Origin of the sequence: Bradyrhizobium sp. 2S1 (assembly GCF_011516625.5) — a bacterium.
Taxonomy (GTDB): Bacteria; Pseudomonadota; Alphaproteobacteria; order Rhizobiales; family Xanthobacteraceae; genus Bradyrhizobium; species Bradyrhizobium septentrionale.
This window is the reverse complement of record NZ_CP147719.1, coordinates 57672-115342: the sequence shown is the minus strand read 5'-3', so window position 1 is coordinate 115342 and position 57671 is coordinate 57672. Positions and strand designations below refer to the sequence as shown.

Here is a 57671-nt window from a genome sequence, read left to right as displayed (position 1 = left end):
CGCATCCTCCAGCACCTGGCGCAACCGCGCCGACGGATAGGCCGGGTCCAGCGGCACATACGCCCCGCCGGCCTTCAGGATCGCCAAAAGCCCCACCACCATCAGCGGACTGCGCGCAACGCAGATTGCCACCGGCTGATCCGGCTTCACCCCGAGGGCGATCAGATGATGCGCCAGCTGGTTGGCGTGCGCATTGAGCGCGCCATAGCTTACGCGCTGGTCCTGATAGACCAGCGCCACCGCCTCCGGCGCCTTGCGCACCTGCGCCTCGAACAGCTCCTGGATGCACTTGTCCGCAGGATACGGTGCCGCCGTCCGGTTCAGCTCCTCCAGCAGATAGGTGCGCTCGGCGGCCGACAGCAGCTCAATCCGCCCGACCTCTTGCTGCGCATCGGCAGCCATCGCCCGCAGCAGCGCCAGCAGATAATCCCGCTGCCGCTCGATCGTCGTCTGATCAAACAGCGCGGTGGCATAAGCCAGCGTTCCGGCGATCTCCTCACCCTGCTCGCCAAGGCTCAGCTCCAGATCGAACTTGACCTGATCAATCTCTTCCCCGGCAGCTTCCACACTCAGCCCCGGCAGGTCCAATGACCCAACCGCATTGTTCTCCCAGGCCAGCATCACCTGGAACAACGGCGTATGATCAAGAGCCCGCGGCGGCTGCACGATCTCCACCACCTGCTCGAACGGCAGCTCCTGGTGCTCCTGCGCTCCCAACGCCGTGCGCCGCGTCCGCTCCAACAGCTCCGACACGCTCGGCTCGCCCGACAGGTCCAGCCGGAGCGCCAGGGTGTTGACGAAGAAGCCGATCAGCTCTTCGATCTCGCGGTGCCCCCGATTGGCACTCGGCACCCCGATCACAAGATCGTCCTGTCCCGACAGACGCGACAGCACCGCAGCCCACCCCGCCAGCACGGTCATGAACAATGTCGTGCCATGCTGCCGGCTCAGCCGCTTCAGCCCCCGCGTCAGATCCGCATCAATGATGATCGGGACCGTCGCCCCGGCAAACGACTGTTGCGCCGGCCGCGGCCGGTCCGTCGGCAGCGCCAGACGGGCCGGCGCGCCGGACAGATTGCTGCGCCAATACTGCGCCTGGCGCTGCAGCCGTTCCCCCGACAGCCACTGCCGTTGCCAGGCAGCATAGTCCGGATACTGGATCGCAAGCGGCGGCAGCGGATCGTCCTGCCCAGCCGCGAATGCCCGGTACAGCTGAGTGAGCTCGCCCACCAACACGCCCAGCGACCAGCCGTCCGAGACGATGTGGTGCTGGGTCAGCAGCAACACGTGTGCCTCGTCCGACAGCCGGATCAGCCGGCCGCGGATCAGCGGGCCCCGCGCCAGATCAAACGGCGTGCGCGCCTCCTGCTGGCACAGCTGCGACAGCGCGGCGTCCGCATCCAGCCTGCCCCGCAGATCGTGCTCCACGACCGGCAGCCCCGCCTCCTCCGGCAGAAGCTCAACCCGGAGCTTGCCTTCCGAGGTGACAAAGACGCTGCGCAGCGCCTCATGCCGCGCAAACAAACGGTCCAGGCTGCGTTGCCAGGCGCTGCGGTCGAGCCCACCCTTCAGCCGCCACGCCAGCGGCACGTGATAGTGCGTGCTGCCCTGATCCAGCTGCGCCAAAAACCACAGCCGCTGCTGCGCAAATGACAGCACAAGCGGCTCGTGACGTGACACGGCCACAATCGCCGGCAGCTCTTGCGGACCGCAGCGGCTCAACAGCTCGACGATGCTTGCCGCCAGATCGGCCAGCACCGGTCTTGCAAACAGCGTCCGCAGCGGCAGCTCGACACCCTGCGCCTGCGACAGCCGGCTCGACATCTGTACTGCCAACAGCGAGTGGCCGCCCAGTTCGAAGAAGTGATCGTGGCGCCCGATGCGCTCCACACCGAGAAGCTCGGCCCAGATCGTTGCCAGCGCCGTCTCGATCTCGCCCTGCGGCGATTCATAGGCCGCCAGCGCATAGGCCTGATCGGCCGGCGCCGGCAGCGCGTTCCGATCGAGCTTGCCGTTCACCGTCAGCGGCAGCCCCGCCAGCTGCACGAACGCGCTCGGCACCATGTAGTCCGGCAGCCGCGCACTTAAGTGCGCGCGCAAGGCGCCCGCAAGCCCGCCTCCCTCGCCCTCGCCCGAGCCGGCCTCGGGCGCGCAGACCACATAGGCGATAAGATGCTTGTCACCGCCGCCGCTCTGGCGCGCCACCACCACCGCCTCGCGCACCCAGGCGTGCTCGCAAAGCCGCGCGACGATCTCGCCCGGCTCGATGCGATAGCCGCGGATCTTCACCTGGTCGTCGTTGCGCCCCAAAAACTCCAGATTGCCGCCCGCCAGGTAGCGTGCCAGGTCGCCGGTCCGGTACAGCCGGTCGCCGTCCACAAAGGGGCTGGCGATGAACCGCTCCGCCGTCAGCTCAGGGCGGTTCAGGTAGCCCCGCGCCACCCCCGCCCCGCCGATGTAAAGCTCGCCCACCGCCCCGAACGGCACCGGCGCGCCATGGCCATCCAGCAGGTACACCCGCGTGTTGGCAATTGGGCGCCCGATTGGGACCACCGACCCCTTGAAATCAGCCGGGCAAGTCCAGAACGTTGCGAAGGTGGTCGTCTCAGTCGGGCCGTAGCAGTGAATAAGACGTACGGGCCCCTTTTCTTTCAGCAATCTCAGAAACGAGGCAAGATCACTGCGCTCACCCCCACAGAGGAGGTGCTTCAGTTGCGCCAAAGTCGGAGCAATCGAGGATGTATATTGGTTGAATAATGCTGTTGTCAGAAACAGTGACGTCACCCGATGCTGTTCAAGCGCCCGGGCAACATTAGCAGTATCCCTGACGGTGGCCGCATGCATGGCAACAATGCAACCACCGTTAAGCAGCGGTGCCCATACCTCGAATGTGCTTGCGTCGAAGGAGGGATTGCCAGCCCATGCCACCCGATCTCCTGCATCGATCTTCACATACCCACTGTTGATCACGAGCCGGTTGACGGCACGATGAGGAACAACAACTCCTTTGGGAAGGCCAGTTGAGCCGGAGGTGTACATGACGTAAGCGGCGGTTTCAGCGCTCAACGCCAGCCCAGGATCGGAACTACATTCCGTGCCAGCTATGAGCGGCTCAATAGCACGAACAGGTATCCTCGCCTCAACCAGATCATCAGCGCAAAGCACCAAGCGTGCAGCACAATCGGCCATCAACAATTCTTGTCGCGCCACCGGAAGGGCGCGATCAATCGGTACATACACGCCGCCGGCCTTCAGAATCGCCAGCTGTGCCACCACAAGAGCGGCCGAGCGGTCCAGCACGGTGGCAATGCGATCCCCAGGTTTGACGCCGAGAGCGATCAGGTGATGCGCCAGGCAGTTGGCCTTCGCGTTGAGCTCGCCATAGCTCAGCCGCTCATCATCGCAGACCACCGCCACTGCATCCGGCGCCTTGTGCACCTGCGCCTCGAACAGTTCGTGGATGCACCGCTCCGCAGGGTACGGTGCCGCCGTCCGGTTCAGCTCCTCCAGCAGATAGGTGCGCTCGGCGGCCGACAGCAGCTCAATCCGCCCGACCTCTTGCTGCGCATCGGCAGCCATCGCCCGCAGCAGCGCCAGCAGATAATCCCGCTGCCGCTCGATCGTCGTCTGATCAAACAGCGCGGTGGCATAAGCCAGCGTTCCGGCGATCTCCTCACCCTGCTCGCCAAGGCTCAGCTCCAGATCGAACTTGACCTGATCAATCTCTTCCCCGGCAGCTTCCACACTCAGCCCCGGCAGGTCCAATGACCCAACCGCATTGTTCTCCCAGGCCAGCATCACCTGGAACAACGGCGTATGATCAAGAGCCCGCGGCGGCTGCACGATCTCCACCACCTGCTCGAACGGCAGCTCCTGGTGCTCCTGCGCTCCCAACGCCGTGCGCCGCGTCCGCTCCAACAGCTCCGACACGCTCGGCTCGCCCGACAGGTCCAGCCGGAGCGCCAGGGTGTTGACGAAGAAGCCGATCAGCTCTTCGATCTCGCGGTGCCCCCGATTGGCACTCGGCACCCCGATCACAAGATCGTCCTGTCCCGACAGACGCGACAGCACCGCAGCCCACCCCGCCAGCACGGTCATGAACAATGTCGTGCCATGCTGCCGGCTCAGCCGCTTCAGCCCCCGCGTCAGATCCGCATCAATGATGATCGGGACCGTCGCCCCGGCAAACGACTGTTGCGCCGGCCGCGGCCGGTCCGTCGGCAGCGCCAGACGGGCCGGCGCGCCGGACAGATTGCTGCGCCAATACTGCGCCTGGCGCTGCAGCCGTTCCCCCGACAGCCACTGCCGTTGCCAGGCAGCATAGTCCGGATACTGGATCGCAAGCGGCGGCAGCGGATCGTCCTGCCCAGCCGCGAATGCCCGGTACAGCTGAGTGAGCTCGCCCACCAACACGCCCAGCGACCAGCCGTCCGAGACGATGTGGTGCTGGGTCAGCAGCAACACGTGCGCCTCGTCCGACAGCCGGATCAGCCGGCCGCGGATCAGCGGGCCCCGCGCCAGATCAAACGGCGTGCGCGCCTCCTGCTGGCACAGCTGCGACAGCGCGGCGTCCGCATCCAGCCTGCCCCGCAGATCGTGCTCCACGACCGGCAGCCCCGCCTCCTCCGGCAGAAGCTCAACCCGGAGCTTGCCCTCCGAGGTGACAAAGACGCTGCGCAGCGCCTCATGCCGCGCAAACAAACGGTCCAGGCTGCGTTGCCAGGCGCTGCGGTCGAGCCCACCCTTCAGCCGCCACGCCAGCCGAATGTGATACTGCGTGCTGCCCTGATCCAGCTGCGCCAAAAACCACAGCCGCTGCTGCGCAAACGATGGTGCTAGCGCGGTTTCGCGCCCGACCTTTCGTATCAACGTAGCTTTTCGGCTGCTACTCTGGTTTCTCTCCTTGGCGAGGACTAGAAGCTTGCTCAAGCCTTCTACATCCAGATTTTCCAAACTGACCCTAACAATATCTGTCATTTCTACGCACCCAGCGAGAGCAGCTTCTGAAGCTCGTCACGCTCAAATGCTCGTTCGAGCAAAGTAATAGAAATTTCGCGAGCGAGGGCAGCCAGTATCGGTTTTGCGAACACCGTCATCAGCGGCAGTTCGACCCCAACCGCTTGTGACAGCCGGCTCGACATCTGTACTGCCAACAGCGAGTGGCCGCCCAGTTCGAAGAAGTGATCGTGGCGCCCGATGCGCTCCACACCGAGAAGCTCGGCCCAGATTGTTGCCAGCGCCGTCTCGATCTCGCCCTGCGGCGGCGCGTAGGCGCGATGCGCATACGCCTCCTCGCCCGGGGCCGGCAGCGCGTTCCGATCGACCTTGCCGTTCACCGTCAGCGGCAGCCCCGCCAGCCGCACGAACGCAGACGGCACCATGTAGTCCGGCAGCCGCGCACTCAAGTGTGCGCGCAAACCCCCGGCAAGATCAGATTCCTCAGCTTCGGGGGCGACGACATACGCAACGAGCCGCTGCTCGCCGCGGCCATCCTCGCGCGCCACCACCACCGCATCACCCACCGCCGGATGCTCGAGGAGCCGCGCCGCGATCTCGCCCGGCTCGATCCGGAAGCCGCGGATCTTCACCTGCTCGTCGTTGCGCCCCAAAAACTCCAGATTGCCGTCCGCCAGGTAGCGTGCCAGGTCGCCGGTCCGGTACAGCCGGTCGCCGTCCACAAAGGGGCTGGCGATGAACCGCTCCGCCGTCAGCTCAGGGCGGTTCAGGTAGCCCCGCGCCACCCCCGCACCGCCAATGCAGAGCTCGCCCACCGCCCCGAACGGCACCGGCTCCCCATGATCGTCCAGCAGATAGATCCGAAGATCGGGAATGCGCCTTCCGATCTGACTGCCCGAATCGGTGGTGTCAGACTGATCAAGAGACCGATAGGTGACATGCACGGTCGTTTCCGTAATACCGTACATGTTGATCAATTGTGGTGCACGATCTGAATGCCTTGCATACCACGGCTTCAGAATCGATGGCTCCAGAGCCTCTCCACCCAAAATAACGTAGCGAAGGCGGTTTCGAGCACCGCGCTGACGCTCCAGATCCACAAGAGCTTTAAAAGCCGAAGGGGTCTGATTCAGAACTGTAACGCCGGACTTGCAGATGAGATCATCGAAGTCAGGAGCAGAGCGAGCGGTGTCGCTCGGCACAAGAATCAAACGACCGCCATAACGCAGTGCGCCCCACAACTCCCACACCGAGAAGTCGAACGAGAAGGAATGGAACAGGCACCATACGTCCTGTTCAGTGAACCCATACCATTCCTGCGTCGCCTCGAACAAACGAACGATCTGAGCATGCTCGACCATGACGCCCTTGGGCGTACCGGTGGATCCCGAGGTGTAGATCACGTAGGCGAGATGGCGGGAGGTGAGGCCGAGCGCGCGCGTATCCGGATCCGATTCCGGCAGGCTGGCCCAGGCCGGTGCCGCCGCATCGAGCTCCAGCACGCTCGCATCGAGGCCCACATCGCCCAAGGCGGCGCGGCCCGCCGCATCGGTCAGCAGCAGCCGCGGCGCCGCATCCTCCAGCACCTGGCGCAACCGCGCCGACGGATAGGCCGGGTCCAGCGGCACATACGCCCCGCCGGCCTTCAGGATCGCCAAAAGCCCCACCACCATCAGCGGACTGCGCGCAACGCAGATTGCCACCGGCTGATCCGGCTTCACCCCGAGGGCGATCAGATGATGCGCCAGCTGGTTGGCGTGCGCATTGAGCGCGCCATAGCTTACGCGCTGGTCCTGATAGACCAGCGCCACCGCCTCCGGCGCCTTGCGCACCTGCGCCTCGAACAGCTCCTGGATGCACTTGTCCGCAGGATACGGTGCCGCCGTCCGGTTCAGCTCCTCCAGCAGATAGGTACGCTCGTCCGCTGGCAGGATGTCCAGCTCCCGCACCGGCGTGTCCGGCGCCCGCTCCAGCGCCTCTGCCAGCTGCTCGAGCGCCCGCTGCATGTAGCCGCAGATCCGATCCGCCGAGATAGGCTCCGCCACCTGCGCCGTCAGCCCGAGCGCCTCGCCAAAATCCTCCACTGACAAGGTCAGCGGATAATTGGTGCGCTCCTCCCCGCCCAGCCATTCCACGCCCACCAGACTGTCATCGGTTGCGGTGGCGACCGCCGCGGTGTTGTGGCGGTAGTTCAACAACGCGCTGAACAGCGGCGCCGGCGCCGCAATGGCACTGCAGCGCTGCGCCAGCGCCAGCGAGGCATGCTCATGTGCCAGCAGCTCGGCCAGCCGGGCATGCGTGGTTCGCACGCTCGCCTCGACCGCAGTCCCATCAAGATCAAGCCGCAGCGGCAGGGTGTTGATGAACAGCCCCATGGCGCGGTCGGCGCCGGCGTTGCCCTGCAGGCGGCCGAACAGCACCGTGCCGAACACCACCTGCTCGCGGCCGCTGCTGCGCGCCACCACCTGCCCCCACGCCAGATGGCACAGGCTTGCCAGACTGACGCCCAGCCGCCGCGCCTGTTCCCGCAGCCGCGCATGGAGCGCCGGCGGCAACAACCGATGCGCCTCACGAACCCCGCCGCCGTCGCCGCGCACCTCGCTCAAGCCGAACGGCGTGGTCGGCTCGTCGATGTCGGCCAGCAGCTCCCGGAAGAACGCTTCGTCCGCCTCGGCATCACCGCGTAGATGCACCTGCGCCACCAGATTGCGGAACGGCTGCGGCGCCGGCAGCTCATGCTGGCGCCCCTCCAGCTCGGCCCGGACCTCAGCATGCATCACGTCCAGCGTGGTGTGATCCCCGATCAGATGATGCTGCAGCTCCAGCAGCAGCCAGCGCGCGCTGCCGGGCTCGCGCGCAATCACAAACCGCAGCAGTGGCGCCCGGCCAAGCTCGATGCGGTGCCGGCGCGGATCAAACCGCTCCCTCAGCTGCTCGGCGCCAGCACCATGAGCGCCATCCAGCTCGACCTCGGTCACCTCCAGTTGCGCCTTCCGCCACACCACCTGGGCCGGCTGCGACAGCCCCTCCCAGACAAACGAGGTGCGCAGGATGTCATGCCGATCCACCACCCGCTGGACCGCGGCAAGATAGCGCTCGAGCAGCCCACGCTCGGCAAACGCCATCTGCGATACCAGCAGGTATGGATCGCCCTTTGCCGCCAGCAGATGATGGAACAGGATGCCGTCCTGCAGCGGCGACAGGCCGTAAATGTCCTGGATGTTGCCAACCCCGCCGGGCACCGTGGCGATGATCCGGTCGATCTCGTCCTGTGCCAGCTCGATCAGCGGCAGCATCTGTGGCGTGATCGCCGCACTCCGTTCGGTGATCAGGTTGGCCGGGACCGCCACCTCCTGATGGTGGCCGAGGCTTGCGGCCAGATCCGCCAGCACCGGCTGGGCGAACAGGGTGCGCACTTCGATGCCCAGCGACCGCCGCCGCAGAAGCTCCATCAACTGTACCGCCAACAGCGAGTGGCCGCCCAGTTCGAAGAAGTGATCGTGGCGCCCGATGCGCTCCACACCGAGAAGCTCGGCCCAGATCGTTGCCAGCGCCGTCTCGATCTCGCCCTGCGGCGGCGCGTAGGCGCGATGCGCATACGCCTCCTCGCCCGGGGCCGGCAGCGCGTTCCGATCGACCTTGCCGTTCACCGTCAGCGGCAGCCCCGCCAGCCGCACGAACGCAGACGGCACCATGTAGTCCGGCAGCCGCGCACTCAAGTGTGCGCGCAAACCCCCGGCAAGATCAGATTCCTCAGCTTCGGGGGCGACGACATACGCAACGAGCCGCTGCTCGCCGCGGCCATCCTCGCGCGCCACCACCACCGCATCACCCACCGCCGGATGCTCGAGGAGCCGCGCCGCGATCTCGCCCGGCTCGATCCGGAAGCCGCGGATCTTCACCTGCTCGTCGTTGCGCCCCAAAAACTCCAGATTGCCGTCCGCCAGGTAGCGTGCCAGGTCGCCGGTCCGGTACAGCCGGTCGCCGTCCACAAAGGGGCTGGCGATGAACCGCTCCGCCGTCAGCTCAGGGCGGTTCAGGTAGCCCCGCGCCACCCCCGCACCGCCAATGCAGAGCTCGCCCACCGCCCCGAACGGCACCGGCTCCCCATGATCGTCCAGCAGATAGATCCGCGTGTTCGCGATCGGACGGCCGATCGGGACAACGGCCTCATCAAACTCAGCCGGACAACTCCACGCTGTCACGTCGATCGCAGCTTCCGTCGGACCGTAGAGATTGTGCAGGCCCGTCCGGGGCAATACGCGCCGAACCCTATGCACACTGGCGGCAGGGAGCGCCTCGCCGCTGCATAAAACACGCCGCAGCGACCTGCAGCGGTCAACACTCTTCGCATCCATAAAACTGACCAGCATGGATGGCACGAAGTGAATCGTCGTGATGCGCTGGCTGATGATCAAGTCGACCAATGCGTCGGGATCTCTGTGCGCGCCGGGCGGCGCCAGCACCAGGGTTGCCCCTTCAAGCAAGGTCCAGAAGAACTCCCAGGCCGAGACATCGAAGCTAAATGGCGTCTTCTGCAACACGACATCAGTTGCGTTGAGACCATAGGCATTTTGCATCCACATCAGGCGATTGACGATAGCCCGATGCTCGTTCTGGGCCCCTTTAGGCGTACCGGTGGATCCCGAGGTGTAGATCACGTAGGCGAGATGGCGGGAGGTGAGGCCGAGCGCGCGCGTATCCGGATCCGATTCCGGCAGGCTGGCCCAGGCCGGTGCCGCCGCATCGAGCTCCAGCACGCTCGCATCGAGGCCCACATCGCCCAAGGCGGCGCGGCCCGCCGCATCGGTCAGCAGCAGCCGCGGCGCCGCATCCTCCAGCACCTGGCGCAACCGCGCCGACGGATAGGCCGGGTCCAGCGGCACATACGCCCCGCCGGCCTTCAGGATCGCCAAAAGCCCCACCACCATCAGCGGACTGCGCGCAACGCAGATTGCCACCGGCTGATCCGGCTTCACCCCGAGGGCGATCAGATGATGCGCCAGCTGGTTGGCGTGCGCATTGAGCGCGCCATAGCTTACGCGCTGGTCCTGATAGACCAGCGCCACCGCCTCCGGCGCCTTGCGCACCTGCGCCTCGAACAGCTCCTGGATGCACTTGTCCGCAGGATACGGTGCCGCCGTCCGGTTCAGCTCCTCCAGCAGATAGGTGCGCTCGGCGGCCGACAGCAGCTCAATCCGCCCGACCTCTTGCTGCGCATCGGCAGCCATCGCCCGCAGCAGCGCCAGCAGATAATCCCGCTGCCGCTCGATCGTCGTCTGATCAAACAGCGCGGTGGCATAAGCCAGCGTTCCGGCGATCTCCTCACCCTGCTCGCCAAGGCTCAGCTCCAGATCGAACTTGACCTGATCAATCTCTTCCCCGGCAGCTTCCACACTCAGCCCCGGCAGGTCCAATGACCCAACCGCATTGTTCTCCCAGGCCAGCATCACCTGGAACAACGGCGTATGATCAAGAGCCCGCGGCGGCTGCACGATCTCCACCACCTGCTCGAACGGCAGCTCCTGGTGCTCCTGCGCTCCCAACGCCGTGCGCCGCGTCCGCTCCAACAGCTCCGACACGCTCGGCTCGCCCGACAGGTCCAGCCGGAGCGCCAGGGTGTTGACGAAGAAGCCGATCAGCTCTTCGATCTCGCGGTGCCCCCGATTGGCACTCGGCACCCCGATCACAAGATCGTCCTGTCCCGACAGACGCGACAGCACCGCAGCCCACCCCGCCAGCACGGTCATGAACAATGTCGTGCCATGCTGCCGGCTCAGCCGCTTCAGCCCCCGCGTCAGATCCGCATCAATGATGATCGGGACCGTCGCCCCGGCAAACGACTGTTGCGCCGGCCGCGGCCGGTCCGTCGGCAGCGCCAGACGGGCCGGCGCGCCGGACAGATTGCTGCGCCAATACTGCGCCTGGCGCTGCAGCCGTTCCCCCGACAGCCACTGCCGTTGCCAGGCAGCATAGTCCGGATACTGGATCGCAAGCGGCGGCAGCGGATCGTCCTGCCCAGCCGCGAATGCCCGGTACAGCTGAGTGAGCTCGCCCACCAACACGCCCAGCGACCAGCCGTCCGAGACGATGTGGTGCTGGGTCAGCAGCAACACGTGCGCCTCGTCCGACAGCCGGATCAGCCGGCCGCGGATCAGCGGGCCCCGCGCCAGATCAAACGGCGTGCGCGCCTCCTGCTGGCACAGCTGCGACAGCGCGGCGTCCGCATCCAGCCTGCCCCGCAGATCGTGCTCCACGACCGGCAGCCCCGCCTCCTCCGGCAGAAGCTCAACCCGGAGCTTGCCTTCCGAGGTGACAAAGACGCTGCGCAGCGCCTCATGCCGCGCAAACAAACGGTCCAGGCTGCGTTGCCAGGCGCTGCGGTCGAGCCCACCCTTCAGCCGCCACGCCGGCCGAATGTGATACTGCGTGCTGCCCTGATCCAGCTGCGCCAAAAACCACAGCCGCTGCTGCGCAAACGATGGTGCTAGCGCGGTTTCGCGCCCGACCTTTCGTATCAACGTAGCTTTTCGGCTGCTACTCCGGTTTCTCTCCTTGGCGAGGACTAGAAGCTTGCTCAAGCCTTCTACATCCAGATTTTCCAAACTGCCCCTAACAATATCTGTCATTTCTACGCGCCCAGCGAGAACAGCTTCTGAAGCTCGTCACGCTCGAATGCTCGTTCGAGCAAAGTAATAGAAATTTCGTTGGCCGCTTTCCTCACCTCGACCTCGAACAGCTCTTGAATGCACTTGTTCGAAGGATAAGGCACCCGGTCCCTTGATCATGGTCGTGAGGGATCACTCGCGCATCTCAAGCAACCGACGTGCCAATGGCGCTCTGCGGGCTTTTCTTAAAGAAACAACGCACCTATCGCTGCGTTGACTGAATACTGCCGTCTTACTGTCGGGCCTGGGACAGCGACGTCTTGGACCAGACACGGCCCAACACAAAGCACGCACCGTCAATGGCGAGGATCGCCGAGAAGACTAATTGCTTGAGGATCACCCTTGCTGGTCAGAATGCCTCACAAGGATTTTCGTCATCGAGTGAGAACATCAAGAGATAGGCACCACGCTCGGTGCTGCCAATCCTACAAGGACGCGGAGAAAGCATGCTTTCCAGGTTCACGGGGCCGGATGCCGAAGGACCGCCAGTGTTCAAGCAGACGAGCGGCGCAGCGAAGTTCTGCTGGTGGAGATGGACGCATGCGGTAGCGCCCACTAGGTCGTGATCCGCGGTGACGGTGACCCATGTTCGCCGCTGAGGTGACGGGCCCGCCCACGGCAAGCGGGTTGTGCCAGATGGTCCGGCGCCGACCCTCAAGCATGGGGGCTCATTACGGGTGAGTTGGCACGGTCCTTGACTGTTGGTCCTTGCTGGCCGACAGCTGACGACCAGCACCACCGACTTGTCACTTCGATGGAGACAATAATGACTGACATGTCCGCGTACGGTGTAAGCAGCTTAGCTCCTCAAGAAGCAGCCGCAACGTCGGGAGGTTCGTTCTCTCGCGAACAGGCTGAGAAACTGCTTTTGCGTGGCCAGCATCCCCCCTTGGTGGAAGCCACTTTCGCCCGGGATTCGATTCTAAAACCAAAACGGTGAAGTGGACGAGCAGAGCGGAACACTTAGTTGGAAAGTGACGACTTCAGACGCCGGCACAGTGTTTGCTAAATTGCCGTAGGCATGATCAGCGCGTCGGCGTTGTCTATCATGTCCACGGCCCTGGCCGCCGGCATCCGTTCGCGTGCGCGAACCGTGCGCTTGGTCAAGGGCGGTCGTTGCTGGGTGATCCAACTCGCGACCCGCCCTTGGCGGCATTGTCCTTCAGCCTACGAAGTGTTGACGAGGCGCGACATAGTATCAGCCAAGCACTCGAGTTTTACAACGGCCGACGCCCTCATTCGAATGGTAGACGGGGTATGATGACGACCAAGACGAGACGCAGATCGACCCTACACTGAACGCAAAGATCGCGCTGGAGACGGCGCGGGAGGCAATGACGACCGAAGTGGCCCTGCGCCCGGAAGTAGCAACTGCTGAACCGGGGCCGTGCTTTTCACGCGGGCTTCGGCGAGAGATCGAGAGCGTCAACTCAACAACACTGTTGATTTAGATCGACTGCCTACCAAGTTCCGGCGGCGCATCGAGGACACATCTAGTACGGCGTTCAAAGCCGACGGTCACGCTATCTCGGATGCAGGATATCTCATGTCTCGTACTCCTCCATCATCCTAGAAGCTATTTAGGAACCGGTTCTCCAGGGTGAAGTCGGCCACGAACTCCTTCAGCGGCGAACAACCTGCATTGTCGCGCGTCAGACATGGCGATGCTCCTTCGAGCAGCATGGAAAAGATTTCCGCTTTCTCAGAGCAGTTGGCACGATTCTTGATGTCCATCTGCTTGCGAGTCGGCGGCGCTGACGCGCATCGTTTATCGACAACAGAAAGAAGCAATCATGGAAAAACGAGCAACGATGAAAATCGACCTGCTAGCCTACGGCGTAACCGAATTATCCCCAGAAGAAGCAGCGGCAACTTTGGGAGGCTCGTTCTGGAAGGTCTTCGATAGGGTCGTTCAAACAGTGGTTAACGTTGCGACAGTGGTGGTCGGTGCAATAATTGGAGTTGGAATGATTCGCGGGCGCGGTGGTCGCCATCCTTAATGAGATGGCCAAAGCCTTATCACCGCAATCAGAGCGCGGCGCTGGTCGGTGCACCACTTAAGCAGCGACCAGCCCCACTCGATCAGAGTTTCAATGGAGGCAGCCAATCGTCGATAGGAATATACGTCTGCAATGACCAATATCCTGCTCCCTCCTGAAATGATCAACTTCACTGCAGAGAGCATCCTGTCGCGAGAAACAGGACGATCTTTGGCGATCTATAAGATCATCGTGTCTTCGGTCGCTGCGGCGTTGCTGTCGCTGCCAGTCATAACCGTCACGCTGTCAGTTCAAAGTGCTGGTGCGATTCGTCCTACCGTCGAGAAGACTCCTGTGATCGCGCCCACCTCCGGGCGCATCTCACGTGTACTCGCAGTTGAGAACGATATTGTTGCAGAAGGCGGAGAAATCCTCGCCCTTGACGATAAGGGCATTCAAGAGAAGATCAGTGTGCTCTCTGGCGAAATTCGTGCGAAGAACGATCGCACCACTGATCTTCAGACCATGATCTCTTTCGGTGCGCAGGCGGACGCGCCCATCCCCCTGCGGACCGAGTCCGCCAGGGCCGAGTGGCTGCATTTTCTCAACTTGTTGCGGGAGAACCGATATGCCCGCAGGAATGCCGCCGCAGAACTCGAACGTGCTCAGCGTCTCGTCTCGGTTGCTGCCGCGCCCGCGAAGTCAATTGAGGAAAAGGCTTTCGCTCTCCAGAGCCTTGAGGCGAGAGGCGAGATCCTCGCCCGGAGCAAATCCGCCGAATGGAACCAGCAGCTCTTCGACACTAATCTGCGCCTGAGAGAACTAACAGCCAACTTGCATCAGCTTGAGAACGAACGTGATCTGACTATCATCCGTGCCCCCGTGTCAGGGGCTATCGAGCAATTCGCCGGCCTTATGCCCGGAAGCTACGTCCAGGCGGGGCAAACTGTCGGCTGGATCTCGCCCGACCGCGAACTGGTGGCAGAAATCTACGTTTCGTCCAAAGACATCGGTTTCGTAAGGCCGGGCCAGCCGGTGCGGCTCCAGGTCGATGCTTTCAACTACAATCAATGGGGTATGATCGACGCGACAGTGCTAGACGTGGCGCAGGACTTCACCCTGCGTGACAAGAACCCTGTGTTCAAGGTCCGCTGCGCGCTCTCCCGAAATTATCTTGAGCTCACAAACGGGATAATCGGTCATTTGAAGAAGGGCATGACCGTGCGCGGCCGCTTTCTCGTGGCGAAGCGCACACTCCTGCAACTACTCTACAACGAGATCGATGATTGGCTTAACCCGCTCCTGTCACCTCGTTAGTTAAATTTTCTAAGGGGCCAGTGGGCCGCCATGTCGAGTCGAATCCCCAAGTTCAAGCAGCGCGACATCACGGATTGCGGGGTTGCTAGTCTTGCTTCCGTGGGCGCCTTCTATGGCTGCAAGTTGCCACTGTCGCTGATCCGTCAGTTTGCCTCGGCCGACCGCTCCGGGACCAGCGTGTCGGGTCTCCTCCAAGCGGCTCAAAAGCTCGGTTTCATTGCGAAGGGCGTCAAAGGTGGCTTCGACAGCTTGCACAAGATTCCCAAGCCCGCCATCGCGCATGTGGTGGTAAAGGAGGTCCTGCACCACTTCGTAGTCGTTCAAGCGATCGACCGGAGGTGGGTCACCATCATGGACCCAGCGTATGGAGAGATCCGCAAGCTGTCTCACGAGGAATTCAAGACGCAATGGACTGGTGTCCTGTTGCTCATGGTCCCGGCAGACAACTTCAAGCGCCGCGACGAGACCACCTCCCCCCTTCTCCGCTTTGCCCGACTGGTTGCGCCCCACCAAGCCGCACTAACGCAGGCCCTCGTCGGCGCACTGATAACGACCCTCCTCGGCCTCTCGACGACCATCTACATCCAAAAGATTGTCGATCATGTTATCACAGCAGGAAACCGCAATTTGCTCAATCTCATGAGCGTCGTGATGCTGCTGATCCTTGTGCCGCAGACCCTGATCAATTTCCTGCGAAACCGGCTCGTCCTGCAAACGGGGCAAAAGATCGATCTCCACTTGATCCTAGGCTACTACAATCACGTCCTAAGCCTGCCCCAGAAGTTTTTTGATGGCATGCGTACAGGAGAAATCATCTCCCGCATGAACGACGCGGTCAAGATCCGAAGCTTTCTGAACGACGTCTCGATCACCTTATTTGTTGATGTGCTGGTGATCCTGTTCTCCTTTGGGCTGATGTTCGTCTACTCATGGAAAATCGCTTTGGTAGTGGCGGGCTCCGTCCCAGTATACCTCTTAGTTTATTGGACCATGAACCGGCTGAATAGCAAGCGCGAGCGCGCAATTATGGAGAATGCGGCAGATCTGGAGGCGCAGGTGGTAGAATCACTCGGAGCCATCTCCACGATCAGAGCTTTCGGAATAGAGAGCTATGCCGGCCTGAAGTTTGAGACTCGCTTTGTTAAGACCCTGCACTCCATCTACAGGTCCGGCCTCATCTCAATCGTCGGAGACAATGCATCGATCTTCCTCTCGACCCTTTTTACCATCGTGCTGATGTGGTTCGGTGCAACGCTCGCCCTCGATCAGACCATTACACCCGGCGAGTTACTGTCCTGCTATGCGCTGCTCGGCCATATCACCGGCCCGGTTACAAGCCTAATTCACGCCAACAGGATTGTTCAGGATGCCATTATCGCGGCGGATCGCCTGTTCGAGATATTCGACCTTGATCCAGCAGGCAGCGGCGGCATTAATGCCACCACGTCGGACGTTGGCGATATTCATCTGGAGAACGTCACGTTCCGCCATGGCGCCCAGCCGGAGCTTTTCAAGGATTTCAGCGTCAGCTTCCGGCGAGGGGAGATCACGGCTGTGGTCGGAGAAAGCGGCTCGGGCAAGAGTTCGCTTGCTGCCTTGCTGCAAAATGTGTACCCGCTTGAGGGTGGACGCATCCGCATCGGCTCCTATAACCTCCAAGACTTCTCGGCTGAATCCCTGCGCAAGATTGTTGCCGCGGTACCGCAATCCGTGGACGTGTTCTCGGCCTCAGTCATCGAGAACATCGCGCTTGGCGAGTTCGAACCGAACACCGGGAAGATAGTGCACATCTGCGAACAAATCGGTCTGCGTGACGTGATCGAGCGCTGGCCAGGTGGCTACCAGGCCTATCTGGGCGAGAACGGCGTACGCCCTTCGGGCGGAGAGAAGCAGCGCCTAGCGTTGGCTCGAGCTTTGTACCGCGATCCAGAGGTCTTAATCCTCGACGAGGCGACCGCCTCTCTCGACTCCGTCGCCGAGGCATTTGTCATACGGGCGATTGAGGAACTGCGTCTGGCCGGCAAGATCATCGTGGTTATCTCTCATCGACTCAACACGATTTGCGGAGCCGATAAGATCGTCGTGTTGGATAAGGGACGTGTTGTTGCGGAGGGAAGGCATGCTGATCTGCTGACGGCTGAAGGCGCTTACGCTCGCTTGTGGCGGGCGCAGACCGGATTCAGTTAAGCGCTCGTGGATTACCCTGGCGGCAGCAACGTCAGCAGCTAATCCTTGAACACGGGATCTCACGGATCGACTCCGCGCCGCCCTGCCATCGAATGAATTTTTGAGCTCGGCGACCGGCAGGTTGGTCTCCAGGTCGAAATCGCGCCCAGTATTGCCGGCGCCGAGCGATATTCGACCCAGTCGCCCGGTTCGAGGATGTGCGGAAGGCAAAGCAGGATGCCGAGCCATGGATGGTCCATTGATCTACCCGGCCAGGCGCTTCATCTCGGCGGCCGCGGCCAAGGCTTCCTCCCACGCCTTCGAAAAAGCTTTCGCAATCCTTCGCCTCCACCCCGCGCATCGCGCTCTCGATTCGCGCAAGCGTCTGCGTTAGCGTCGGGGCCTGTGAACCGTAAGAGCAGGTCGCGAATATCCTCAGGATGCGTCATGCGCCCGCCTGAGGGGCGAAACGAAGGCGATCAATCCGATTGTAGTTGATCACCGCCGGGTCGGCGCCGATCACCGGAAGTCGGCTGACTACGTAATGCACGACCTTGTCCATTCCCAGCTCCTGTTTCAGCGGATGTTGTAGGTCGCGCCGATCAACCGTTGCGAAGTTTCGGCAGCCGAAAATATCTTCCTTCGATCTAGCGGCTCCATGGCGGGCATTCTGAACTGGTCGCCCCGCAGCTCGTAAGCGGCAAAGAAACCCCGTCTGGCGGAGTGGTAAGCGATCGGCTATCGGCTGCTGAGTTTGTGAGCCGATGTGAGCTTCTATGTCTGCGCCTAGTTCTGGAACTAGTACCCAGAATCAGAGCTGAGTGATACGGCGGCCTTTGAAACGGCGTTGACGGACCTTTTTCTTGGTCCAGACGAAGGGCTCGGCTCTGTCGTTGTATGCGTTGACGTAGGCATCGATGTGCTCCTGAAGCTGCGTGAGGCTTGTGAAGGAGGTGCCGCTGAGCGACTGCCCCTGCAAGATCGAAAACCATACCTCGACCTGATTGAGCCAAGACGCACTTGTCGGCGTGAAATGAAATTGCACGTTGGGGGGGGCCTTGAGCCAATGCTCGTTCTTCTTGTGGGTGTTGAGGTTGTCGAGGATGACGTGAAGCTTCCGGTTCGGAAAAGCCGCGGTGACGCTGTTCATGAAGTCGAGAAACTCGACGCGGCGTCGGCGTTTTGAATGCGCCGCGATGATCTTTCCGGTGGCGACTTCGAGCGCCGCAAACAATGTTGTGGTGCCATGCCGCTTGTAATCGTGGCTCTGGCCGGTCAAGGCGCGGCCATTGGGCAACTTCAGATAACCCTGCGCTCGCTCCAAAGCCTGGATCGAGGGCTTCTCGTCCACGCACAGCACAATGGCCTTCGCGGGCGGGGCGACATAGAGGCCGACAACATCGGCGGCTTTGGCCGTAAAGTTCGGGTCGTTGCTCTCACACCAGGACTTACGAGCCGCGAGGTCAATCTTGTGGCTGCGCAGGAACCGCCAGACATATTGGACGTCAACATCGCCCAGCGCCCCGGCCAGCAGGGGCCCGGTCCAGCGTGCGAACCCGTCCGGCGGCGGCTTGTCCAGCAGCTTCAGAATCCGCTTGTCGGTGGCCTTCGTATAGATTGGCTGCTTGCCCGGTCGCGGCTTGTCTTGCAGCCCTTCAAGGCCTTGGTCGGCATAGCGATGCCGCCAAAGGCTGACAATCCGCGGCTGGACCCCAACTTCCTTGGCGATCGACCGAGTGCTGCGTCCATCCGCCGCCAACAGAACTATCCGCGCCCGCTTCAAATCGCGCTGCAACGTCACCGGGGAGCGGCAACACGCCTCAAGCACCTTGCGATCTTTCCTCGAAAGGTGGACTTCTCTTGCTTCGGGTATCATCCCGACCTTGAATCACGACTCACGCTTTAAGAACAGTAGGTACTAGTTCTGGAACTAGAACCTTCCATATGATCGAAGCGGTCGCCGACCGTCTTGAGGGAGCGCCGCGGCAGCTTCGCCGACGCTGGTCGGACGAGTTCAAGGCGCAAATTGTGACAGAGGCGCTGGAGCCTGGCGCGAGCGTCTCGGCGATCGCCCGCCGGATCGGCATTCACCCGTCGCAGCTGTTCGCTTGGCGCCGTGATGCTCGGGCCGAGCGGCATTATCGCTCGCGGCACTCGAGTTGCGAGGGCGTGGTGGCGTCTGTGGCAGGCACAGTGATTGAGATTGCCATTGGCGAGGTCGTCGTGCGTGCCGGCGTGGACGTCGACGAGGCGCACTTGCAGCGAGTGATCCGGGCGGTGCGTTCGGCATGATTCCCTCGGGCGTGAAGGTGTTCCTCGCCAGCCATCCAGTCGACTTCCGCAAGGGTATCGATGGCCTGGTTGCGCTTGTGCGCGATGCGGGCTCAGATCCGTTCGACGGTGCGCTTTATGTCTTCCGGGCCAAAAGAGCCGACAGAATAAAGATCGTATGGTGGGATGGCTCCGGCGTGTGCCTCTATTTAAAACGTCTCGAAAAGGCGAAGTTCTGCTGGCCGCGGATCGGGCATCATCGGGTGCAGATGAATCCTGCGCAGTTGATGGCACTGGTGGATGGAATGGACTGGAAGCGGGTCCGGACCGTGGCGGTCAAGCCGCCGGAGATTGTTGGGTAAAAGCGCTGCGGCGAAGTGAATCAGTGAGCTGAAAAGGCAAGAGAACCGGGGCAAAATGTGCTCTGGTCGGGCCAATGACGCCGCCCGATCTCAACCTCCCGAATGACGTAGAGACGCTGAGAGCCATGGTGCTTGCCCTGGCCGAGAGGGCGGCCCGCGCCGATGCTCTGGAGAGCGAAGTCGCCTATCTCAGGGTGCGCAACGCCGATGCCGATGCGCGTATCGAGCGGCTGACGCAGATCCTGAAGGCCTTCGACCGCGCCCGGTTCGGCCGACGATCGGAAAAGCTCGGCTCTGCGAACGGCGACGATGAACAGCAGGCCTTTGTCTTCGAGGAAATTGAGACCGGCATCGCTGCAATCAAGGCCCAGGTCAGCAAGGGCCGTGAGCAAGCGGATGGCAAGCGTGCACCGCGTCGGCGCAAGGGCTTTGCGCCCCATCTGGAACGGATCGAAACCGTCATTGAGCCGGAAGACCTTGCTGAGCATGCCGGCAAGCAGAAGGTGGTGATCGGCGAGGACGTGTCGGAGCGTCTGGATGTGGAGCCAGCGAAGAGAGCTGGCTCCGCAAATTCGGACAGTAGCTTGAGTGGATTTTCTGCCTGACAGCGGCGAGGATTCTTGCCGCGAATCAGGAGCGAAGATGACGAAGAAGAGCCGCCGGATGCATTCTCCGGCATTCAAGGCGAAGGTTGCTTTGGCTGCGGTCAAAGGCGACAAGACGCTGGCGGAGCTGGCGCAACTGTTTGATGTTCATCCGAACCAGATCACGATCTGGAAAAACCAGCTCCTGGAAGGCGCCGCCGGCGTGTTTGGGCATGACAAGGCGTCGGCCGAGACGCCGGTCGATTTGAAGGCGTTACATGCCAAGATCGGCGAGCTGGCGTTGGAAAACGATTTTTTGTCCGGCGCGCTCACCAAGGCGGGCCTGCTGAGCGCAAAGCGATGATCGACCGCGGTCATGATCTTTCTATCGTGCGCCAGGCGAAGGTCCTGAAGCTGGCTCGCAGCACGGTCTACTATGAACCTCGGCCAGTTTCGGCCGAGGACCTTGCCTTGATGCGTCGGCTCGATGAGCTGCATCTCGATTATCCCTTCGCGGGAGCGCGTATGCAGCGATCGTTGCTGCGGCGGGAGGGCGTATACGCCGGTCGCCGCCACATCGCGACGCTGATGAAGCGCATGGGGATCGAGGCGGTCTATCGTCGCCCGAACACGAGTAAGCCGGCACCGGGTCACAAGATCTACCCGTACCTGTTGCGCGGATTGAAGATCGAGCGGCCCGACCAGGCGTGGGCAATGGACATCACCTACATTCCGATGCGGCGTGGCTTCGTCTATCTCGCGGCGGTCGTCGATGTGTTCAGCCGACGGGTCCTGGCCCATCGCGTCTCGATCACAATGGAGGCGGCCTTCTGCGTCGAAGCGGTCCAGGAGGCGTTGGCGAAGCACGGCAGGCCCGAGATTTTCAACACGGACCAGGGCAGCCAGTTCACCAGCCTCGAGTTCACCGATGTGCTGCTGGACGCGAAGATCGCCATCAGCATGGACGGCAAGGGCGCCTGGCGCGACAACGTGTTTGTCGAGCGGCTCTGGCGCACGGTCAAATACGAAGAAGTTTATCTCCGCGCCTACGACAGCGTGTCCGAGGCGCGAGCGTCAATTGCCAAGTATCTGGCCTTCTACAATCAGGGACGCCCTCACTCGAGCCTTGACGGGCGCACGCCCGACGAGGCTTACTTCGGCACGCAAGCTATGGTGATGGCCGCATGACCGTCGCCGACGATTTTGTCGTCGCTCTGGTCGGGCTACGCCCTCCCGACGCAACGACAAAATCGTAAGGCCCCGCGTTCAGCATAACCCGGCAGGAATCCACTTAAATCCCGCGGGGCGCTGTCCAAACAACCGGCGCCAGCTCTAAGTTCCGTGTGATCGTCACGCGCCGTCCCAAGTATGCCTTCAAGAACGCGGACGGCGTAATCCAGGCGCCGGCTCCGGCCCATATCATTGAAGGAGGCATTCCGACGGAAGCGCTTCTGGCCAGATCGCGGTCGCCAAATACGCCGATGGCATGCCGCTCTACCGGCAGGAGGCGATCTACGCGCGCGATCATGTCGAGCTCGACCGCCAGCTGATGGCGCAATGGATGGGCAAGCTCGGCTTCGAGCTCGAGATCATGGCCGACTACATCTTCAGCGAGGTCAAGAAGGCCGAACGGGTCTTTGCCGACGAAACCACCCTGCCGACGCTCGCTCCCGGCTCCGGATCGACGAAAACGGCCTACTTATGGGCCTATGCCAGAGATGACCGCACCTTTGGCCGCAGCGGTCCCCCGATGGTGGCTTATCGCTTCGAAGACAGCCGCTCCGGCGAATGCGCGGTCCGCCATCTCAATGGTTATCGGGGCATCCTGCAAGTGGATGGCTATGCCGCCTATAACAAGTTGGCGCGCGCCGATCGCGGCAATGATGGCATCACATTGGCTGGCTGCTGGTCACACAGCAGACGCAAGTTCTACGAGCTGCATGTTGCAGGAAGCTCGAAAGTGGCAACGACGACGGTCGAGCGGATGGCAAAGCTCTGGCAGCGCAGCCGAAGATGCATGTTTCGCGGGATCGTGAGCACGGATTTCAGGGGATCGTGAGCAGAGATTTCAGACGATCGTGAGCACGGATTTCGCGGGATCGTGAGCAGCTTTTCAGCGGCTCAGCCCGCTTCGGCCGACAACTCAACCGGCTTAGGAACTGCCTCGTCAGTGAACGAGGAAGGCCGATGCCCACCCAGAGATTGTCGATGCGCCGGATCAAAGAGGTTCTCCGCTTAAAACATGTTCAAGGCTTGCCGGAGCGAGCCATCGCGCGCACCCTGGGCATCAGCAACGGAGCCGTGCACAGCTATCTGCGCCGAGCCGGGGCTGCCGGACTGAACTGGCCGTTGCCGGTCGGAATGACCGACGAAGACCTGGAGCTGCTGCTTTTCCCTGCGCCGAGGCCTGCGTCACAGAGCCCACAGCGGCCCGTTCCCGACTGGGGCTATGTCGACAAGGAGCTGCGCCGGCGCAACGTGACCCGCCGGCTGCTGTGGGACGAGTATCGCGCCAGCCATCCCGATGGATTCGGCTACACATGGTTCTGCACGACCTACGAGGCCTGGAAGGGGCGAGCCCGGCCTTCGATGCGGCAGACCCATCTGGGCGGCGAGAAGGTTTTCGTGGATTTCGCCGGCGACACCATCGACGTCATCGCCCCCTCAAGTGGGGAAGTGCAGTCGATGAAGCTGTTCGTCGCAGCGATGGGCGCCTCCAACTATACCTACGCCGAGGCCTGCCCAAGCGAGGGGCTCGCCGACTGGATCCGGGTCCACATCAACCTTTTCGCCTTCCTCGGCGGCGCGCCGACATTCGTGGTCTGCGACAATCTCAAGGCCGCCGTCACCAATCCCGACCGCCACGATCCTGGCCTCAACCGAACCTATGCCGAGATGGCGAGCCATTACGGCACGGCCATTCTCGCAGCCCGGCCGCGGCGCCCAAAAGATAAGGCAAAGGTCGAAGTTGCGGTGCAAGTCGCCCAGAGATGGATTTTGGCGCGGCTGCGCAACCAACGCTTCTTTTCGTTGGCGGAGCTGAACGCAGCCATCAAAATACTCGTCGTCGAACTCAATGCCCGGCAGATGCGCGACTTTGGCGCCAGCCGCGCCGAACTGTTCTCCGAACTCGACAAGCCCAAGCTCACAAAGCTGCCGGATCAGGCTTACGCTTTCGCGCGCTGGAAGCGATGCCGGGTCGGCCCCGACTATCATATCGAGATCGATGGACACTGGTATTCCACGCCATATCGGCTCATCCGTGAGCTTGTCGATGCCCGCATCGACGACAGGACGGTCGAGATCTTCCACAACGGCCGCAGGATCGCCAGCCACGCCCGCGCGCCCAACCGGCGGGGCCACACCACCACCGCCGACCACATGCCCAGCGCCCATCGGCGCTACGGCCAATGGACGCCCGCCGGAGTGATCGCCGCCGGCGAGCGGATCGGTCCGTCGACCGCCGCCTTCTTCCAGGCCGTGATCGCGGCCCGGCCGCATCCCGAGCAAGGCTTTCGCACCTGCCTCGGCATTCTGTCGCTGGCCAAAAGCTACAGCGCCGAGCGCGTCGACGCGGCCTGCCGGCGCGGCATTCTGATCAAGGCGCGATCCGTCGCCTCGATCCGCTCCATCCTCCAGAACGGCCTGGATCGCACCTTTCTCGACGAGCCCTCCGAACCCCAACCCCTGCGCCACGGCAACATCCGCGGCCGGGATTATTTCCACTGAAGCCAAGGAGACCTGTATGCTCACCCATCCCACCCACGAACGCCTGATCGAGCTCGGCTTGAGCGGCATGGCCAAGGCCTTCGAGGAGCAGCGACGATCACCTGATCTCGAAGCCTTGCCGTTCGAAGATCGCATCGGCCTGCTGGTCGACCGGGAAGCCGCGGAACGCGACACCAGGCGGCTCACTACGCGCCTCAAGCTGGCCGCGCTCCGCCAGAATGCTTGCTTGGAGGACGTCGATTTGCGCACGCCGCGGGGTATCGACCGGGCCGTCTTCGCCAAGCTGGTCAGCGGCGACTGGATCGATCGCCACGAGAATTTGCTCATAACCGGAGCGACCGGATTGGGCAAAAGTTGGTTAGCCTGTGCCCTCGGCCACAAGGCCTGCCGCGACAATCGCTCGGTTCTCTATCATCGCGTCCCAAGATTGTTCGAAGCGTTGGCACTCGCGCGGGGGGATGGACGTTATGCCCGCTTGCTCAAAACCCTTGGCCGCGCCCAGCTTCTGATTTTGGACGATTGGGGATTGTCAGTGCTCACCGCTGCCGAACGGCGCGATCTACTGGAAGTCCTTGAGGACCGCCATGGCCGCGCCTCCACCATCGTAACCAGCCAACTCCCTGTGGACACATGGCACGAAGTTATCGGAGACCCAACCTACGCCGACGCTGTCCTCGATCGCCTCGTCCATAACGCTCACCGCCTCCAGCTTGCCGGCGAAAGCATGCGAAAACGCAACGCCAGAACCATCACCCTTGACGAGCAGCCAGAACGCTGACTCTATCACCGCCTCGGCCGGAGCGGGCTGCTCACGATCGTCTGAATTCGCCGCTCATGATCGCGCGAAATCGCTGCTCACCATCACTGAAATATGCAGCCGAAGAGGCGCTTGCCCGACAGACGCCGCCCAAAGCCATCACACAAGTGGCCTTAAGCAAGGAGCTCAACGACAAGGTCATCAGCCTCACTGGCCGCCTCCCGCAGATATGGCGTGCCACAGCCCTCTCAGCATTCGCCAACCGGCGAAGGGAAACTCCACCGCCCTTGTAGCGGACGTACATCTTATGACCACATCGTGCGCACCAGGCGATGCCGTGGAGCAGGAGCTCGCCATTGTTGCTAGGCGCGACGCAGGACTTGGGTTGTCGATCTGGATCGCGACGCAGCCGATCGATTTCCGTCGGGGGATGGACCGCCACCATCGATCGCCTGCTCGTCGATGTGAAGATCGCGGCGAGCGGCGTTCAGGCGGCGCCGTGCCGGATTCTATTCGGCAATCAGGCGCGAGGTCCCGATCCGCACGTTCGCTGACTGGAACAGCCCGGTGCCCGGCTTCGGCGAGGTCGACATGGTCGCCCATGGCGGCACGTCGGTGGCTGGCTCGTTCATCCAGACCCTCACGATGGTCGATGTCGCCACCGGCTGGACGGAGTGCCTGCCGTTGCTGACGCGGGAAGGTTCGCTCGTCGTCGAGGCGATCAACCGCGCACAGAGCCTATTCCCCTGGCTGTTGCGCGGCGTGGACTTCGACAACGACAGCGCCTTCATGAACGATGTCGTCGTGCCATGGTGTCGCGAACAGAAGCTCGAAGTAACTCGCTCGCGCGCCTACAAGAAGAATGATCAGGCGTTTGTCGAGCAGAAGAGTGGTGCCGTCGTCCGCCGCCTCATGGGCTATGGCCGCTTCGATGGCGTCGAGACGGCGCGTATGATGGGCCGCCTATATGCGGCGGCACGGCTTTACATCAACTTCTTCCAACCGTCGTTCAAGCTGAAGGAGAAGCGTCGCGAAGGAGCTAAAGTGATCAAGCGCTATCATCTCCCATCGACGCCCTAAGAGCGTGCCTTAGCGCATCCCAAGGTGACCGCGGCCGTGAAGAAACGGCTACGCGATCAGTATCGCTCGCTCGATCCGGTCGCGCTGTTGGCAGAGATTCGCGCGATCCAAGAGGAACTAGGCAATCGCGTCGATCGTCGTGCCGGACAGGCGCGCGGCCCGCAACCCGCTCACACTAGTACCTACTGTTCTTAAAGCGTGAGTCGTGATTCAAGGTCGGGATGATACCCGAAGCAAGAGAAGTCCACCTTTCGAGGAAAGATCGCAAGGTGCTTGAGGCGTGTTGCCGCTCCCCGGTGACGTTGCAGCGCGATTTGAAGCGGGCGCGGATAGTTCTGTTGGCGGCGGATGGACGCAGCACTCGGTCGATCGCCAAGGAAGTTGGGGTCCAGCCGCGGATTGTCAGCCTTTGGCGGCATCGCTATGCCGACCAAGGCCTTGAAGGGCTGCAAGACAAGCCGCGACCGGGCAAGCAGCCAATCTATACGAAGGCCACCGACAAGCGGATTCTGAAGCTGCTGGACAAGCCGCCGCCGGACGGGTTCGCACGCTGGACCGGGCCCCTGCTGGCCGGGGCGCTGGGCGATGTTGACGTCCAATATGTCTGGCGGTTCCTGCGCAGCCACAAGATTGACCTCGCGGCTCGTAAGTCCTGGTGTGAGAGCAACGACCCGAACTTTACGGCCAAAGCCGCCGATGTTGTCGGCCTCTATGTCGCCCCGCCCGCGAAGGCCATTGTGCTGTGCGTGGACGAGAAGCCCTCGACCCAGGCTTTGGAGCGAGCGCAGGGTTATCTGAAGTTGCCCAATGGCCGCGCCTTGACCGGCCAGAGCCACGATTACAAGCGGCATGGCACCACAACATTGTTTGCGGCGCTCGAAGTCGCCACCGGAAAGATCATCGCGGCGCATTCAAAACGCCGACGCCGCGTCGAGTTTCTCGACTTCATGAACAGCGTCACCGCGGCTTTTCCGAACCGGAAGCTTCACGTCATCCTCGACAACCTCAACACCCACAAGAAGAACGAGCATTGGCTCAAGGCCCACCCCAACGTGCAATTTCATTTCACGCCGACAAGTGCGTCTTGGCTCAATCAGGTCGAGGTATGGTTTTCGATCTTGCAGGGGCAGTCGCTCAGCGGCACCTCCTTCACAAGCCTCACGCAGCTTCAGGAGCACATCGATGCCTACGTCAACGCATACAACGACAGAGCCGAGCCCTTCGTCTGGACCAAGAAAAAGGTCCGTCAACGCCGTTTCAAAGGCCGCCGTATCACTCAGTTCTGATTCTGGGTACTAGCATCCTGCCAGCGACCGCAGCGACGTTCGCGAAGACGCTCGGCAAGAGCGTGACGGTCGGCGAGCCGCGTGCTACACACCGGCGAACTCGTCGACCCTATAAGACCAGAGTTCGCATGCCGTCCAAGCTCGACCCGCATATTGCCGCGATCGAAGCGTGGCTCGCAGAGCAGCCGCAGCTGACGGCACTCGCAATTGTCGGCCGGCTGCGCGAGAAACACCCCGAGGAGTTCGGAAAGAGACAGCATTCGATTGTGCAACGTCTGCTGAGGGCGCTCAGACGAAGGGCTGCCGAACGGTTGGTCGCCCAGGGCCCGCTCGACGACGCCACAACCGCTGCCCCATGGCCCGGGGCTGTGGACGGCCCGGGCTATGTAGGGCCCGACCCGCCCACAGCCCCTCTCGTCGAGCAAGCCGGAAAAGCCACTTGGCGCGGCCAATCCTTCAAGGTCGTATCGACCAGTACGATGGCGCCATGAGGGTAACATTCGCTAATGCGGCAATACGCGAGCCAAAATTGGACACGCCGATTGACAAAGCGAACGTCCTTCTGTCGTTCCCGCGTGGATAGGAGGGACCGGCTTACCGTCATCAACGCCGTTTGAGGCAATGCGGTTTTGGCAACGATTTCGCCTGTAAGCGTCCCGAGCTTATCCTCAACGTGGACCGCCCCCTATATATCCACCTATTGCGGCGGCTGCCATCCCAACAACGCCGACAATTGCAAACACAACCCCCCAAAGCACGCCTCCCGAAGTAGCAGATGCTTCCTCAGGAGTTAGTTCAGTTAGACCCAAGGCTGAGATATCGGCCTTCATTGCTGTGTCCTTTCCAAATCTTAGGATGAGTGAGCGATGCCGGCTGGCAAGAAAATCAAGAATCGTGCCAACTGCATAGGAACAGCCCAGAAAAGCGTTCTGCTATCTATTCAACGGCTTAACTGAGTGCGGCGGCACGCCGGCCGAACATCACCGTGTCACGGACGCGACAAAACGCCCTTACTAACCTACTCCGAGGCCCTCCGGCACGTGCAGGCTCAAGAGGCCAAGGGCAACATGGTGGCCTGGGTCATCGATCGCGCCGGAGCAGGCGCCACCAAATAGGAATGGTGATCACGCATCGGTCTGCAATTGATCGTAAGGCCGGCTCAAGCGCCTTGATTTGCACTGACGTCTATTTTGATCACGGCGTGTACCGACGCAGCCTCCACTTTTCCAACAATGCGTAGAAGCTGGCCTCAAACGCCTGCCGATCAATGACAGAGCCGGCCCCGGAATTCTGCACAGGGCGATAAGTGGAGTTTCTGGCTGACAGAGCTGGCGCCGGTTGTTTGGACAGCGCCCCGCGGGATTTAAGTGGATTCCTGCCGGGTTATGCTGAACGCGGGGCCTTACGATTTTGTCGTTGCGTCGGGAGGGCGTAGCCCGACCAGAGCGACGACAAAATCGTCGGCGACGGTCATGCGGCCATCACCATAGCTTGCGTGCCGAAGTAAGCCTCGTCGGGCGTGCGCCCGTCAAGGCTCGAGTGAGGGCGTCCCTGATTGTAGAAGGCCAGATACTTGGCAATTGACGCTCGCGCCTCGGACACGCTGTCGTAGGCGCGGAGATAAACTTCTTCGTATTTGACCGTGCGCCAGAGCCGCTCGACAAACACGTTGTCGCGCCAGGCGCCCTTGCCGTCCATGCTGATGGCGATCTTCGCGTCCAGCAGCACATCGGTGAACTCGAGGCTGGTGAACTGGCTGCCCTGGTCCGTGTTGAAAATCTCGGGCCTGCCGTGCTTCGCCAACGCCTCCTGGACCGCTTCGACGCAGAAGGCCGCCTCCATTGTGATCGAGACGCGATGGGCCAGGACCCGTCGGCTGAACACATCGACGACCGCCGCGAGATAGACGAAGCCACGCCGCATCGGAATGTAGGTGATGTCCATTGCCCACGCCTGGTCGGGCCGCTCGATCTTCAATCCGCGCAACAGGTACGGGTAGATCTTGTGACCCGGTGCCGGCTTACTCGTGTTCGGGCGACGATAGACCGCCTCGATCCCCATGCGCTTCATCAGCGTCGCGATGTGGCGGCGACCGGCGTATACGCCCTCCCGCCGCAGCAACGATCGCTGCATACGCGCTCCCGCGAAGGGATAATCGAGATGCAGCTCATCGAGCCGACGCATCAAGGCAAGGTCCTCGGCCGAAACTGGCCGAGGTTCATAGTAGACCGTGCTGCGAGCCAGCTTCAGGACCTTCGCCTGGCGCACGATAGAAAGATCATGACCGCGGTCGATCATCGCTTTGCGCTCAGCAGGCCCGCCTTGGTGAGCGCGCCGGACAAAAAATCGTTTTCCAACGCCAGCTCGCCGATCTTGGCATGTAACGCCTTCAAATCGACCGGCGTCTCGGCCGACGCCTTGTCATGCCCAAACACGCCGGCGGCGCCTTCCAGGAGCTGGTTTTTCCAGATCGTGATCTGGTTCGGATGAACATCAAACAGTTGCGCCAGCTCCGCCAGCGTCTTGTCGCCTTTGACCGCAGCCAAAGCAACCTTCGCCTTGAATGCCGGAGAATGCATCCGGCGGCTCTTCTTCGTCATCTTCGCTCCTGATTCGCGGCAAGAATCCTCGCCGCTGTCAGGCAGAAAATCCACTCAAGCTACTGTCCGAATTTGCGGAGCCAGCTCTGACAGCGGGCACGCTGTGCCTGCGAATCAGGAGCGACAATGAGCAGAAGAACACGCCGGAACCACACACCGGCCTTCAAGGCGAAGGTGGCGCTCGCCGCCGTGAAGGGCGATCGAACGCTGGCTCAGCTTGCCGAGCAGTTCGACGTCCACCCCAATCAGATCACGGCGTGGAAGGCTCAGCTTGAAAGCAAGGCCGCCGATGCGTTCGGTCCCGGCGGCGGCTCCGGAGCGGAGCAAGCAGCCATCGACGTGAAGTCGCTGCACGCCAAGATCGGCGAACTGACGCTGGAGAACGATTCCTAAGAAACGGCAGCATCTACTTTCGGCTCCAAGGGATGGAGAACAAAGCCGAATGCCTTGGCACGCCGATGCAAATTGTTGACCACTCGCATCCGGTAACGCGTCTCGTAGGACGAGGCCCCGGGATCGACATAGTCCATTCCGTATCGCACAGCATTGTAGAACAGAACTGCGATCTTCCGGGCCGTGGCGGTCACGGCCTTGGCCTTGCCGATGCGCGCTGAGAGCCGTCTATAAAAGGCGCCGAGCGCAGTGTCTGTACGACCCACGGTCACGGCAGCAAGGCGCAGAAGTGCCGCCGCTCGGCCGCCGGATCGGCGCGTTCGGGACGAGAGCATTTTGCCGCCGGAGACCTTGTTGCTCGGCGCCAGTCCTAGCCAGGAGGTAAAATGCTTTGCACTTGGCCACGAGGAGAGGTCGTCGCCGCATTCAGCGATCAGCTTCAGCGAGAGGTAAGGACCGAGGCCGTCGATCGCGGTGAGGTCCTTTCCGAGCAACGCGAACAGCGCCTCGCGGACATCGAAAGCTGGAGCGTTCGCCTGATCGGTTCGATTCCGACGCCGCGAGACCCGCGGCGCTGATCCGTGGCCATGACCCCGATGGAAGCTCAGTTCCTTCAACACGGCTTCAATTCGGGCGTCGCAGGCAGATGCCTTCTCGTGGTAGGCGTCGTAAAGCGCAAGTGCCTGCTCGAGCGCAAACAGATGCTCGGCGCGGTAGCTTCCGGTGAGCGCCTTCGCGATCGTCTCGGCGCTGGAGCGGCAACTATAATGGCGCAAGCACGCCAGCGCCTCAGGATCGCGCTCGCCGGCAAGGATCGCCCGTATGATACGCAGGCCGGTCACGCCGGTGATGTCGGTGACGACGTGGTGCAGCTGAAGATTCATCTCCGTCAAGGCCTTCTGCATATGCTGGATGTGTGAGGCCGCGTACTCCAGCAGACGCTCGCGCTGACGCACGTAGGCTCGCAGCTCGGCAATCTGCCCTTTGGGCCGAAAGCTGGCCCGCAGCAACCCGAATGAATGGAGCCGCTGCAGCCATTGCGCATCGCTGACATCGGTCTTGCGCCCCGGCACGTGCTTGGCATCGCGCGCGTTGACAAGAAACACGTTAAATCCCCGGGCATCGAGAAGCTCGAAGATCGGAATCCAGTAGACGCTGGTCGATTCCATGACGACAGTCTCGACGCCGCATTCAGTAAACCAGTCGACTAGCCGATGCAGATCAGCCGTGAAGGTACCGAAGCTGCGGACTGGCTCCGGTGCGCGATCTGCCCTCACGGCAGCCATGTGCATAGTCGCTCCGACGTCGATGGCAGCCGCGTCCGGGTGCACCATCTGCATCTTACCTCCGTTCCTCGACTTCGATCTTTTGGGGTTCATCTCTAATCCTCCTGCTGACGGCGGCGGAAGGGCTGGGCTGCGCTATACGTCAGATTCCTAAACGGGATCGCCGGATGGCGTCACCACTCTCAAGTGCGCGACAACCCATGGACCAGGTTTTTTAACGGGGTCACGTGCCACCAAAATCGTATCGGCCGCTCCCTCCCGGTCGGCAATCTAGCGCCGGTCCGTTTCTATCCCACAGGGGGAGCGCATCGCCGCGCATAGTGTTTTAGAAGGAGCGCTCACCAAGGCGGGATTGCTGAGCGCAAAGCGATGATCGACCGTGAGCACGAGCTGTCGATCACCAGGCAGGCGGAGGCTTTGAACATCAGCCGCGGCAGCGTGTACTACCTGCCGCGGCCGGTGCCGGACGCCGACCTTGCGATCATGCAGCGCCTCGACCGGCTGCATCTGGAGTTCCCTTTTGCCGGCTCTCGCATGTTGCGAGGGCTGCTGGCTGCCGATGGGTGCAAGATCGGCCGTCGGCATGTGAAGACGTTGATGCGGCGGATGGGGATAGAAGCGCTCTATCGCCGTCCACGCACGACAAAGCCCGAGCCGGGCCACAAGATCTACCCGTACCTGCTGCGCGGGATGGAGATCACGCGTAAGCGCTCCTTTCTACGCACCTATGCAGTTGAGCGCGGGGATGGGATGAGGTGTCCACCATGAGCGAGGTGGACACGATCGATGATCACTCCAGAAGAACCTTTGAGACTTGAGACGGTCGGCGTGTTGCGCAATGGCCGGCGTCGCTATGATCCGGCCAGCAAACAGCGGCTGGTCGAGGCCTGTCTGCAGTCTGGCGTGTCGCTGGCGGGGCTTGCGCTGCAACACGGCGTGAACGCGAACCTGCTGCGCAAGTGGGTGGCCAAGCGACAACTTCAGAACGGGGATGGCCAGCCGGAGGCGCGGGCGCCGATTGCGCCAGCCTTTATTCCGGTTCGCGCGCCGTCGCCGTCGCCAACTCGATCTGCTGGCGCGATTGCGGTTTGCGCGACGGAGCGATCCTGTGCAGGGCGGCTGACGGCATCGATGCCCAACGGCGTGACGCTTTCGCTGGAAGGCGGCGACGCGCAGTTGCTGTCGGCGGTGATTGAAGCGCTGGGGCGTTGCGATGTTCCGACTGGCGTCTGATCTTCGGGTCTACCTTCACCGCGAACCGATTGACTTCCGGGCGGGCATCAACAGCCTGGCGATCGTGGTCGAGCAGTCGATGGGGCTGGATCCGTTCCAGCGCGCGGTGTTCGCGTTCTGCAATCGTCGCCGCGACCGGATCAAGCTGCTGATTTATGATCGGTCAGGATTTTGGATGCTGCTGAAGCGGCTGGAGGCCGACAGATTCCACTGGCCCCGAAGTCAGGAGGCGGTGCTGACGCTGACGACGGAGGAGCTGCACTGGCTGCTTGACGGCATCAACATCGCGGCGGTGCGTCGTCATCCGGTGCGGCAATATCAGAGCGTGGGCTGAGCGTGTTCGATGCGGGCGGCGTCATCGGGCTTCGGCATGACCGTTCTCAGATGACGCGGCCGAAGACATGACGAAGACATGGGAGCCCGGTTGACGCGGCGGCATGACTTCGATTCAAGACTCCGATGAGTCGCAAGCCCACGACGCACGAACTGGAAGCCTTGATCGCGGCGCACGCGGCCGAGATCGCGGCGCTGAAGGCCGAAAACGAGAAACTCGCACAACGCGTGCTGCATCTAGAGGAGCAGTTGCGCCTGGAGCGCCTGCACCGGTATGCGCCGAAGAGCGAAAAGCTCAAGGAGCGCATCTTCAACGAAGCCGAGCAGGCCGCCGCTGAAAGCCGGGACGACGACGATGTCGAGGCGGTCGCCGTGCCGGACACGGGATTGCCGGAGGCTCCAAAGCCGGCGCCGAAGGCACGCGGCCGCAAGCCGCTGCCTGACGATCTGCCGCGCCAACGCGTCGAACACGATCTGGGTGAGGATCAAAAGGACTGTCCGTGCTGCCATAATCGGATGCATCGGATGGGCGAGACCGTCACCGAGCAGTTGCACGTCGAGGTCAAGGCGTCGGTGCTGCAACATGTGCGGTTCAAATATGCCTGCCGTCACTGCGAGCGCACCGCGCTGAACACCCCGATTGTGACCGCGCCGATGCCGGCGCAGCCGCTGCCGGGTAGCGTCGCCACGCCATCGACGCTGGCGCTGGTGCTCGCCAACAAATACGTCGACGGCACGCCGCTGTACCGTGTGGCGGACGCGCTGGGGCGCGCCGACGTCAGCATCAGCCGCGGGACGCTGGGCAACTGGGTGATCCGGGCGAGCGAGTTGCATCTGCATCGGGTCTATGACGCGCTACAGCAAAAGCTCATGTCGCAGCCCCTGGTCCACGGCGACGAAACCTGGGTCCAGGTTCTTAAAGAGGACGGCCGTGATGCGCAGGCCAAATCCTTCATGTGGGCCTAGGACTGCGCGCAGCCGGTCGTGCTGTTCGATTACCAGCCCGGTCGCGGCCAGCAACATCCTCAGGCCTTCCTGGCCGGCTATCGCGGCTTGTTGATGAGCGACGGCTATGACGCCTGGCGCACGCTGACAGGCGCGACCCATCTCGGCTGTATGGCGCATGCGCGCAGGAAATTTACCGATGCGCTCAAGGCCAGGACAAAGCCTGGCGGTCCGCCATTGCAGGCGCTCAAGTTCTTCGAGGCGTTGTACGAGGTCGAGAGGGTGGCGCGCCAGACGCCGCCCGACGGCGAAACGCGCGCCGCATACACCTTGCGGCTGCGCCAGCAGCATAGCCTGCCGGTATTGGCCGCCTTCCGGACCTGGCTCGACGACCAGGCGCCGAAGGTGCTACCCGAAAGCTTGACCGGCAAGGCGATCGCCTATGCACGCAACCAATGGGATTATCTGACCCGTTACACCAGTGACGGTCTCGCCCCGATCGATAACAATGTTCTGGAGCGCGACATCAGGCCGTTTTGCACCGGACGAAAAAGTTGGCTGTTCAGCGACACCGTTGCCGGCGCCAAGGCAAGCGCCGTGATCTACAGTTTGGTGCTGACATGCCGGGCATGCGGCGTCGATCCCTATGCATGGCTACGTCACGCGCTCACCGAATTGCCCCAACGCGCGCCAGACGCCGATATCGAAGATCTGTTGCCGTTCAATTGCACCGCTCAAAAAAACCTGCCAGCTGACAACGACAGCGGCTGACCGTCAAACGCTCAGGATCAATCAAGCCGTTCCGATGATCCCGCTGGGCCCCGGCGCCACGCGACGCCGCGGCCAGCCGCGCGCGCAGCCTGTGCAGTAAAATGCGCGCTTACGATCACGCGGCCGAACCAGGTGTGGGCGATGGACATCACCTACATCCCGATGGCGCGAGGCTTCGTCTATCTGGCGGTTGTGCTCGACTGGTTCAGCCGCCGCGTGCTGTCGTGGCGCGTATCGATCACCATGGAGGCGGCGTTCTGTGTCGCGACGCTTCAGGATGCCCTGGCTCGTCACGGCAAGCCGGACGTCTTCAATACGGATCAGGGCTCGCAGTTCACCGGACAGGCTTTTACCGGCGTGCTCGCCGACAACGGCATTGCGATCAGCATGGACGGCAAGGGAGCCTGGCGGGACAACGTGTTTGTCGAACGGCTATGGCGCAGCGTCAAATACGAGGAGGTGTATCTGCGGGCCTATGACAGCGTCAGCGAGGCCCTCGCGTCGATCGGCCGATACCTCGACTTCTACAACGGTCGGCGCCCGCATTCGAGCCTTGACGGCGTCACCCCCGATCAAGCCTACTTCAACCCGCTGCCACTCCGCTTGGCAGCCTAACCATGGCAGAGGCTCCACTTATCGACGCGGAAAATCTGTTCAGACAACCGGAGCCAGCTCAGTACCGCAGCGACAACTTTACGCAGGGATTCAGTCGAGAGGTCCTGGAGGTCATGCGGGCCGATCCGGATACATCCACGCTCAAGCGGATAGAGATTCTGCACCAGCGCTGCAAGGGAGCTCTTGCCTGAGCCGCTTTTCCCCACCACGGCCGTCATCTCGCCTCGGCGGAAGGTGATGCTGAGATGCTGGAAAAGCTCAGGCTGCGCGCCATGGCGAAACGTGACGTTCTCCAGGCAGATATCGCCAAGTTCGGACTTGGTGGCATCGATGCTGCCACCGCTTGCCGGCTCCAGGTCGAAGATCTCGAACAGGCGATCCGCGGCGATAAACGCATCCTGAGCGATCCGATTGGTTTGGATCAGGCTGGCAACCGGCCGGGTAATATAGCCAAGCAGCGTATAGCAGGACAGTAGTTCGCCGGGCGTGACGCTCTGATCGAGGACAAGCGTCGTACCGAACCACATCAGCACGACGGTGAATAGGTTTGAGAGGAGGGTTGAGGCATTGTCTCCGAAGACCGAGATAAGGCCGGCGCTATAGACGGAGTGTAGCATCTTGATGAAGCGGGTCTCCATCTTAAGATTGGCCAGGCTCTCTATACCGAATGTCTTGATCGTGGAGACCGCTCCTAGTGATTCAACTAATTGCGCTTCCAGATCGGCGGCATTTTCCATAATGGTGCGCTGGCGCTTCCTATTCAGCCAATTGATGGTCCAATAGGCCAATAAGTATAGTGGGATAGAGGTCGCCACGACCAAGGCGATCTTCCACGAGTAGACGAACATCAGCCCGAACGAGAACAGTATCACGAGCACGTTAACCACCATGGTGATCGAGACTTCGTTCAGGAAGCTTCTGATCTTCATTGCGTCGTTCATACGGGAGACGATTTCACCTATACGCATGCTGTCGAAAAACTTCTGAGGCAGGCTCAGGACGTGATTGTAATAGCCGAGGATCAAGCAGACATCGATCTTCTGTCCCGTTTGCAGGAGGAGCCGATTTCTGAGGAGATTGATCAGAGTCTGCGGCAGCAGGATCAGCAGCATGGCGACACTCATCAGGTTGAGTAGGTTGTGGTTGCCCGCTGCGATCACATGATCGACGATCTTCTGGACGTAGATAGCCGTTGAGAGGCCAAGGATCGTCGTCACCAGTGACCCGATGAGAGCCTGCGCCATCAGCTCCCTATGTGGCGCAAGCAGACGGGCGAAGCGGACGAAGGATGAGGTTGTCTCGTCGCGGCGCTGGAATATGTCTGCCGGAACCAAAAGCACTAAGACGCCAGTCCATTGCATCTTAAATTCCTGGTGCGACAACTTGCGGATTTCGCCATAGGCCGGGTCCATGACGATGATCGACCGGCGGTCGATCGCCTGTATGACGACGAAGTGGTGTAGGACCTCCTTAACGACTAAATGCGCGATGGCGGGCTTGGGAATCTTGTAAAGGCTGTCGAACCCACCCTTCACCCCTTTGGCGATGAAGCCTAGCTGTTGAGCCGCCTGCATGAGGCCCGACACCGTGGTGCCGGAGCGGCCGGTCGACGCCTACTGGCGGATGCGTGACAATGGCAGCTTGTAGCCATAGAAAGCTGCGACGGAAGCAAGACTGGCGGCTCCGCAATCCGTGGCGTCGCGCTGTTTGTACTTGATGACGTTACTCGACATTGACGCTCACTGTTTCTGAAGAGGAAGAATTAACCGCCTGCAAGGAGCGGATTGAGCCAATCGTCGACCTCATTGTAGAAGAGTTGAAGGAGGCTGCGGTCGGCCACGAGGAAGCGGGCTCGCACGGTCATGCCTTTTTTCAACTGACCGATGACTCCGTTCTTGAGCGTGAGATGACTGGCAGAGAGCGCGCAGCGGACCTTAAAGATCGGGCTTTTATCGTGGAGGGTGAAGTCCTGGGCCACGTTGAGCACTGTCGCCTCTAGAACGCCCCATTGATTGTAGTTGAAGGCATCCACCTGGAGCCGCACTGACTGGCCGGTTCGCACGAAGCCAATGTCGTTGGGGGAGACGTAGATCTCCGCCACCAGTTCGCCATCCGGCGAGACGCGAGCGACAGTTTGCCCCGCCTGGACGTAGCCACCAGGGGTGAGGCCGGAGAATTGCTCTAGAGCACCGGACACGGGAGCTCGAATCCGGGTCAGATCTCGTTCGTTCTCGAGCTGATGCAAGCTGGCAGTGAGTTCCTTCAAGCGCAAATTCGTGTCGAAGAGCTGTTGGTTCCACTCGGCGGCTTTGCGCCGGGCGAGGATCTCGCCTTTGACCTCAATGCTCTGGAGAGCGAAAGCCCGTTCGTCGACCGCCTTTGCGGGCGCTGCAGCAACGGAGAGCAGCCGCTTGGCGCGCTCGAGTTCTGCCGCGGCGTTACTGCGGGCATATTCATTCTCCCGCAGCAGGTTCAGAAAATGCAGCCGCTCGGCCGTGGCGGACTCGGTCAGCAGCTGGATCGGGTCCTTGGCTTCTGTTCCGGAGGAGATTAGGGTCTCAAGGTCACGGGCTAGATCGCCCTTGGCGCGAATTTCGCCTGTAACTGCTCTGAGCTTCTCCTCAACCACCACGGCATCGAGGGTGAGGATTTCTTGCCCCAGGGCAACCACATCGTTCTCAACGGCAAGGATACGCGAAATGCGCCCTGAGACGGGCGCGATCAGGGGAGTCTTCTCGATGGTGGGACGAATGGTGCCGGCGCTTTGAACAGAGACCGTTACGGTAATGAGTGGCAACGCCACCAATGCGGCGACCACAGAAAGCACAATGATCTTGTAAATGAGAAAAGATCGTCCTGATTGCCGGGAGAGGATGCTTTCGGCCGTGTAGCTCACAAGTTCAGGAGGAAGTAAGATATTGGTCATTGTTCGATTATGTCACAAGGTTTGCTATCGTTAATTTGGTAGCGAAACTGCCAGTCTGCACCATGCGACGTCAGGCGGTTGCGCATCTAACTCGCTTCAGATGCAAGTGCGGCGGATGACAGCTGCCACGCAGCCATAGCCGCGAGTGCAGTTGCGACAACTACTCCCTCCGGAAGGTTCAGATGCTTCTTCAACTGTTAATTCAGCCACATCTCAGGCTTCATGGCTCCCCTCTTTCCAGATGGTAAGCACCGTCAGCGATGCCGATTGGCGGGCTTCGGCCTCCGCCGCCGGTCGAGATTAGTCATCTTGAGGTCGCGAGCAAGATCGGCCTTCGCGCGAATCTGGCCTCTACGACGCATCCGAACGGTTGTTCCCGATGGAGTTCTCATGTTACGAGGGCATAAGAATAAGCCTGCCAGCGAACGCGAGTTATGATCGCGTCTCTGGCAGGCTTGTAGTCAGTTTACATCAACCCTCTATCCCCGGCGGGGGGCAGGGGATTGGCATCAATGGTTCCGCCACCCGGCGGCGGCTTAAAAATGATACATTTGTCGCCTCCCGACGTTGAACATGCTTCTTCGAGAGTCAGTTCAGTTACATCATAGTCGGACATGTCGCTTTTCATTTCTTGACTCCTTTTCCGTGAGGACGGTCAGCGGCCGCTGCCGTCACGAAATGACGTCTTCAATGTTCGTGCCAGTTGCACAGGATGAACTCCAAAAGCCGCTCTCCATTTTGTTCAGTGACTTGGCTGAGCGCGTGGTGGCAGACTCTGAATGATCGTGTTGCGACCGCGACAAATCGACAAAGATAACGCCAAAACGACATATCTCGCTCGGCTGGTTGCTCACCGGTTGTCGTGCTATAAGGGCCGAGCAGTTCGGACAACATCCTTGCCCATCCCAAGGCGCTCGGCAGGCGGGAAGTGGGAGTTATCATTCGCCGAACTGAAGAGTTGGCGCAGCGCCCCTTCCATCCATAGCTCGGATTTTTTGTCGATCGCGTCCCGAACAAATTGCCGCAGGGCCGGCAAGCCGGACTGCAAGCCGCGCAGTTTATGAAGCAACAGATCCGCATGGAGCATGCGGAAATGGAGGTCGTCCGGCATCACGGCGACAGCCTCTTCGACGGCCGAAAGCGCCTTCGCCCAATCCCCGGCCTTCAACGCGGGCGGCCAAGGGTCCTGACCGCGTCGTTTGGTTGTTCACTGCATCTAATCTCCGCAATGCGGTGCGGCAGTTCATTGGTGACAAAATCGCTGAGCAGGCCAAGCGAGCGTTTTCGCTGCCGGCCAGCAATGCTAACGCACTTGAGAGCTGGCTCCGCAAATTCGGACAGTAGCTTGAGTGGATTTTCTGCCTGACAGCGGCGAGGATTCTTGCCGCGAATCAGGAGCGAAGATGACGAAGAAGAGCCGCCGGATGCATTCTCCGGCATTCAAGGCGAAGGTTGCTTTGGCTGCGGTCAAAGGCGACAAGACGCTGGCGGAGCTGGCGCAACTGTTTGATGTTCATCCGAACCAGATCACGATCTGGAAAAACCAGCTCCTGGAAGGCGCCGCCGGCGTGTTTGGGCATGACAAGGCGTCGGCCGAGACGCCGGTCGATTTGAAGGCGTTACATGCCAAGATCGGCGAGCTGGCGTTGGAAAACGATTTTTTGTCCGGCGCGCTCACCAAGGCGGGCCTGCTGAGCGCAAAGCGATGATCGACCGCGGTCATGATCTTTCTATCGTGCGCCAGGCGAAGGTCCTGAAGCTGGCTCGCAGCACGGTCTACTATGAACCTCGGCCAGTTTCGGCCGAGGACCTTGCCTTGATGCGTCGGCTCGATGAGCTGCATCTCGATTATCCCTTCGCGGGAGCGCGTATGCAGCGATCGTTGCTGCGGCGGGAGGGCGTATACGCCGGTCGCCGCCACATCGCGACGCTGATGAAGCGCATGGGGATCGAGGCGGTCTATCGTCGCCCGAACACGAGTAAGCCGGCACCGGGTCACAAGATCTACCCGTACCTGTTGCGCGGATTGAAGATCGAGCGGCCCGACCAGGCGTGGGCAATGGACATCACCTACATTCCGATGCGGCGTGGCTTCGTCTATCTCGCGGCGGTCGTCGATGTGTTCAGCCGACGGGTCCTGGCCCATCGCGTCTCGATCACAATGGAGGCGGCCTTCTGCGTCGAAGCGGTCCAGGAGGCGTTGGCGAAGCACGGCAGGCCCGAGATTTTCAACACGGACCAGGGCAGCCAGTTCACCAGCCTCGAGTTCACCGATGTGCTGCTGGACGCGAAGATCGCCATCAGCATGGACGGCAAGGGCGCCTGGCGCGACAACGTGTTTGTCGAGCGGCTCTGGCGCACGGTCAAATACGAAGAAGTTTATCTCCGCGCCTACGACAGCGTGTCCGAGGCGCGAGCGTCAATTGCCAAGTATCTGGCCTTCTACAATCAGGGACGCCCTCACTCGAGCCTTGACGGGCGCACGCCCGACGAGGCTTACTTCGGCACGCAAGCTATGGTGATGGCCGCATGACCGTCGCCGACGATTTTGTCGTCGCTCTGGTCGGGCTACGCCCTCCCGACGCAACGACAAAATCGTAAGGCCCCGCGTTCAGCATAACCCGGCAGGAATCCACTTAAATCCCGCGGGGCGCTGTCCAAACAACCGGCGCCAGCTCTCTTGTACGAAAATAGCCCCTGCGCCGGGTGCGGCGACTGCTCGCGAGTGGAAATGGAGAAATTCGCGGTGAGCTGAACGGGTGGGTTGGTATTCATCTGGTCTGCCTCCGGGGCGCATATACTCAGCAGCGCGTTGCAATAAAGCGCGAACGACAGCGCGTCGGGGATCGGCGGTGGGGCACGCCCCACCGTGTCCAGGCCGAGGGGCGCGCGCATGGTCGCATTCTGCCGACAGGCCTGCGCCATCATCGATGGCGACAGCCTGATACCATTGAGGAAGTCCAGCAGGTCTTGCTCCACTGGCGCCAAGGCAATCTCGGAATCGAGCCTCGCAGCCAATCGTTCGTGAAACTTGACCAATGCCTGGCTTGCGGGCTCGAGCCTCCGGCCGCGCAGTGAACTGGGGTACGGCGCGATCTCCAACTGCGGTTGACCCTGCTTGCCCTTCTCTTTAATTACAGGCTCACCCCCAACGTCATAAAGCGCGCATGCCTTGTGTGGATCTGGCTGGGCCGTCCTTCAATTTGGAACTGAAAACGAAGCTTGGCATCACGCGAGACTTGGCGCCATGCGATCGAGATTATCAGGCGTCACACCGAGATAGATCGACATCGGCCGTTGCCGCAGCAACCGCAAGTCGAAATCGTTGGTCGATGTGGCGGCATCGATGCGCGGGTTGAGCCAAAGCCCGAGCCTCGCCGTGACGGTCTTGCGCACGGAGTTCATGGTGTGTTCAGAAGCCGCGAGGAAGTCGTTCAAGGCCGTGATGCAATTCCGCGACAGTGGTGAAGGGCCGGACTTGCGAGAGGCAATGAGTTTCTCAAAATGTGCCTTGAGGTCGTGAGCCGCGGACAGCTGGTGCAGGATCTCGCCGATCGTCAATGGAAGACCTGGCGTTTCCGCGACATAGCCGCCGATCGCCACAAAGGCCGAACGTGCGGCCTCGAACCAGAAGGGATCGCCGCGGCTTTCGGCCGGAAACAGCATGACCGAGATGCGCTGCAGATCGTCATAGAGGTCCGCGGGATCGCTGCGCACATAGCCCAGCGGATTGTAGCGCGCGGTGCGACCGTTCTCGTCGAGTGGGTCGAACAAGTAGATTTCCTGCCCGTGGGCCGCCCGAAATCCCGCGGAACGATCCCAGTTCTCCTTCTTCACATCCAGCACCACGACTGAATCTGGCCAATTGAGCAGGTTCGGAATGACGTAGCCGACCCCCTTGCCGGCGCGCGTTGGAGCGTAGACCATGACGTGTTCCGATCCGCCGAAGCAGAGCAGCGCACCGTCCTTGCGGCCGAGCAACACGCCCTCTTTGGATCGCAGGCCAGCGGCCTTGATTTCGCGCTCGGACGCGAAGCGCGCGCTGCCGTGAAGCGGGAGAGGACGGTGCCGGAAGATTGCACCGAGCAGGCCAAAGACCACAACCGCGCCGGCGAGAGTCGAGAGGGTCAGCCAGCGGTCGAAACGTGGGTCGGCACCGTAACGTGGCCAGCCCGTGGCGATCTCCGACCAGTGCAGGCCGCCATCATGAAGCCTAAGCCCCAGTAGTAAGACATTGGAGGCAACCAATAGGAAGAGCGCGGCAGCCGCGAGGGCGATCGCAAGGCCCTGCGCCGCCCTAACGGAAGTGGTCGCGTTTGCGAACGGGATCATAGTAGATCTCCGAAATGCGGTAGCGGCCGTCCCGCTTCTGCATCTGGATGACGACGTCGACGAGAAGCAGCAGCAGTGAGCGGATGTCGTCGCGATGCAGGTCGCGCCCTTCCGCGCTTTCCTTGACAAGCAACGTCAGCTGCTCAAAGGCGAGCCTGGCGCTGTCGGCATGAACCGTTGTGATCGATCCGGGGTGGCCCGAGTTCACATTCCTCAGATAGAAGAACGCCGTCCCGTCGCGCAGCTCCTGCAGCAGAATGCGATCCGGCCGCATCCGCAGGCAGGACTCCAGAAGTTCGCGCGGGCCAATTTTGGCAAGACCCTGCCCGTCCTTGGCGTAGAGCAGCCGCACGCAATTCTGATGAGGGACAACAAGCTCGGCGGTGTCCTCGATGGTGATGAGCCGCTCATGTGCCGGGATCGCCGAGATCAACGCCTTGGATAGCGTGGTCTTTCCCGAACCCGTTGCGCCGGAAATGATGATATTGCGCCGCGTTGAGACGGCAAGCTGGAGGAAGTCGCGCCAGGCACCGGCCTCTTTCAGGGCCAGAAGCCGATGCTCGTCGGTAGTGAGTTCGTTGTTGGCGGCGCGGACTTCATCGAACAGTTTTGCCTGGTCAAAGGCGTCCAGTGTCATTGTCAAAGCCGACGGCTTGCGGATGGTGAGGCTGACCGTTCCTGTTGGCACCGCCGGCGGCACCACGATCTGGCAGCGCTCGTCGCCGATCAGGGTGGTCGAGACCACCGGATGCTCCGGGCCGATGTCCTGACGGGTGTGGCCGGCGGCCGCGGTCGCCAGGTGTGATAGGTAGGCATGCGTCAGAGCTGGCGCTTCGTGCCGGGTCCAGCCGCCGGGACCTTCCACGAAGACCTCGCCGGGGCGATTGACGACGATTTCGGTCAAGGATTTGTCCGCCAGAAATGGAGCCAACGGCTCGAGATAGCGCGCTAGCACGAGCCGGCTGCCATCGCGCTCGATGGAATGTACGGCACTCACTTTGTCACCACCGCCGGGGCCACGAGGCCCCCGGGGACGGTGCGGTCCAAAATCTGCGTGCGGGTCTCGACCCGCCGCAATCGATAGACCGAGGAGAAATCAACATCGCGCGCTACAAAGATATTGACGAGCTCGCCCTGATTCTTGTTCAGAGTGGGCGGAATGTTGATGGACTGCTCGACGGCGATGCCGGCGGCAGTGTTGGTGGCTCCCGTGGTGTTGTTGATCTGGATCGAGCTGTCCTGCAGCTGCTGACGCCCGATTGAGGAGGCGTCGCTGACGATGGACAGCAACAGCGCCGAGCCGAACCGTTCAAAGAAGTGGGTGTCGATGTCACCGTCAAAACCGGCGCGACCCAGTGCGTCCGTGGCCGGCGAGGCCAATGCCGCAATGACGCCGGTCGGCGTCTTGGCGCGGGTCCACAGCACGAACAGGCGTTTTGATCCGCGCCGCACATTGCCGCGATACTCGCCAACCACTTGCGTGCCTTTTTCCATCAGCACCACGTTGCCGGAATCGGACATCACGTCCCGCACGACGACGCAGGAGACGAAGCCGGCCACGTCCGAGGACATCGCCGTCTCCAGCACGCACGGGATCGAGGTGCCCTGGGTGACCAGCAGATTGCGGTTGGGGAGCCGCGCCGCGCGCACGCCCTCGATCGGGGTCGGCTTCAGCTTGTCGGCGAGGTCGTTGCGCGGCTCGCCCCGTCCGAACCCATAGGGGTCGGTGACGACACTTCCGGTCACGCCGTCGTGGGCCGCGCGTCCTACAGAACTCGGCCTGTTATAGGCCAGCACCGGTGCGCGCCGGGCACTTTCCAGAAGCTGGTCGGAGGCGGGCGCGGGGACCGCTGGCGTGGCTGAGACCGGCGGGGCTCCAACTGAGGCCGTGGTAACAGGCGCGGCCGGCGCTTCCGGGATGGGTTCGAAAGCTGCCGCCTGGCGGATTATCAGCTTTCGGGCGGAATCGCTGACAGGCTTCTCGCCCTTCCAAGTGCCCCAGATGATCAGAGCGGCAAAGGCGGTGAGCGCCAGCGCGCCGAAGCCGCGTTTGAGCATCGTCGCGCGAGCATTGTCCCCTCCTCCCACAGGCGTAATGGCACGGTCGCCGGCGATCTTCTCATCATCATGTTCGGTCATATCGCCCTCGCCTATCGTGGCCTTGGAGTTGGTGCTGATTTCTTCGCCCGCCGCTCAATAGACGGGCTTGTGGTGTTGGTGCCCGGATTAATTCCCACCGCGTCGAATGCTTCGTTAAAAATGCAGAGCACGGTGTCGCCTTTGCGCAGCCGAAACTCCCGGGCCGTGGCGTGAACGACCACGAGCTCGCCGCGGACGTCCTTGGGCACCAGGCTTTCCGAACCATCGGAGTTGATCAGGTAGATCGCGGGGATTTCACGGTTGCCCGCAAAGCGGAACGTGGTCTCCTTGCCGTCGTCGAAAACAGCTTCCGGTTCGAGGTCGATCGATCCCTGCGCTGAAAAGCGCCAGTTGCGCGCACCATAGGCATGATGCAGATCGAAGGTCCGCTCGATCAGCGCGCCTTCCCGCTCGGCGCCGCGGGCAGCCGCCTCAGTGCGTCGGCGCTCCATCTCGTCGCCGGGATAGGCGAAGCGGACGACGAAGTAACTGTCCGCCAGTGTCGTCTCGGCGATCGATAATTCGAATTGATAAGACCGCTTGCGGCCATCAGGGCGCGTGGTGACGACCTGCAGATTGGTTGGCGGATGTTTCTCCCGGGGTTTAAGGAACAGGATTGAGCCCGCCGGTGCGACCTCCCATGCGATCGCGTCGCCGATTGCGACATGCGCGACCTCCTCATCGTCGGCAAACAACACCTGGGTTGACGCCCGAATCACGCCGTTGACCTTGACGACGTTGGCCGGATCGTAGGTCACGGTTCGCACGCGGGCATCATGCTGACCCGGTGACGGCTGTTGCAAGGCCATTGCCGGCCCCGCGAATCCCAGGGCGAAAATCATCAAGAGAGCGAAGGATTTCATGGCACGACCTCCGGATCGGCGCGATATTCCGAGACGAGAAAGCCGAGCGGATTGATGAGACGGTCGGCGGAGGACATTGGCGCGTTGGCATAGGAAAACGTCAGGGTGGAGACCCAGTGGGTCACGCGGGTTTCCTCGCCCTTGCGGCTCTCTTTCATGAAACGCACCGAGGCGACATTATCGGCCAGGAGCGAGATCGCCTTGATCCGCACGGTGGAGACCCCGAAACGGCCCTGAACGACTTGCGGACTTTCCGGATTGGAGCCGCGGTACCATGCCGCGAAACGGGCCTGTTCGCCCTGCCCCGAGAGTAGCGAAATGGTGCGGAAGTTCGTTTCGGCTTCTGGGTAGCTATAGCCCTCTCGCGCCCGAACATAACGCCCGAGGAAATACTTGGTGACGGCTTCGTCATAGCGCGCCGGCGTCGAATTGAGGGCGGAGACGGTGTCCACAATGCCGGTGGCATTATCGACGCGGATCACGAACGGCTCGACCGTCTTCAGCGGCGCAAGCGCTGCGACCGCGCTGAGCGAGGCGACTGCCAATGCACAGGCGCCCCCGGCAATTACCCATGCCGTTCGCCGCGAGCGATGGGCCGACAGCAACAAATCCTGTTCCCATCGACGCGCGTTGTCGAAATAGGCGTTCAACTCATTATGCCCGACCATCTCACGCCTCCTTGCCGCAAGCGCGGTAAGAAGCTGCAATGGCGGCCTGGTGGCCTGATGCAAACAGTTGCGTGGATGGCGCTGCCGGGCTGGTCTCGCCTTTGCGGACGACCGGTGCTGGCGCGGATGGCGGAGGTGGTGGCTCCGGTGTCGCGAATGGCGTACCGGTCTCCCAATCCCACAGCGAACGATTGAGCGGCCGGCGAGCCTGGCCATCACATGACGGCGGCCCCTTTGACCAGTTCGCGCAGCCGCCAAGCTGCCATGCGATGACGCAGATGATGAATAGTCGACGCCACATCGTTCTGATGCCCCTGTGTTTCTCAGTCGCCTGTTGCCGGCGATCAATTGCTTAAGCCGCCGTAGTCCCCGGCGATCGGGTACGCCGCATGCTGCCGCCCTGACGGCTGGCTCTTACGGCCGCGAGACCACGGCTGGCTGACCAGCGCGCGCCGGCGTAAGCGCCGCTGGCTGCCGCCGTGGCATTGGCAATCATTGGGCTAGTGACCAGCCGGCTGGCGAGCGAAGCGCCCCCCCCGGCGAGACCGCCTGCGATGATCGGCAGTTGAAGCGCGATGTATCCGGACAGACCGAGCACCGCGCTGATGGCGACTGCGGCCACCACCATCTCGCCGGCCGTGCCGGCGTTTGCGGCGAACCTGTCAATGAAGCCGCTGACGGTCGTTAACATCAGCCCGACCAGAGCGACCACCAGCACCAGCAGGATCACGAAATTCGCGACCTGCCGAAGCCAGGCCTCTGTAAACGGGCGCGTAGCCTCAAATAGTCCAAGTGCAATGAAGAGCGGCCCAAGCGCGATCACGACGCCAAGGCCAACTTTGGCATAGAGCAGGATGGCAAACTGCAAGAAGGAGCCGATCGCCACAAAGATCAGGAGAATGGCGGCAATCAGTGCTGGAGCCACGTCGGTTATTCCCGCTTGGTCGTAGATCTTATTGGCGACGTCGATTCCTTTGGACAGAAGCTGATCGAAAGGAGCTCCTGAATTCGTGTTCAATCCCGAGCCCGCTAACGCATTGCCGATCTCCCTCGGCAAGGAATCAAAGAACAGGCCCGTGACGTATTGCTGGAACGCGCTTGAATTGGTCGCGAGTAGAACCACGACCACGATCCGCATCGCCCGCCAGGCAAACTCCATAATAGGCTCGGAAATTGCGCCCCGCATCACCGCAAAACCGTAGAGAATGACATAGAGCATCACGGCCGTGCGGAGCGGACCATCAATGTAGGAGGCAAGATTCGACACCGAGGTCGACACGAATGTCGTGATCGGCTGTTCGAACTCCTTCAAGAAGCTGTCAAAGACGTTTATGGCCATCGCCGCGATCCTTACTTCAGCGCGTCTTTCATCTCTTGGACGGTGATCTTCTTGCGAGCTTCGTTGGCGTTGATGCAGTCGGCCGTCTTCCCGCGCTCGCCTGGGTTATCGCGGCACGCCTTGAGCGTTGCCTGAAGTTCATCCCGATGATTAATGAACCAGCTGACGGTCTTCCTCTGCTGACCGCTGTCGGAATCGTTGCAACCGATAAGAGTAGCCGCAACAGCGTTCGCCAGAACAGATGCCTTCATCGTCATTGTAGGGCCGCCTTCATTTCATCGACCAGTTGGCGTTGCTTCTCGCGCTCCCGTTGTCCGTCCATGTCCGTGCGGGCCTGCTGGATCATCGCTAGCCCTTGCATCCGGAGCACATCGTTCTGCAGCAGCGCCTGCTCGGCCTGCAGCCGTGCCGACAGATCAAGAGTCTCTTTGACGTCGGTCGCCGAGCTGATGCGCGTTCTCAATTCTTCAAGCGCATCGATACGCTGCGAGGCAGTGTCGTAGACCGCCTGGCCCATGGAGTGCTTGGCGCCAGTCTGTCGCGCTATCCGGTCGAGCTCGCTCTGGTAATATGAATTGCCGCTGTTGCCGGCATAGGCGCGGTTCTGCGAAAGGTATTGGTTCATCGCGTCGGCGAAGTTACCGCCGCCCTGCCCCGCCACGAGACGTTCGATGTCAGAGAACTGTTGGGGCAGGACTTTCCGGAACTGCGGCGTGTTGAGCAGCGCGCCGATGTCGTTGGCGTTGGTCCGCTTGTTGAAACTGTCATACAGCTGCTTGGCCTGGTTCAGTTGATCCTGCGCCACCTTCAGCTGCGACGTCAGGGTATCGACCTGCTTCTTCAGTTCCGTCAGTTGCTCGAATTGCCGCGCATAGACGCTCGGATCGAACACAATCTCCGCTGCTGCGGGAGATGCCGTCAGGAGGGCCACGATCGACACGCAGGTGAAGATTGCCGGCATACGCTGAACCATCATCGGACGTCCCGCCGCTCCGCTTGAAATACCGGCAACCATTGCCCCGGATCGTCGCCGACCTCTGCCCGAATGCGGTCGAGCAGTTCGACCGTTTCAGTCCGTCCAGACAACACGGCGAGTGCATCGTCAAAACCGCTGAGGTCGAGCTCCGCCACGACCGAGTTGTGGCCTTGCTTGACCAGGAACCGCCGGCTTTCGGGCGCGAGCTCCTCCTTGATCAGGCGGAATTCAGTGTCGGTCAGATGGAAGCCGTCGACATAGTCCGAGCGCGTTCCCCGCGCGTTTGGCAGGAAGATGTGCGTCGGGCATTGCTCGACAATGGTGTGTGCGATCGGAGAGGCCAGCGCGTCGCGCGGCGACTGCGTGCCGAACACCATGACTCCGTTCTGCTTGCGGATGGTTTTGAGCTTGTTGTTGGCGAGATCACGAAATGCCTCGTCGCCAAGCGCCTTCCAGAACTCGTCGATGTCGATGATCATGCGCCGGCCGTCGATCAGGCGCTCGACCCGATGGAACAGATACATCATGAGCGGCGTGCGAACGGTCGGATGATCCAGCAGATCGGTCATGTCGAAACCGATGAACCGGGCGTCTAGCCCGATTGCATCCTGCTCGCCATCCAGCACCCAGCCGAAAGGAGCGCCTCGGCACCATCGCTCCAAGCGAGCGCCGATTCCTTCGCGATCCTGTTGGCCCAGAAAAGCCCGCAGCGCTCCGAACGAGCGCTCCGCCTGCCGCAATTGAGCAAGGGCTAGCAATCCGGAATCGATCCGCTCCTCCTCGATCACGGTCAGCGGACGGTTGTCTGGCGTTACGAGCTTCCGGACAAGCTCGCCCAGGAACGAAAGATTGGCTGGCGTCAGCTCCAGCGCCTTGAGCGGCGCGCAGCCGGTCCCAACGCCGTTGCGGAGTGTCAGATAAGTGCCGCCGGCGGCGCGAACGAATATCTCCGCACCGCGGTCCTTGTCGAAGAAGACGTAAGTGGCGCCGAGCCGCTCGGCCTGCGACAGCAGGAAGTTCTGCACGACGGTTTTGCCGGACCCCGAGGGGCCACAGATGAAGGTATTGCCGAGGTCGCCGTGATGGAACGAGAAATAAAACGGCGAGCCGGATGCGGTTTTGAGCATCGCAACCGCTGGCCCCCAGTGGTTGCCGGCAGGCTGTCCTGTGGGATAGGTGTGGAATGGGGAGAATGCCGCGAAATTGCGCGAGCTGATCGCCCCAGTTCTTGCCCGATACTTGAACAGCCCGGGGAGTTGCGCCCAATAAGCCGCTTCAAGTCCGAGATCCTCGCGCGCGACGACTGCACCCGCATCCGCCAGGACGCGTCGCGCCACGCTCATGTGGTCCTGCAGCTGCGTAGGCCTCTCGGCGTAGACCAGGAGCGACAGGTGATGATCTCCAAGCGCGAACCTGTTGGATTCGAGATCGTCGAGCGCGTCAGCGAGTTCGTCGATCTGCGAGGCCGCCGGATCCTGAGCCGAGACCAGTTGGTTCTGCTTACGCGTCAGGACCGTCTTGGCGTCGGCTTTCGACAAAAACGCGAAGGATTGCGTGAGGATAATCTCGAAAGGTGCGGAAAGCAGCGCGTTCAACAGGCCCGGTCTGGTGGACGCAGGATATTCCTTGAGTCCGAACATGCCGGCGAAGCGCGATCCACCCGCGCTGCGGATTTCGATGGCTTCACGGCCGAAGATGACACGGTTTGAGTAGAGTGCGGGGCCGATCGGCCCTTGCGCCAACGGCATTGGCATCCACTCGCCGGAGGCCACGGCGTGGAGTAGCTCCATTGGCTCTGAGAAGGTGATGCCGTCGCGCTCGGCCAATCCGAGAGCATGAGCGCCGTAGCGCTCCAATGCCGCGACCATATCCCGCGTGGCATCGTTGAGCCGCTTCAAGGCGTCGCTGTCGACCTCGACGCGAGCCGCAGCGCTCCGGCCAAGCCGCCTGAAGAACGCAGCTGCGGCATCGGCGGGGGCGCGACCAGGATGCCAAACCAGCGTCAGATAGAGATCATTACGAAATAGAGCTGCCTTGCGAATCCGGTCGCGATACTGGGCGTCAAGCGAGGCTGCAAATGGCGAGCGGAATGCCCCGGCCGGAGAGTCTGACGTCCGACGCCGCACCAGATGAGTCCAGAGCGCCAGCCGCGGATCGGCAACATTGCGCAAAGTGAGGTTCAGCTTGGCGTGAAGATCGTTCAGATCCGCCGTCTCGGCGGTCTCGAACGAGGTGCCGTCGAGCCGGATCACCGTGAGCAGGGCCCGGGTCGTGAGACTGATCACGGAATCGGTGACATGCCGGCCGAACGGGAGGTAGACTTCGGGCCCGATCTCCCGGGTTTTGAGCGCTGCGCTACGCATAGCCAAGGTCTCGTGCCTGATATCGCCGGACGAGCTTGAGCGGTGTGCAGGATGATCCGCCCCAGAAGGACGCGTTGCGCGTGCGCCCGCGGGTTTCGATCCAGGCGAGCAGAATCCGGAACATGTTGGGGTCGTGCCGGCAGATCATGCGGCAAAGCCCATGGATCGGAATCGCGACCAGGCCGTAGATGATGCTTCCGGCCACCAGGAACAGGATGCAGGACAACATCACGTTGAGCGCCATGGCTTCCATGGTGACGCCGGCAATCATGGCCGGTCGCGTGCAGGCGAGGAATAGGGTGTCCTCCGTGAGACGCGCGGGCTCGATCATCAACGGCCTCCGGTCAAGGTCGAGACCACCTCGGAGGCGCCGAACGTGATGGCGACACCGAGCACGACATAGGCGGCCTTGCGCAGATCGAGATACCCGAACATCCAGGCGATGCCGACGATGATGACGGCAAGCGTCGCCAGCAGGCGCGCGACGTTGCCGGTCAGCATGTTCACGATGTTCTGCAACACGCCTTCGATGTTTGCGGTCTGCGCCAGCGCCGGCTCAACCAACGCGATGCTGAGGACGGCCCCCATGCAAAGCAGGGCAGCGGAGTGTTTAAGAGGAGAAGTCATGACACGGCTCCGATTGGCAGTGCAGCCGGACCAGCCCGGACCGCGGTGTTGAGTGAACGCAAAACAGAAGAATCCCTTATCGTTGATAGACGAAGGCTGATGTGCCAAGACCTGAGCGATAGACGTCCCAGTTCGGGCGCTCCCTGACGGAGGGAGCTGGCGTGACGCTTGTCGGCATGTCCGTGTTGGAAATGTCGGCAGCATCGGCCGGCAAGGTACGGGGCTCGGGCGTTGTTCGGGGAGCTTTGGCTGCGAAGCTCGCGACCACCCTGGCAATAGCCTGATCGCGGCCCGAGGCGTTCACGTTTGCTGCTTGCAAGCGGACCTCGAACAATCTGCCAAGACCCGCAATATGCTTGCAGGTGTCGAAGGTCGTGGTAGCCGTCAACCCGGCCTGCTTGTTCTCCTCGGCATCAAGTTGCGCGAGACCGGTCCGGACCGACTGGCCGGCGGTAATGGCCTCGGTCGCGAGCTGGATGGCTTCGTCACGGTCATTTGCTTGAATCGGAATCGGTCTCCGCCCCTGAATTGTGATGAGCAGCGGCTCGAACGAGCTCGCTTGCCGCACAATCGCCGTCAGCGGTCGCACGAAGTCCGGCGTCGGCGCGCACTGTTCGACCAGAGCCGAGAAAGCAGCAGGATCCATTGTTGATGACTTTGCCTCGGGAGTTGAAGACGCGGACGCTACGCCGCGAGCGAAAGGCTTGACTGTGCTTCAATTGCCCGCCCCGAAATCTTCCCGGCCGCTCGGATTGCCCCAAGAGCCTCTTCGGTAACCGGCAGCAGTCCTGCGACGGCTTTGGTCGCCCCGATCTGACGAGGTGCGCCCAGGCGATCGAGGTGCCATCCGGCCCTACGCAGGATGCGCTCCATGCGCAGATCAGTGACCGTCGCGATGGCCTGAAGGTCGCGCTCCTGGCCCCATTCGATCATTGCCGCAAACAGCAGGTATGTTGCTTCCCGCAAGCCGTTCTCTGCTGTCGCCGCGACGGTTTTGGTATCAACGCAAAAGCGCGAGCTCTCCCAGATCCTGGCTGCTTTCGGTGCCGCGTGACCATCCAGCAACACCGGGAACGTATCCGCCAGCATGTTGCGTCCAATGGTAGGCAGCAGGCGAACACAACCGACAACCTCGCGCCGCTCGACCACGAGAAGATAAGTGGGTTTCAGCGCGTCGTACTGATCGATCTCTAATCCGCCTTTGACGGAGACGTCCCAGTCGAGCCGCTCCTTGAACACCCGCCCCCGCAGACGGTGCATTCCCATTGTCAGTTCTGAGTCGTGCAGTAGCGCTGTACGCGTGCGCACAATGACTTTCATTCTCGACCTCCGGCTTACGAATCACAGCTTCGAGATCAAGAAAGCAGGCGCAGTCACTGCGTTGCGCTGTCAGTTCTGACAGGCCGTTTTGGAATTGTTCTTGCCGCAAAGCTGCCGCAACGTCGCAATACACGCACATGGCGAATCATGCGGGGTAGTCGCGTTTAAGAACAAGAAAAGGTCTGAAAGAGGTGCAATGAAGAATGTCAAAAGAGCTTGCGACGAATTTGTTGATTGTCTTCACTCTGTGTTTCGGCATGGAATAAGGCCCCCGTTTTCGGGGTGATCGGCATCCAATCGGGACCCCGGGATAAGGGTCCACAGTGGCTTCCATCGAGTCATGGAAGCCGAGGTTGGGATGCTGGTGGTGGAGACGATTGGTAAGATCCGTCGCGCCTACTTTGTTGATGGTCGTCCGATCAAGGCGATCTGCCGAGAACTTGGCGTATCGCGGAAGGTGGTTCGCAAGGTCATTCGTTCTCAAGCGACGGAGTTCCGGTACGAGCGCGAGACGCAGCCGCTCCCGAAGATGGGTGCCTGGAGTGCCGAGCTTGATCGGTTGCTGGCAGGGAATGAGAGCAAGGCGGCGCGGGAACGGCTGACGCTGATCCGGCTATTCGAGGAGCTTCGCGGCCTGGGTTATGCCGGCGGCTATGATGCGGTTCGTCGATACGCACGACGGTGGAGCAAGGAACGCGGCCCCTCGACAGCGTCGGCTTATGTGCCGCTGAGCTTTGCACCAGGCGAAGCCTACCAGTTCGACTGGAGCCACGAGGTCGTCCTGCTGAGCGGCACCACGGTGATGGTGAAGGCTGCCCATGTCCGGCTCTGTCACAGCCGCATGCTGTTCGTGCGGGCCTATCCGCGGGAGACGCAGGAGATGGTGTTCGACGCCCACGACCGGGCGTTCGCCCTGTTCAAAGGCACCTGCACCCGCGGCATCTACGACAACATGAAGACCGCGGTGGAGGCGATCTTTGTCGGTAAAGGCCGTCTCTACAATCGCCGCTTCCTGCAGATGTGCAGCCACTATCTGGTCGATCCGGTCGCCTGTACGCCAGCGTCGGGCTGGGAGAAGGGGCAAGTCGAGAACCAGGTCGGGCTGGTCCGGGAACGCTTCTTCACGCCGCGGCTGCGGTTCAAAAACCTCGACGAGTTAAACGCCTGGCTGCTCGACAAATGCATCGCCTACGCGAAGGCTCATCGCCATCCGGAGCTGACCGATCAGACGATCTGGGACGTGCTCGAAGCCGAACGCCCCAAACTCGTTCCCTATGCCGGCCGCTTCGACGGCTTCCATGCGGTGACGGCATCGGTCTCGAAGACCTGCCTGGTGCGCTTCGACAACAACAAGTACTCGGTCGCAGCCAGCGCAGTCGGACGACCGGTCGAGGTTCAAGCCTATGCCGATCGCATCGTGATCCGTCAGGATGGACGTATCGTTGCCGAGCACCCGCGATCCTTTGGCCGCGGCGATACCGTCTACGACCCCTGGCATTATGTGCCGGTGCTCGCCCGCAAACCCGGCGCCTTGCGCAACGGTGCTCCCTTCAAAGACTGGGTGCTGCCGGCCGCGATCGAGCGGATCCGGCGCAAGCTGGCCAGCACCGACGATGGCAATCGGCAGATGGTCGACATCCTCAACGCGGTGCTGACTGACGGTCTGTCCGCGGTGGAAGCGGCCTGTGCCGAAGCGCTCAGTCACAGCGTCCATTCCGCCGATGTCGTTCTCAATATCCTGGCCCGTCAACGTGAACCCGCCCCACCGGCCAACATCATGACGCCGGCCGCACTGACGCTCCGTCATGCACCGATCGCCGATTGTGCCCGCTACGACAACCTCCGGAGGACCATCTGATGGAACGAACCCAAATCTTCGACCTCATGGGCGAACTCAAGCTCTACGGCATGAAGGCTGCCTTCGACGAGATCATGGCAACTGCCGTTAAGCGCCAGCACGAACCTCAGCGCATTGTCGGCGACCTGCTCAACGCCGAGATCAACGAGAAGCAAGCCAGGTCGATCAAATACCAGCTCACCATTGCCAAGCTGCCGCTCGCCAAGGACATCGCCGACTTCCAGTTCGACGGCACGCCGATCAATCAGACTCTCGTCAATGATCTCGCTGACGGCGGCTTCATCGCCCAACAACGCAACGTCGTGCTGGTTGGCGGCACCGGTACAGGCAAAACACACCTGGCCATTGCCATCGCCAGAAGTTGCATCCGCGATGGCGCTAGAGGACGCTTCTACAACGTCGTCGACCTCGTCAACCGGCTCGAGACCGAAACCCGCAACGGTCGGCAGGGACGGCTCGCCGAGCATCTGACCCGGATGGACTTCATCGTTCTCGACGAGCTGGGCTATCTGCCGTTCGCGCAATCCGGCGGTCAGCTCCTGTTCCATCTCATCAGTCGGCTCTACGAGCGTACCTCCGTCATTGTCACCACAAATCTTGCGTTCGGCGAATGGCCGAGCGTGTTCGGCGATGCCAAAATGACCACCGCGCTACTCGACCGATTGACCCATCACTGCGACATCGTCGAGACCGGCAACGACAGCTGGCGATTCAAAAGCCGCGACGATGTTCAAACAACCCGCGCTCGCGCCGTCTCCGGTCGAGTCGCCCGGGGGAATTTCACCCCCAGGCGCTCACGAATCCGGACGTGAAGCTCGCGCTTCATCCGGCTTCTATCATCCAGCCGTTGGTCTGATGCCGACTTTCCACAGATACAGCAGGCTTGGCGCTCGTTTTGCGAGACGTCCTAGCCAGGATATGGCCGCAGTTTTCCGGCGCTTGAACCTTTTATATTTCCCCATCACCCACCGGGTGAGCACCATGTTGACGTGACGAAGGACGTTGACGCACTCCGAGCGGTAAAACCGCCCGTAGTAGTTCAGCCATCCTCTCGCGACAGGGTCGATCAGTTTGGCTAGGTCTTCCAGCGTTTGGTTGCTCCTGCTTGTCACCCGCCATTCGCGGATAGCCTGCCGGATTCCCTTGGCTGCCTTGCGGCTGATGGCCGGTGCGAAGCTGACAAACTTCTCACCCTTGCTGTCCCGAGCTTTGCGCGGCCGGAACGTGTAGCCGAGGAAGTCGAACGTGATTTGCTCGTACCCTCCGCTCCGATTGTTGTCCTTGCAGTAGACGATCCGGGTTTTCTCCGGGTGGAGTTCCAGACCGCACTCGGCAAGGCGATTACGGATCGCTCCCAGTACGGCTTTGGCCTCCTCCTCACTCCAGCAATGGACGATCGCATCATCAGCGAATCTTTCGAAGCGCAGGTGTGAGAAGGTCCGTTGCATCCATGCATCGAAACAATAATGCATGAAGAGATTGGAGAGTACGGGCGAGACGACAGAACCCTGAGGGGTTCCTCGTGTTCGCTCGTCGCGGGTCCCGTCTTTCCGCTCCACGGTGGCTTGCAGCCACCGTCTGACGTAGAGACGAACCCAGCCCAATTCCACATGGTGGGCTACAGCTTTTTCCATCAGGTCCCATGGAATCGTATCGAAGAACGACTTGATGTCCAAGTCTATGACCCAATCGAATTTCCAGCAGCGCTCGCGCGCCTTCCCCACCGCATCGAGCGCAGAGCGTCCGGGCCGATAGCCGTAAGAGTCGGGGTGGAAGACTGGCTCCACTTCCTTTTCTATGACCATCTTTGCGACCGTCTGGGCCACTCGGTCTCCGACGGCGGGAATGCCGAGTTTCCTGACACTCTTGCCATCGGATTTGGGGATTTCCACGAGACGAACAGGCGGTGGAAAATACGTCCCCGACGACATGCGATTCCAGACCTTGTAGAGATTCCTCTTCAGGTCCTTTTCGAACGCCGCGACGGAGACGCCATCCACGCCCGCGGCCCCTTGGTTTGCTTTGACCTGTTTCCAAGCCTGCCAAACAAGGTGCTTGGAGATATCATACGGCTTTGCCTCGGACATCAGTTCATCCCCATTGCGGGTTGGCTGTTGTCGTTGGCCAGATGATCGGGTCCCTTCGCTCCACCTGCATTACCAGGCTTCATCACTACTGCGAACCCGTCCGCCCCTGCGCCGTGCATCGGTACTCTCCCCTCAGCGGTGCTGCCGCTTTCAGGTTCTCCCTTGGCATCACGACACAGGTTCCCACGTTCCGTGTAAGAGCCTGCCATCAGGATCGCGCCGCCTCTACACCGGTCGTCACCCATCCAGTAACCAGGCTCCCGATAGGCTTGCTCCCAAGGAAGGGTTGAACCCTTGGTTTCGACAACGTCTGTACTGGTTTTCGATGCTTCATCGGCGGTTCGCTTCCGCTCGCCTTCCTGAGGCTTACCTGACGGGCTTGCGCCCGCCTTTTCCAACAACGCTCACCACCTCGACCGTTGTGTCGAAGCAGCTTGTGGTGGTTTGGACTCTGATCCTGCAATCCGAGCCCGAGGGGCCTACCCTCATCTCTTGCACAGCAAGGCTGCTTGAAGGCTTTAGGTCAATTGATCTACCTCCTTCTTCGCGCCGTCGTGGCGCACCAACCCCGACCAGCTCCGACGACCCGAGCGCTACCAGCAGAGCACAGCCGATCAAAGGGCGCATTGCCTCATCGAAAATGTTACCGAACAATTCCGCTGATGACTGGGGCGGCGTTACCGAATCAGGTCGGTGGCGCCAATGGCGAGCGGGATCAGCATGGGCGCAAGGCGCGAGGTGTTGGCCGCGGTGGCGAGGCGCTACCGTGCGGCTGGACGAGTTGAGAAGGGACGGATCCTTGACGAGTTGACAGCAACGACGGGTTGGCACCGCAAGCACGC

38 protein-coding genes and 8 pseudogenes (1 of these 46 only partly in view) are annotated in these 57671 nt (G+C 61.5%); 22 read left to right on the top strand and 24 right to left on the bottom strand.

Annotated features, from left to right (window positions below):
* From HAP54_RS51655 to HAP54_RS51645, 3 genes are all read right to left on the bottom strand, one after another.
* Nucleotides 1-4977, bottom strand: partial view of a non-ribosomal peptide synthase/polyketide synthase gene (locus HAP54_RS51655; protein WP_283843040.1) — the 5' portion only. The gene continues 31248 nt to the left of window position 1, outside the view; only the first 4977 of its 36225 coding nucleotides appear in the window; it begins with the start codon at nt 4975-4977; the stop codon falls past the left edge of the window.
* Between the two features lie 2 nt (nt 4978-4979).
* Entirely contained in the window at nt 4980-11477 is a 6498-nt protein-coding gene (locus HAP54_RS51650; protein WP_224497203.1) for a non-ribosomal peptide synthetase, read from the bottom strand.
* Between the two features lie 1716 nt (nt 11478-13193).
* Nucleotides 13194-13358 (bottom strand): hypothetical protein, encoded by a 165-nt coding sequence (locus tag HAP54_RS51645; protein ID WP_166308974.1) that lies wholly within the window; start codon nt 13356-13358, stop codon nt 13194-13196.
* 59 nt (nt 13359-13417) lie between these two features.
* Here HAP54_RS51645 and HAP54_RS51640 point away from each other — a divergent pair, with 59 nt between their 5' ends.
* From HAP54_RS51640 to HAP54_RS51630, 3 genes are all read left to right on the top strand, one after another.
* Nucleotides 13418-13624, top strand: coding sequence for a hypothetical protein (locus HAP54_RS51640; RefSeq protein WP_166217193.1), 207 nt, complete (start codon nt 13418-13420; stop codon nt 13622-13624).
* Nucleotides 13625-13834: 210 nt separating this feature from the next.
* Nucleotides 13835-14920 carry an HlyD family secretion protein gene (locus HAP54_RS51635; RefSeq protein ID WP_166105935.1) on the top strand — a complete coding sequence of 362 codons (1086 nt, stop codon included), beginning with the start codon at nt 13835-13837 and terminating at the stop codon, nt 14918-14920.
* A 30-nt stretch (nt 14921-14950) separates the two neighbouring features.
* Complete coding sequence (locus HAP54_RS51630; RefSeq protein WP_166308969.1) at nt 14951-17107, top strand: peptidase domain-containing ABC transporter; 2157 nt, start codon at nt 14951-14953, stop codon at nt 17105-17107.
* Between the two features lie 790 nt (nt 17108-17897).
* Here HAP54_RS51630 and HAP54_RS51625 read toward each other — a convergent pair.
* On the bottom strand, nt 17898-18962 hold the full coding sequence (locus HAP54_RS51625) for an IS630 family transposase (protein WP_166308966.1): 1065 nt from the start codon (nt 18960-18962) through the stop codon (nt 17898-17900).
* Nucleotides 18963-19030: 68 nt separating this feature from the next.
* Between HAP54_RS51625 and HAP54_RS52755 the strand changes: the two genes are divergently transcribed.
* From HAP54_RS52755 to HAP54_RS51575, 10 genes and pseudogenes are all read left to right on the top strand, one after another.
* A complete protein-coding gene (locus HAP54_RS52755) occupies nt 19031-19378 on the top strand; it encodes a transposase (RefSeq protein ID WP_029085231.1) in 348 nt (115 codons plus the stop codon).
* Nucleotides 19375-19719 (top strand): IS66 family insertion sequence element accessory protein TnpB, encoded by a 345-nt coding sequence (gene tnpB, locus HAP54_RS51615; RefSeq protein WP_165125830.1) that lies wholly within the window; start codon nt 19375-19377, stop codon nt 19717-19719. The genes HAP54_RS52755 and tnpB (HAP54_RS51615) overlap by 4 nt, the downstream gene beginning before the upstream one ends.
* 74 nt (nt 19720-19793) lie before the next feature.
* Nucleotides 19794-20273 (top strand): annotated as a pseudogene (locus tag HAP54_RS51610) (IS66 family transposase); the annotation flags it as partial.
* A gap of 88 nt (nt 20274-20361) precedes the next feature.
* Nucleotides 20362-21491 (top strand): IS3-like element ISRj2 family transposase gene (locus tag HAP54_RS51605; protein ID WP_166204126.1). Its coding sequence is split into 2 segments (ribosomal slippage): nt 20362-20614 and nt 20614-21491, totalling 1131 coding nucleotides; the frame shifts between segments, so codons are not numbered across the junction.
* A 143-nt stretch (nt 21492-21634) separates the two neighbouring features.
* Nucleotides 21635-22305: pseudogene (gene tnpC / locus HAP54_RS51600) on the top strand (IS66 family transposase); the annotation flags it as partial.
* 185 nt (nt 22306-22490) lie between these two features.
* Entirely contained in the window at nt 22491-24032 is a 1542-nt protein-coding gene (gene istA / locus HAP54_RS51595; protein WP_166217180.1) for an IS21 family transposase, read from the top strand.
* Between the two features lie 16 nt (nt 24033-24048).
* Nucleotides 24049-24810 carry an IS21-like element helper ATPase IstB gene (gene istB, locus HAP54_RS51590; protein WP_029085260.1) on the top strand — a complete coding sequence of 254 codons (762 nt, stop codon included), beginning with the start codon at nt 24049-24051 and terminating at the stop codon, nt 24808-24810.
* Nucleotides 24811-25356: 546 nt separating this feature from the next.
* Nucleotides 25357-25869 carry an integrase catalytic domain-containing protein gene (locus HAP54_RS51585; RefSeq protein ID WP_166217187.1) on the top strand — a complete coding sequence of 171 codons (513 nt, stop codon included), beginning with the start codon at nt 25357-25359 and terminating at the stop codon, nt 25867-25869.
* Between the two features lie 221 nt (nt 25870-26090).
* Complete coding sequence (locus tag HAP54_RS51580) at nt 26091-27155, top strand: IS630 family transposase (RefSeq protein ID WP_166308963.1); 1065 nt, start codon at nt 26091-26093, stop codon at nt 27153-27155.
* Between the two features lie 128 nt (nt 27156-27283).
* Nucleotides 27284-27646, top strand: a complete 363-nt coding sequence (locus tag HAP54_RS51575) for a hypothetical protein (RefSeq protein WP_166308961.1) — start codon at nt 27284-27286, stop codon at nt 27644-27646.
* A gap of 979 nt (nt 27647-28625) precedes the next feature.
* On the opposite strand, the gene HAP54_RS51570 is transcribed toward HAP54_RS51575, so the two are convergent.
* Nucleotides 28626-29755, bottom strand: a protein-coding gene (locus tag HAP54_RS51570) for an IS3-like element ISRj2 family transposase (RefSeq protein ID WP_166204126.1) whose coding sequence is annotated in 2 segments (ribosomal slippage) — nt 28626-29503 and nt 29503-29755 — 1131 coding nt in all. Because the reading frame shifts where the segments join, the coding sequence is not laid out codon by codon here.
* 126 nt (nt 29756-29881) lie between these two features.
* Between HAP54_RS51570 and HAP54_RS51565 the strand changes: the two are divergent.
* Nucleotides 29882-30142: pseudogene (locus HAP54_RS51565) on the top strand (transposase); the annotation flags it as partial.
* 2 nt (nt 30143-30144) lie between these two features.
* Here HAP54_RS51565 and HAP54_RS51560 read toward each other — a convergent pair.
* A complete protein-coding gene (locus HAP54_RS51560) occupies nt 30145-31527 on the bottom strand; it encodes an IS110 family transposase (RefSeq protein ID WP_166217182.1) in 1383 nt (460 codons plus the stop codon).
* Nucleotides 31528-31758: 231 nt separating this feature from the next.
* Here HAP54_RS51560 and HAP54_RS51555 point away from each other — a divergent pair.
* The 5 genes and pseudogenes from HAP54_RS51555 to HAP54_RS51535 form a co-directional block, all read left to right on the top strand.
* Nucleotides 31759-32139: pseudogene (locus tag HAP54_RS51555) on the top strand (IS3 family transposase); the annotation flags it as partial.
* An 81-nt stretch (nt 32140-32220) separates the two neighbouring features.
* Nucleotides 32221-32667 (top strand): IS66-like element accessory protein TnpA, encoded by a 447-nt coding sequence (gene tnpA / locus HAP54_RS51550; protein ID WP_166205731.1) that lies wholly within the window; start codon nt 32221-32223, stop codon nt 32665-32667.
* A complete protein-coding gene (gene tnpB, locus HAP54_RS51545; RefSeq protein ID WP_166205730.1) occupies nt 32648-33001 on the top strand; it encodes an IS66 family insertion sequence element accessory protein TnpB in 354 nt (117 codons plus the stop codon). The genes tnpA and tnpB (HAP54_RS51545) overlap by 20 nt, the downstream gene beginning before the upstream one ends.
* A 125-nt stretch (nt 33002-33126) precedes the next feature.
* A pseudogene (tnpC, locus tag HAP54_RS51540) lies at nt 33127-34716 on the top strand (IS66 family transposase).
* Nucleotides 34717-34824: 108 nt separating this feature from the next.
* Nucleotides 34825-35331: pseudogene (locus HAP54_RS51535) on the top strand (IS3 family transposase); the annotation flags it as partial.
* Between the two features lie 62 nt (nt 35332-35393).
* Here HAP54_RS51535 and HAP54_RS51530 read toward each other — a convergent pair.
* From HAP54_RS51530 to HAP54_RS51520, 3 genes and pseudogenes are all read right to left on the bottom strand, one after another.
* A pseudogene (locus HAP54_RS51530) lies at nt 35394-37064 on the bottom strand (peptidase domain-containing ABC transporter); the annotation flags it as partial.
* A gap of 29 nt (nt 37065-37093) precedes the next feature.
* Nucleotides 37094-38257 carry an HlyD family secretion protein gene (locus HAP54_RS51525; protein ID WP_166308958.1) on the bottom strand — a complete coding sequence of 388 codons (1164 nt, stop codon included), beginning with the start codon at nt 38255-38257 and terminating at the stop codon, nt 37094-37096.
* Between the two features lie 865 nt (nt 38258-39122).
* On the bottom strand, nt 39123-39425 hold the full coding sequence (locus HAP54_RS51520; RefSeq protein WP_175612443.1) for a hypothetical protein: 303 nt from the start codon (nt 39423-39425) through the stop codon (nt 39123-39125).
* A gap of 235 nt (nt 39426-39660) precedes the next feature.
* On the opposite strand from HAP54_RS51520, the gene HAP54_RS51515 reads away from it, so the two are divergent.
* Nucleotides 39661-40790 (top strand): IS3-like element ISRj2 family transposase gene (locus HAP54_RS51515; protein ID WP_166204126.1). Its coding sequence is split into 2 segments (ribosomal slippage): nt 39661-39913 and nt 39913-40790, totalling 1131 coding nucleotides; the frame shifts between segments, so codons are not numbered across the junction.
* A 35-nt stretch (nt 40791-40825) separates the two neighbouring features.
* Here HAP54_RS51515 and HAP54_RS51510 read toward each other — a convergent pair.
* The 14 genes from HAP54_RS51510 to HAP54_RS51445 form a co-directional block, all read right to left on the bottom strand.
* The gene (locus HAP54_RS51510; RefSeq protein ID WP_166308632.1) at nt 40826-41359 is read right to left on the bottom strand and encodes a hypothetical protein; all 534 of its coding nucleotides are present in this window, start codon (nt 41357-41359) and stop codon (nt 40826-40828) included.
* A gap of 126 nt (nt 41360-41485) precedes the next feature.
* Entirely contained in the window at nt 41486-42589 is a 1104-nt protein-coding gene (locus tag HAP54_RS51505) for a type IV secretory system conjugative DNA transfer family protein (RefSeq protein ID WP_224741208.1), read from the bottom strand.
* On the bottom strand, nt 42555-43586 hold the full coding sequence (gene virB11, locus HAP54_RS51500) for a P-type DNA transfer ATPase VirB11 (RefSeq protein ID WP_166217171.1): 1032 nt from the start codon (nt 43584-43586) through the stop codon (nt 42555-42557). Before virB11 ends, HAP54_RS51505 begins: the two co-directional genes overlap by 35 nt.
* Nucleotides 43583-44728, bottom strand: coding sequence for a type IV secretion system protein VirB10 (gene virB10, locus HAP54_RS51495; RefSeq protein WP_166217169.1), 1146 nt, complete (start codon nt 44726-44728; stop codon nt 43583-43585). Before virB10 ends, virB11 begins: the two co-directional genes overlap by 4 nt.
* A gap of 11 nt (nt 44729-44739) precedes the next feature.
* Entirely contained in the window at nt 44740-45591 is an 852-nt protein-coding gene (gene virB9, locus HAP54_RS51490; RefSeq protein ID WP_166308952.1) for a P-type conjugative transfer protein VirB9, read from the bottom strand.
* A complete protein-coding gene (locus HAP54_RS51485) occupies nt 45588-46259 on the bottom strand; it encodes a virB8 family protein (protein WP_166217165.1) in 672 nt (223 codons plus the stop codon). Before HAP54_RS51485 ends, virB9 begins: the two co-directional genes overlap by 4 nt.
* Nucleotides 46260-46611: 352 nt before the next feature.
* Nucleotides 46612-47598 (bottom strand): type IV secretion system protein, encoded by a 987-nt coding sequence (locus HAP54_RS51480; RefSeq protein ID WP_166217163.1) that lies wholly within the window; start codon nt 47596-47598, stop codon nt 46612-46614.
* An 11-nt stretch (nt 47599-47609) separates the two neighbouring features.
* On the bottom strand, nt 47610-47855 hold the full coding sequence (locus tag HAP54_RS51475) for an EexN family lipoprotein (protein ID WP_166217161.1): 246 nt from the start codon (nt 47853-47855) through the stop codon (nt 47610-47612).
* Nucleotides 47852-48613: a P-type DNA transfer protein VirB5 gene (virB5, locus tag HAP54_RS51470; protein ID WP_224497207.1), complete on the bottom strand. Its 762-nt coding sequence runs from the start codon at nt 48611-48613 to the stop codon at nt 47852-47854. Before virB5 ends, HAP54_RS51475 begins: the two co-directional genes overlap by 4 nt.
* Complete coding sequence (locus HAP54_RS51465; protein WP_166308949.1) at nt 48571-50937, bottom strand: VirB4 family type IV secretion/conjugal transfer ATPase; 2367 nt, start codon at nt 50935-50937, stop codon at nt 48571-48573. Before HAP54_RS51465 ends, virB5 begins: the two co-directional genes overlap by 43 nt.
* Nucleotides 50930-51268 carry a type IV secretion system protein VirB3 gene (locus tag HAP54_RS51460; protein WP_166217157.1) on the bottom strand — a complete coding sequence of 113 codons (339 nt, stop codon included), beginning with the start codon at nt 51266-51268 and terminating at the stop codon, nt 50930-50932. The genes HAP54_RS51465 and HAP54_RS51460 overlap by 8 nt, the downstream gene beginning before the upstream one ends.
* Nucleotides 51268-51564, bottom strand: a complete 297-nt coding sequence (locus tag HAP54_RS51455; protein WP_025038371.1) for a TrbC/VirB2 family protein — start codon at nt 51562-51564, stop codon at nt 51268-51270. The genes HAP54_RS51460 and HAP54_RS51455 overlap by 1 nt, the downstream gene beginning before the upstream one ends.
* A 76-nt stretch (nt 51565-51640) precedes the next feature.
* On the bottom strand, nt 51641-52210 hold the full coding sequence (locus tag HAP54_RS51450; RefSeq protein ID WP_166217155.1) for a lytic transglycosylase domain-containing protein: 570 nt from the start codon (nt 52208-52210) through the stop codon (nt 51641-51643).
* A gap of 38 nt (nt 52211-52248) precedes the next feature.
* Entirely contained in the window at nt 52249-52884 is a 636-nt protein-coding gene (locus tag HAP54_RS51445; RefSeq protein ID WP_166308946.1) for an acyl-homoserine-lactone synthase, read from the bottom strand.
* Nucleotides 52885-53242: 358 nt separating this feature from the next.
* Here HAP54_RS51445 and istA (HAP54_RS51440) point away from each other — a divergent pair.
* Both istA (HAP54_RS51440) and istB (HAP54_RS51435) read left to right on the top strand, forming a co-directional pair.
* Nucleotides 53243-54833: pseudogene (istA, locus tag HAP54_RS51440) on the top strand (IS21 family transposase).
* On the top strand, nt 54742-55554 hold the full coding sequence (gene istB / locus HAP54_RS51435) for an IS21-like element helper ATPase IstB (protein ID WP_166217968.1): 813 nt from the start codon (nt 54742-54744) through the stop codon (nt 55552-55554). Before istA (HAP54_RS51440) ends, istB (HAP54_RS51435) begins: the two are co-directional and overlap by 92 nt.
* A gap of 24 nt (nt 55555-55578) precedes the next feature.
* Here the strand turns inward: istB (HAP54_RS51435) and ltrA are convergent, their stop codons facing one another.
* A complete protein-coding gene (ltrA, locus tag HAP54_RS51430; protein ID WP_166208664.1) occupies nt 55579-56829 on the bottom strand; it encodes a group II intron reverse transcriptase/maturase in 1251 nt (416 codons plus the stop codon).
* Nucleotides 56830-57671: the final 842 nt, after the last annotated feature.

What these genes read in the sequence shown, in the direction of transcription:
- HAP54_RS51465 (WP_166308949.1), bottom strand. Translation starts at nt 50,937, where the DNA reads ATGCGTAGCGCAGCGCTCAAAACCCGGGAGATCGGGCCCGAAGTCTAC.
- tnpB (WP_165125830.1), top strand. Translation starts at nt 19,375, where the DNA reads ATGATTCCCTCGGGCGTGAAGGTGTTCCTCGCCAGCCATCCAGTCGAC.
- HAP54_RS51450 (WP_166217155.1), bottom strand. Translation starts at nt 52,210, where the DNA reads ATGGATCCTGCTGCTTTCTCGGCTCTGGTCGAACAGTGCGCGCCGACG.
- HAP54_RS51580 (WP_166308963.1), top strand. Translation starts at nt 26,091, where the DNA reads ATGATACCCGAAGCAAGAGAAGTCCACCTTTCGAGGAAAGATCGCAAG.
- HAP54_RS51575 (WP_166308961.1), top strand. Translation starts at nt 27,284, where the DNA reads ATGCCGTCCAAGCTCGACCCGCATATTGCCGCGATCGAAGCGTGGCTC.
- istB (WP_029085260.1), top strand. Translation starts at nt 24,049, where the DNA reads ATGCTCACCCATCCCACCCACGAACGCCTGATCGAGCTCGGCTTGAGC.
- HAP54_RS51640 (WP_166217193.1), top strand. Translation starts at nt 13,418, where the DNA reads ATGGAAAAACGAGCAACGATGAAAATCGACCTGCTAGCCTACGGCGTA.
- virB5 (WP_224497207.1), bottom strand. Translation starts at nt 48,613, where the DNA reads ATGGTTGCCGGTATTTCAAGCGGAGCGGCGGGACGTCCGATGATGGTT.
- HAP54_RS51475 (WP_166217161.1), bottom strand. Translation starts at nt 47,855, where the DNA reads ATGACGATGAAGGCATCTGTTCTGGCGAACGCTGTTGCGGCTACTCTT.
- HAP54_RS51455 (WP_025038371.1), bottom strand. Translation starts at nt 51,564, where the DNA reads ATGACTTCTCCTCTTAAACACTCCGCTGCCCTGCTTTGCATGGGGGCC.
- tnpB (WP_166205730.1), top strand. Translation starts at nt 32,648, where the DNA reads ATGTTCCGACTGGCGTCTGATCTTCGGGTCTACCTTCACCGCGAACCG.
- tnpA (WP_166205731.1), top strand. Translation starts at nt 32,221, where the DNA reads ATGATCACTCCAGAAGAACCTTTGAGACTTGAGACGGTCGGCGTGTTG.
- HAP54_RS51460 (WP_166217157.1), bottom strand. Translation starts at nt 51,268, where the DNA reads ATGATCGAGCCCGCGCGTCTCACGGAGGACACCCTATTCCTCGCCTGC.
- istA (WP_166217180.1), top strand. Translation starts at nt 22,491, where the DNA reads ATGCCCACCCAGAGATTGTCGATGCGCCGGATCAAAGAGGTTCTCCGC.
- virB10 (WP_166217169.1), bottom strand. Translation starts at nt 44,728, where the DNA reads ATGACCGAACATGATGATGAGAAGATCGCCGGCGACCGTGCCATTACG.
- HAP54_RS51485 (WP_166217165.1), bottom strand. Translation starts at nt 46,259, where the DNA reads ATGGTCGGGCATAATGAGTTGAACGCCTATTTCGACAACGCGCGTCGA.
- HAP54_RS51630 (WP_166308969.1), top strand. Translation starts at nt 14,951, where the DNA reads ATGTCGAGTCGAATCCCCAAGTTCAAGCAGCGCGACATCACGGATTGC.
- HAP54_RS51560 (WP_166217182.1), bottom strand. Translation starts at nt 31,527, where the DNA reads ATGAACCCCAAAAGATCGAAGTCGAGGAACGGAGGTAAGATGCAGATG.
- HAP54_RS51645 (WP_166308974.1), bottom strand. Translation starts at nt 13,358, where the DNA reads ATGGACATCAAGAATCGTGCCAACTGCTCTGAGAAAGCGGAAATCTTT.
- HAP54_RS51445 (WP_166308946.1), bottom strand. Translation starts at nt 52,884, where the DNA reads ATGAAAGTCATTGTGCGCACGCGTACAGCGCTACTGCACGACTCAGAA.
- istB (WP_166217968.1), top strand. Translation starts at nt 54,742, where the DNA reads ATGGAACGAACCCAAATCTTCGACCTCATGGGCGAACTCAAGCTCTAC.
- HAP54_RS51480 (WP_166217163.1), bottom strand. Translation starts at nt 47,598, where the DNA reads ATGGCCATAAACGTCTTTGACAGCTTCTTGAAGGAGTTCGAACAGCCG.
- HAP54_RS52755 (WP_029085231.1), top strand. Translation starts at nt 19,031, where the DNA reads ATGATCGAAGCGGTCGCCGACCGTCTTGAGGGAGCGCCGCGGCAGCTT.
- ltrA (WP_166208664.1), bottom strand. Translation starts at nt 56,829, where the DNA reads ATGTCCGAGGCAAAGCCGTATGATATCTCCAAGCACCTTGTTTGGCAG.
- virB9 (WP_166308952.1), bottom strand. Translation starts at nt 45,591, where the DNA reads ATGAAATCCTTCGCTCTCTTGATGATTTTCGCCCTGGGATTCGCGGGG.
- HAP54_RS51625 (WP_166308966.1), bottom strand. Translation starts at nt 18,962, where the DNA reads ATGATACCCGAAGCAAGAGAAGTCCACCTTTCGAGGAAAGATCGCAAG.
- HAP54_RS51525 (WP_166308958.1), bottom strand. Translation starts at nt 38,257, where the DNA reads ATGACCAATATCTTACTTCCTCCTGAACTTGTGAGCTACACGGCCGAA.
- HAP54_RS51505 (WP_224741208.1), bottom strand. Translation starts at nt 42,589, where the DNA reads ATGATCCCGTTCGCAAACGCGACCACTTCCGTTAGGGCGGCGCAGGGC.